Below are 55,964 nucleotides of genomic sequence, written 5' to 3'. Positions count from 1 at the left end.
TCTGCTGCCGTCGTTCTATCGCGAGGCGGGTATCGACCCGGCCACGGCGGGACTACTCCTCGGGATCGCGGCCGCCGCCTGGCTGCCGGCCGCGGCGTTGTTCCCCGGATGGGTACGCCGCGCACCCACCCTGCTGCTCGTCGTCGCCACCGTGACCCCCGCGCTGGGATTACTGGGCCTGTCCCGGTATCCGCAGACGGTGCCGTGGCTGTGGGCCGCGGCGATCGGGGTGGGGCTGGGAACTCTGTCGCTCATCCTGAGCCTGATCTCGCTGTGCGCGCCAGACCCCGCCTCGGTGACGGTCCTGTCGGCGACGACCCACGGAATCGGTTACGCGCTGGCGGGTGTGGGCGTCGCGACGCAGAGCGCCCTGCACCTGTGGTCCGGATCCTGGGCACCGGTCACCTGGTTGCTGGCCGGTCTGTGCCTGCTGCAACTCCTCGCGGGTGCGGCCGTGCCGCGCCACCCGGAGGTGGTCACGCCTCGCCGCGGGCCGTGGCCGTCGCATGCGCGTCGAGGATCCGGGTGAGCAGACCGACGAGCGTGCGCCGCTCGGCCGCCGAGAGCGCGGTGAGCAGTTCGTCCTGCGCCCGGTCCAGCCGGCGGTCCAGTTCGTCGAGGTGCGCGCTGCCCGGTTCGGTGAGGGTGACGATATTGCGGCGGCGGTCCTCGGGATCGGCGGCCCGGACGGCGAAGCCGCGGGCGACCAGTTCGTTGAGGACCGCCACCATATCGCTGCGGTCGATACCGGTGCGCCGCCCGAGTTCGGCCTGACTGGCGGCGCCGGCCTCCCGCAGGGTGGTGAGTACGGCGTAGTGGTATCGCCGCGATCCGGTATCGGCCAGCGCCTGCTCGGTGGCGCGATCGGCGAGTAGCGCGGTCTGGTTGATCAGCCGGGTCGGCAGGGAACGCAGCCTGCCGGGGACATCCTCGTGCGCGATCTTCATATCCGGAATCTAGCAAGCAATTGTTGGCAACTCCCACAAAGCCGGATACTGTTGGCCATTCCAACATTGGTTACGCCAACAGAATTGGAAGGTCTCGCCATGCGAATCCGCTCCCGTCACCTGCTCCGCACCGTCCTGCCGGCCACCGCGCTCGACGCCGCCGGTCGCCGCGTCGCGACCGCCGCCCCTGCACGCGCGTTACGCGAACTCACCGACCGCGCCGAGATCACCGCCCTGGTGGATCGGTTGTCCCGGGCACTGGACGAGGGGGATTTCGACTGCTTCCGCACGATCTATACCGCCGACGCCACCGCGCGCACCCCGGGCGGGGAGGCCCGCGGCCGCGACGCTCTCACCGCGCAGGCGGCGCGAACGCACTGCTCCGACAGAGTGATCCAGCATTTCGTCAGCAATATCGCCATCGACCTGGCCGGGGACAGCGCGGAGGTCAGGGCGAACCTGCTCGCCGTCTTCGCTCCGGCCCCCACGGACAACGCATTACCGGGCCCCGGCTACACACTGGGCGAGGTCTACCGCTTCGCCGCGCGGCGAACCGCCGAGGGCTGGCGGCTGACCCGGGTGCATTCGATTCCGCTCTGGTCGGTCGGGACCCGGTTCTGAGCGCTGCGCGGCACCCGGTCGGGACCGGTCAGCGTGTCGCCCATGGCGCGGCGATCAGCGCCTCGGTATCCGCCTCCGAGATATCGATATCGAAAACCTCGCCGAGCACCTTCCCCAGTTCGGTGAGGTCCAGTTCCCGGGAATCACTCGTCCCGTCCGGATACTCGGTGGTCAGCGTGCGGCCGTCGAGTGTGTGATGGACACCGGGAAGGAACCGCTGCACGTACGGCCGCTGCGTGAACGGCGAGCGCGGTGAGGTGGAGACGAAATGGTTCCCCACCTCGTAGTCGATCCGGTACTGCGGTTCCAGCGTGAAGGTGTAGCGATCGACCCAGCCGGCCGAGGCGAACTGGTGCAGCACCCACTGGTCGCCACCCAGTTCGTCCCGGGTGCGTTCGAGCCGGAAGCGCCAGCCGCCGAGCAGGAACTCGTCCGGGCGTTCGACCAGCGGATAGGGTTCGGACGGCCCGGCTCCGAAACCCACATCGGCCAGCCACGCCCGGTCGTCGTCGGAGACGGTGATCCGCAGCAGCGCGTGGGTGGCCGGACGCAGCCCGCCCGATCCCATGGTGACGCGGCCGGACAGTCCGGTGACACCGAATCCGAAGCGCTCCAGCGCCGCCGCGAACAGGGTGACGTTCTCATAGCAGTACCCGCCGCGGCGCCGCCGGATCAGCTTGTCCCGCAATGCTTCCAGATCCAACGACACCGGCCGCCCCAGCACCGCCTCCAGGTTCTCGAACGGCACCGCGGTGGTGTGCGCGGCCACCAGCTCACGCAGCACGGACAGCGTCGGAGTACGCGGACCGGTGTATCCGATCCGCGTCAGATACGCGTCCAGGTCCAGTGCTGCGCCGTTCCAGTGATAGGCGGCATCGGCCGGTTTCGACATGTCATCCCTTTCGCCCTTTTACGCAACGAGCAACCGCGCGCATTCGCCGGATGTTCCGCGTCCACGCGAGCGCGCTGCCCACCGATCCCCACACCCCGGGTGATCGACGAACGGATCCGCCGGAGACGAGCCGCTCGGTTACATGTCGAGACCCAGATCCAGCACTCGGACCGAATGGGTCAGCGCGCCCACCGCCAGGAAATCGACACCGGTGCGCGCGTAGTCGGCGGCCATGTCGAGGGTGAGACCGCCGGAGGATTCCAGTTTCGTCTCCGGCGCCACGGCATTGCGGCGCTGGACCGCGGCCTGGGTCTGCCAGAGCGGGAAATTGTCGAGCAGGACCAGCTGTACCCGCTCGCCGAGGACGGCGTCGAGCTGGTCGAGATCGTCGACCTCGACCTCGCAGTCGATCTCCGGCGCGGCGGCGCGGACGGCACGCAGCGCCTCGACCACCGACCCCGCGGCGACGACGTGGTTGTCCTTGATCAGCGCGGCGTCGCCCAGGCCCATGCGATGGTTCACGCCCCCACCGGCGCGCACCGCGTACTTCTGCAGGGCGCGCAGACCGGGCAGCGTCTTGCGGCTGTCCCGGATCCGGCAGCCGGTGCCCTCGACCGCGTCCACCCAGTCGGCGGTGGCGCTGGCGATACCCGAGAGGTGACACATCAGGTTGAGCATGGTGCGTTCGGCGGTGAGCAGGCCGCGGGTCGGCGCCACCAACGCCAGCACCGTCTGCCCGGGCGTGATCCGGGTACCGTCGGCGACCCGCTCGATGACTTCGTAGCCGCCGGCGCCGATCACCTCGTCGAGCACCAGCAGTCCGATATCGATCCCGGCGACGGTGCCCGGCTGCCGGGCCACCACTGCCGCCTCGACCGCCGCGTCCGCCGGGACGGTGGCCGTGGTGGTGATATCGGGCCCGTAACGCAGATCCTCGTTCAGCGCGGTCCGGATGAGATCGCGAACTTCCTCGGGATCCAGACCGGAATCCACACTCATTGCCTTCTCCTCGTTCTCGGTGGCGACCACAGAGGTCATCCGAGCGCTCACGACGGTGCCGCCACGGGCGTCGGTTCGGTGATCACTCGCGGCGCGCCGTTCTTGTCCAGGCGCACCGCGATCGGCTGCGCCGAGCTCGGCGCCGGCCGCGGATGATCGGCGCGGGTGTGGCAGCCGCGGCTCTCGGTGCGCACTCGGGCCGCCAGCAACAACGCCCGCGCGGTGACGGTCAGCGCGGCGTCCTCGAAGCGGGCCACAGTGCCCGCGGGTGTCCCGGGCCGCGACACCGGTACCACGGCCGGTTCGTCGCCGGGCGCGGTGTCGAGCACCCGGGCCGCCCGGGCCAGCCCGGCGCCGTCGCGCACGACCGCGGCGTGCTCGGTCATCGCCTGCTGGAGCGCCGGTCGCGGAACCACCGGCCGCTCCTCGACCGGCCCGCCCGGCACCTGCGCCGGTTCGCCCACCCGCTCCAGCGCGGCCAGCCCGGCCCGCTCGCCCATCACCAGACCCTCGAGCAGGCTGTTGGAGGCCAGCCGGTTGGCGCCGTGCAGACCGGTCCGCGCGACCTCTCCGGCCGCGTAGAGCCCGCGCACGCAGGTGCGCCCGTGCAGATCGGTGACCACACCACCGCACTGGTAGTGCGCGGCGGGCGCCACGGGGATCAGATCGCTGCGCGGGTCGATACCCGCCGCACGGCAGGACATGGTGATCGTCGGGAACCGCCGGCCGAAATCCGGGACCTCCCGGGCGTCGAGGTACACATGGTCCTCGCCGAGCGAGCGCATCCGCGCCGCGATGGCCCGTGACACCACGTCCCGCGGCGCCAGATCACCGCGCGGATGGACCCCGGCGGTCACCGAGCCACCCCGCGCGTCCACCAGCCGCGCGCCCTCACCGCGCACCGCCTCACTGATCAGCGGCTGCCTGCCGAAACCGTCGGGCGTGTACAGGACCGTGGGATGGAACTGCACGAATTCCAGATCCGCCACCGCCGCACCGGCCCAGAGCGCCAGCGCGACGCCGTCGGCCGTCGCGCCGGCCGGGTTGGTGCTCAATGCGTACAGCTGCCCGAGACCACCGGTCGCGAGCAACACCGCCGGCGCGTGCACCAGGCCGAGGCCACGCTCGGAGACCGCGAGAACCCCCTGGACACCGGACGCGCCGGTGATCACCTCCAGCACCGCGGTGCCGAACAGCACCGGCAGCCCGGCCGCCGACAGCGCCCGCTGCACTTCCGCGCCGGTGGCGTCGCCGCCGGCATGGATGATGCGGCGGGTGCTGTGCCCGCCCTCCCTGGTCCGCGACACCTGCCCGTCCCGGCCGAGGTCGAACACCGCGCCCAGATCGGTGAGGGCCGCCACCGCGTCCGGGCCGCCGGCGACGATGGAACGCACCGCCTCGGGATCGCACAGCCCGCCGCCGGCGGCGAGGGTATCGGCGACATGGGAGTCCACCGAATCCCCGTGCGGCGCGACCACGGCGATCCCGCCCTGGGCGTACTGCGTGGCGGTATCGGCCGGGCCGCCCTTGCTCAGGATCAGCACTCGCGCCCCGGCCCGCGCGGCCGCCCGCGCGGCCGTCAGCCCGGCGACCCCGCCGCCGATCACCACCAGGTCGGCGCGGTCCTCCCATATCCGATCGAGTCGATCGGGCATCACGTACTCCACGTCCGCTGGGACTGTGTCACGCCCGGACCGGCGTCATTCGCCGCCGCCCGGGGTGCCGATCTCGATCATCCGCTGGACCGAATGCCGGGCCAGGGCCGCGGTCTCCGGGTCGACATGGACCTCGTCGCGGTTCTCCTCGAGGCAGCGCAGCAGCGCGGCCGGGGTGATCATCTTCATGTACTTGCAGGCGGCACGATCGTTCACGGCCCGGAAATCGATACCCGGGGCGGCCTTGCGCAACTGGTGCAGCATGCCCACCTCGGTCGCGACCAGCACCTGGTTCGATTTCGCGGCGCGGGCGGCGTCGATCATGCCGCCGGTCGACAGGATGTGCACCCGGTCGGCGGGGAATTCGCCCTCGCCGGCCAGGTACAGCGCCGAGGTGGCGCAACCGCATTCGGGGTGCACGAAGAGCTCGGCGTCGGGATGGGCGCGGGCCTGGTCGTTGAGTTCGTCGCCGTTGATCCCGGCGTGCACATGGCATTCGCCCATCCAGATGTGCATGTTCTCGCGCCCGGTCTCGCGCTTGACGTGCGCGCCGAGGAACTGGTCGGGCAGGAACAGCACCTCGCGGCCGGGGTCGATCGAGGCGACCACGTCCACGGCGTTGGACGAGGTGCAGCAGATATCGGTGAGCCCCTTCACCGCCGCGGTGGTGTTCACGTACGACACCACCACCGCGCCCGGATGCTCGGCCTTCCAGTCGCGCAGTTCCTCGGCGGTGATCGAATCCGCGAGCGAGCATCCGGCGCGCTCGTCGGGGATCAGCACGGTCTTCTCCGGGCTCAGGATCTTCGCGGTCTCGGCCATGAAGTGCACACCGCAGAAGACGATGGTCTCCTCGGGCGCCTCGGCCGCGATCCGGGACAGCGCCAGCGAGTCACCGACGTGATCGGCCACGTCCTGGATCTCGGGCAGCTGGTAATTGTGCGCGAGAATGGTGGCGTTGCGCTGCCGGGCCAGGCGTTTCACCTCGGCCGCCCATTCCGGTGTCGCCTCGACCCCGGTGTAGCCCGACGGCCCGTCGCTGATCCGCTCCCGCAGTGCGGTACCCGGCGCCGGGGCCAATTCTGCTCCCATCGTCGCCATGGTCGCTCCTTCCTCCGCGCGATCGACCCCTGTGCCGATTCGCACTCAACCAGGTTTTCGACTTATGATCGAAAACGTGGACCAGTTTAGCACCATCCATGAATCGCTCACCGCGGTGTTCCAGGTTCGCCGCTTCCCCGCCGACAACGCAGCAGGTCACAGCAGTACGAAGACCGCGGACCGCCGCCCGCCACGCCAGCAGCGGGAACTCGCGGTGCTGCTGTGGCAGCGCGCGCTGGACCCGCAGCGCGGCACCTGGTCGCTACCCGGCGGCCGGTTGCGCAACGACGAGGACCTCGATACCTCGGCCCGGCGGCAGCTGGCCGAGAAGGTGGACGTACGCGAGGTGGACCACCTCGAGCAGCTGTCGGTGTTCAGCGCCCCCGACCGCGTCCCCGGGCCGCGCCGGATCGCCTCGGCCTATCTGGGCCTGGTCCCCCTCACCGCCGACCCGCGACTGCCGGAGGACACCTCCTGGCACCGGGTGGCCGCCCTCCCGCAGATGTCGTTCGATCACGGCACCGTGGTCGAACACGCCCGGGCGCGACTGGCCGCGAAACTCTCCTACACCAATATCTCCTTCGCCCTGGCGCCGGATCGGTTCACCATGTCCACGCTGCGCGAAATCTATTGCGCGGCACTGGGCTACGACGTGGATACGACCAACCTGCAACGGGTCCTGACCAGACGCAAGGTGATCACACCCACCGGGGACACCGCCGCCCCGGGCCGGGCCGGCGGACGCCCCGCCTCGGTCTACCGGTTCAGCGATTCCGGACTGCGCGTCACCGACGAATTCGCCGCGCTGCGGCCACGCGCCTGACCCACTACCGCCCCGCGGGCGCTCCGGGCGCACGCCCCGGGACCACCCGCACCGCGGGCCGGCGGTGGGATCAGGTCCGCAGATCCGGCCGCGGTACCGGTTGCCTCTCCGGACGCCGGGCCCCGCGGTCCAGCGGCCAGACGAGCACCTCGATCACCCAGAACAGCAGGAGGAACACCGTCACCACCGCGGTGGGGATCAGCAGGAACAGGATGGACAGCACCGCGATCACCGTGAACACCGCCAGCGCCGGCGGGGACACACCCTGCAGCCGGCTACCGAACCGCACCGCCGCCCACATCATCCAGCGGCGCGGCAGTGAGACCGCGCATTCGCGCAGCGCCCGCCGGAACAGCCCGTCGGCGTCGACCTTGCTCACCAGCTCCGAGCGGAGCAGGTAGTCGTGCAGGATGGCCGCCCGCGTATACACGCCATAGCGCGGTATCAGCCACACCACCGGTCGCGGCACCGAGGCGAAATCGGTCCGGAATCCGACGGGTACCTCGAAGTGTTCGTCCGCGCCCGCGTAACCCAGCGGTTCCCGGACTCTCCAGAACGTCCCATCGATCTCCTCGACCACGAGCGCACTGGTGAACCCCACGAAGCAATCTCCCTGTCGTCACAACGAATTCGCTCAGCCTACGACCGCGGGGGCCGGCCCCGGTAACCGACTGCGCCGCCGGCCCGTCCCCGGGACAGTGGGCAGCCGAGGGCGGGCCACCGGGCAGCTCGCAGCGGGCGGCGGCCGTCGGGCCCGAAACGCGGACCGCCGTCTGCCGAGCGTCGGCCGTCGGGTCCCCGAGGACCGACCGCTGATCGCCGAGCGCGATCTCGTCGCGGCGACCGGGAGGGCGTGCGCCTGCCCCGAGTCACCCGCGCGATCGCTCGGCGCGACCATCGCCGCCCGAGACACCGGCCCGATCGCACAGCACCACCGTCACCGCCCGCGGCCGGCGGCTCAGCTCCGCGGGCCCGGCGGGCCAGCGGGCGGGCCGCCGGTGGCCTCTTCGCCGGGGCCCGCCGGCGCACCGGCTCGGGCCGGATCGGCGGATGGCGCGGCGCCGGACGGAACCGGCTCATGAGCGACGTCTTCGGGTTCCGCTTCGGCGTACGGCTGGGGGTGGGAATCACCGAAGGCACTGACGAAACCGGTCCCGAGGTCCTCGGCCGGACTCAGCCCGGCCAGCAGCAGGATCACCAATCCGGCCAGCAGCGGCTGCAACACGAGCGCGAAGTGACTGTCCAGTTCCACCGGCAACGCGACGATCCGGCCCACCGGGGGATCCTCCGGCCGCGGGTTGTCCCAGGCGACGACCGCGTTCCCGACCCACGCCATGACCCAGGCGCCGGCCACCGAACCCAGTAGCAGCCCGGCGCACTGGAGAGGCCCCCGCCTCCGCCGCCACCGCCAGGCCGCCACCGCCGACAGGAAACCGGTGACCGCCCCGGCGCCGGCGAACAGCGCGGTCGCGTCGAATCGGTGCAGGCTCTCCCCGACCAGCGCCGCGCCGCGGCCCGGCTCGACCACCAGCACCCGTTCGGTCGGCGCCAGCAGACCCCACAGGGCCCCCACCAGCACGCTCACCAGGACCACCACGAGCAGCAGGACGAGGGCGGCGCGCGCCTCCCGGCGCGTCCCGGCCCGGTTGCGTCCGGGCATCGCTACCGCCTTTCCAGGCGGGCGGAATCGATCCGCCCGTGCCGGGAGCAGGTCGCCCACCAGCCGTCGGGGTCGATCTGCACCACCATCCGGCGGCCGCAGTGCTCGCAGAACCGCGGCGGTTCCAGCCCCAGTTGCACCGCCCGGGCGATAGGTTCGTCGAGCCCGGGCACGATCGGCCGGCCCGTGAACGGGTTGTAGCGCGCGTCCATATCGCCGACAGTACTCACGGCCTCGGTCCTTTCCCGGCCGACATCGCCGATCAGAAGGTCTCGTTGAGAGCTTTGATCGGCATCTCGAGTTCACCGAGCAGGTCCAGGTCCTGTTCGGCGGGCCGTCCGAGGGTGGTGAGGTAGTTGCCCACGATCACCGCGTTGATACCGCCGAGGATGCCCTGGCGGGCGCCGAGATCACCGAGGGTGATCTCGCGGCCCCCGGCGAACCGCAACAGCGTCCGCGGCAGGGCGAGCCGGAACGCCGCGACGGCGCGCAACGCGTCGGCGGCGGGGAGGACCTCGAGGTCACCGAAGGGCGTGCCCGGCCGTGGGTTGAGGAAGTTCAGCGGGACCTCGTCGGGTTCGAGCTCGGCCAGGTCCGCGGCGAATTCGGCACGCTGCTCCAGGCTTTCGCCCATGCCCAGGATGCCACCGCAGCAGACCTCCATCCCGGCCGCGCGCACCATCCGCAGCGTGTTCCAGCGTTCTTCCCAGCTGTGTGTGGTGACCACGTTCGGGAAGTAGGACCGCGCGGTCTCCAGGTTGTGGTTGTAGCGGTGCACACCCATGGCGGCCAGCCGGTCGACCTGGTCCTGGGTGAGCATGCCGAGCGAACAGGCGACCTGGATGTCGACCTCGTTACGGATGGCCTCGACTCCGGCGGCCACCTGGGCCATCAGCCGTTCGTCGGGACCGCGTACCGCGGCGACGATGCAGAATTCGGTGGCACCGGTCTTGGCGGTCTGCTTGGCCGCCTCCACCAGGCTCGGGATATCCAGCCAGGCCGCCCGCACCGGTGACTGGAACAGCCCCGATTGGGAGCAGAAATGGCAGTCCTCCGGGCAGCCTCCGGTTTTGAGGCTGATGATGCCCTCGACCTCCACTTCGGGACCGCACCACTTCATCCGGACCTCGTGCGCGAGCTCGAGCAGCGGTTCTAGGCGGTCGTCGCCGAGGCGCAGGACATCGAGGGTCTGCTCCCGGGTCAGACCGATACCGCGTTCCAGGACCTGCTCCCGTGCCTCGGTCAGCACGTCCTCGGTGGTCGCGGTGGTATCGGGTGTCCCGGCGGGTGCCTGTGTCACGGGCGGATCCCTTCGTCCGAAAGGTTTTTCCTGGTGCCGTCTGCGCGGACCCAGAACTTGAACAGTGTTCAGGACAGGGTAGCGCCAAAGCTTGAACAGTGTTCAGGCTGGGGTAGCGTCAGGAGGAGTCAGCGATATCGGGAGGTCCGCACCGTGCAGTTACACCGGGACGACGTCGTGGACGGCGCCATCGCCATCCTCGACCAGTACGGCCTGGCCGACCTCACCATGCGCCGGCTCGCCGGCGCGCTGCGGGTCCAGCCCGGCGCGCTGTACTGGCATTTCCCGAACAAACAAGCACTGCTCGGCGCCGTGGCCGACCGGATCCTCGCTCCCATGGAGCACCCGGTGCGCGCCGGCGACTGGGCCGGGGCACTCGCCGAACTGGCGCATCGGCTCCGCGACTGCCTGCTCACCTACCGGGACGGCGCGGAACTGGTCTCGGCGACCTACGCCTCCCGCCTGACCACGAGCAAGGGCCGGGAACGGCTCGCCGCCGCGGTCATTCGCGCGGGCATCCCCCGCGCGGAGGCCGAACTCGCCGCGTACACCTTGCTGTACTACGTACTCGGGCACACCGTCGACGAACAGTCCCGGATGCAGATGGACTCCGCCGGCGCCCTCGCCGCGGACGGCACCCTCGCCGCGTCCGAGGATCCGACGGCCCGCTTCGATTTCGGCCTGCAACTGTTCATCGCCGGAATCCGGCACCGCCTCGGCGCCGAGGTCCGCTGACCGCGGCGTGGCGCGATCCCGGACCGGCGGGGTACTCGACACCACCTTGAACACCGTTCAAGTATGGTGCCTTCGTGACCTCGGATCCACTGGGCTGGCTCGACGACCACGCCGCCGCGCGCACGACCGCCGGACTACGCCGGCGTCTCCGACCGCGCCCGGCCGCCACGACCGGCCTGGATCTGGCGTCCAACGACTATCTCGGGCTCACCCGGCACCCCGAGGTGATTGCGGGAGCCGTCGAGGCCGTGCACCGGTGGGGCGCGGGGTCCACCGGTTCCCGGCTGGTCACCGGCACGACCACCGAGCACGAACTCCTGGAAGCCGAACTGGCCGAATTCACCGGATGCGCGGCCGGGCTGGTGTTCGCCTCCGGCTACGCCGCCAACCTGGGCGCGGTCACCGCGCTGGCCGGCCGGGGTTCGCTGATCGTCTCCGACGCCGGCTGCCATGCCTCCCTCGTGGACGCCTGCCGGTTGTCCCGGGCCCGGGTGGAGATCGCCCCACATCGCGATATCGGCGCGGTGCGCCGGCTACTGGCCACCCGCGGCGAGGAACGCGCCCTGGTCCTCACCGATTCGGTGTTCAGCGCCGACGGTGACCTCGCGCCGCTGGCCGAACTCCATCGGGTGACCCGTGCCCACGGCGCGGTACTGCTGGTCGACGAGGCACACGGGCTGGGCGTCCGCGGCGACGGCGGCCGCGGACTCGTCCACGAGACCGGGCTGGCCGGCGAACCCGATGTGGTGGTGACCGCCACCCTGTCGAAAGCGCTCGCCGCCCAGGGCGGCGTCGTTCTCGGTGCTGGACGGGTCCGGGCGCATCTGATCGATACGGCGCGCACCATGATCTTCGACACCGGTCTGGCGCCGGCCGCCGTGGGCGCCGCCCGCGCCGCGCTGCGAATCCTGCGCCGCGACCCCGGACTGCCCCGGCGCGTCCTGGACCGTGCGGCCGAGATAGCCCGGATCGCCGCGGTACCGACCCCCGATTCGGCGGTCGTCCCGGTGGTACTGGGCAACCCCCGCGTCGCCTACGAGGCTGCCCTGGCCTGCCGCGAACAGGGCGTGGAGGTCGGCTGCTTCCGGCCCCCTTCGGTCCCGGAGGGCACGTCCCGGTTGCGGATCACCGCCCGCGCCGACCTGTCCGCCGCCGACCTCGCCACCCTCGCCGCCGTCCTGACCCCGATACTCGTCCGGGCCCGCGACACCGGGGCGGTCGCGATATGACTCTGCTGTTCGTCACCGGCACCTCGACCGAGGTCGGCAAAACCGTCACCACCGCCGCGCTGGCCGCGGTCGCCCGCGCGGCCGGTCGCGAGGTCGCCGTCTGCAAACCGGCCCAGACCGGTATCGCCCCCGGCGAACCCGGCGATCTGGCCGTCGTCACCGCCCTCGCCGGGGTGACCCGCACCGTCGAACCGGCCCGCTACCCCGAACCCCTGGCCCCCGCCACGGCCGCCCGCCGCTGCGGCGCCCCGCTGCTCACCTTGGCCGAGACCGTCGCCGCGGTCACCACTCTCGAGACCGCCGACCTGGTGCTGGTGGAAGGCGCGGGCGGATTGCTGGTCCGGCTCGGCGAATTCACGCTGCTCGATCTCGCCCGGGAACTAGCCGCCCCGGTACTGGTGGTCGCCGCCCCCGGCCTCGGCACCCTCAATCACAGCGAACTCACCACCTGGGCGCTGCGGCAGGCGGGGGTGGAATGCGCGGGCCTGGTGGTGGGTTCGTGGCCCGACCGGCCCGATCTCGCGACCCGGACCAACCGCGCGGACCTACCACGGGTCACCGGTGTCGAACTCGTCGGCGCCGTACCGGCGGGTGCGGGTTCGTGGAGCCCGGCGCGTTTCCGGGCGGCGGCCCCGGGCTGGTTCGACCGGTCCTGGGCCGAGCGGTATCTCGGCCCGGCCGATACCGGAACGGACATTCGCCCACCGATCGCCGGCTCGGCTCCCTAGAGTTTCCGGATATGGCCACCACGCGCCCATACCGGGAAATCACGGCGTTACGCGTCGTCGCCACCCCGGCCTCGGCCGACTGCGAAGCGGTACACACCGGGAGGGTGTCCGGCGGATCGCCCGTGGGGGTGCCGCCGAACGACCCACCCGGCCGGGGTGTCCGGCCGGGCGAACTCGACGCGCTCGCGGAGGGCCGAGAACAGGCGTGCCCGGCCGGATCTCCACTGCCCTGCCGGTAGCCGTACGAGGAAGGCACTGATGCATCAGCACCGGCCCGGCGAACCCGATCCCGCCGATGCCGCGACCGCGCCGCTGTGGCGGGCGGTACAGGCCTTCCGCCTGGTCACCCTCTTGTACGCGGTGGGCCAGCAGATCGCCTCCGTGCAGTACTACCAGAACCCGCGGTTGAGCTGGGTTTTCATCGCGCTCATGGTGCTGTGGTCGGGTGTCTCGGCGCTGTTGCCGGCCCAGTGGCACACCCCGGAGACCGCACGCACCCGCACGCTGGTGGTGGCCGGCGACCATCTCGTCGTCCTGGGCCTGATCGCGGCGACCCCGCTGGTCGCCGACTACGACTGGTACCACGGACATCAGCCCCTGCCCACCACCATGTGGTCGGCGAACGCGGTGATCTCGGCCGCCATTCTGCGTGGCCCCGTCGCGGGAATCGCCTCCGGCCTGGTCGTCGCGGCCGCCATCCTCACCATGCGACAGCAATGGGGCCAGGACGTCTGGGCCGATGCCACCGCCCCGGTCCTGGTTTCGGTGGGCCTGGCGCTCGGTCTGGCCGCGAACACGGCGCGGCGGGCGCAGGAGCAGCTGCAGCGGGCAGTGCGGCTCACGGCGGCCGCCGCCGAACGGGAACGGCTGGCACGGCAGGTGCACGACGGCGTGCTGCAGATCCTCTCCTACATCACCCGGCGCGGCACCGCGATCGGCGGACCGGCCGTCGAACTGGCCCAGCGGGCCCGAGAACAGGAGATCGCACTGCGGCGGCTCGTCTCCGAACAGGGCGCCGTACCCGGTGGTGACGCCACGACCGTCGACCTGCGCCCGCTGCTCACCGCGCACGCCGCGCCCGACGTGGTGGTCTCGACCCCCGGCGACCCGGTGCGGATCGGCCGCTGGAGCGCCGAGGAGATCGCCGCCGCCGTCGCGGCCGCGCTCACCAATGTGGAATCGCACGCCGGCCCCGGGGCCCGGGCGTTCGTCCTGCTGGAGGACACCGGCGCGGAGTTGATCGTGAGTGTGCGCGACGACGGGGTCGGGATCGCGCCCGGTCGGCTCACCGAAGCCGAGAACGAGGGCCGGATGGGGGTGTCGCGCTCGATCACCGGGCGGATCGCGGCGCTGGGCGGCACCGCCGAACTGCTGACCGCGACCACCGTCGGCGAGGGCACCGAATGGGAGTTCCGGATTCCCCGCGGCTGACCGGTTCCGCGTGTTCACCCCGCCATCGCGTCCTGTGGCTCTGGCAGGATGAGGACGCGCGAACGCGGAAGGAGCGGCGGCGTGACCGAGCAGGCGGCGGAGACTATTTCGGTGATGGTGGTCGACGACCATCCGATCTGGCGCGACGGGGTGTCCCGCGATCTCACCGAGGCCGGGTTCCGGGTGGCCGCCACCGCCGAGGACGCGGCGGCCGCCGCCCGCCGGGCCGCCGCCACCCGGCCCCGGGTGGTGCTGATGGATATGCAGTTGCCCGACGGCAACGGGGCGTCGGCCACCGCCGAGGTGCTGCGGGTGTCCCCGGAGAGCCGGGTCCTGGTGCTCTCGGCGTCGGGCGAACGCGACGATGTGCTGGAGGCGGTGAAGGCCGGGGCCTCCGGCTATCTGGTGAAGAGCGCGTCGGCCGCCGAACTCGTCGCCGCGGTCCGCGCGACGGCCGCCGGACAGGCGGTCTTCACCCCCGGGCTGGCCGGTCTGGTCCTGGGTGAGTACCGCCGGATGGCCACCGCTCCCGCCGATCCCGGCGCACCGCACCGGCCCGCGCTGACCGATCGGGAGACCGAAGTGCTGCGGCTGGTCGCCAAAGGCCTGTCCGCCAGGCAGATCGCGACCCGGTTGGCGCTGAGCCATCGCACGGTCGAGAACCATGTGCAGGCCAGCCTGCGCAAACTCCAGCTCGCCAACCGGGTCGAGCTGACCCGCTATGTGATCGAGCAGGGGCTCGACGAGTGAGGCGCGCGGTCGGTGCCCGGAATTCGGGTAGATCCCGGCGCCGCACCGAGTAGTCCTACTCATCCGCCCGGCCCGGTGGCCGCCGACCATCGAGATATGACGACTTCGATCGATCCGGCGCTGGTCGCCCGACTGTCCGGCGAGTTCACCTCGGTCGCCGGCGACTTCACCACGCTCGGCGGCCGGCTGAACAGCCTCGGCCGCGATCTGGAGGCACTGCACCGGCAGATGCGCGGGGCGGCACCCGGAACCGCCGGCACCTCCGCGCCGGCCGCTCCCGGAGCCGTGGCCCCGAAGACCGCGGAACCCGCTGCGCCGCCGATCGCTGCGCCGACCACCGAACCCGCCGCGGCGCAGATTCCTTCGCCGGCCACCACACCGGACGCGGCGGGGACGCCCGGTGCGCGGGGCGGCGATCCCGCGGGGATACCGGCGGGCGGCCCGGCGCCGGCGGGCCACGCCCCCTGGGGTGTCCCCGCGGCCGCTGCCGGGCAACAGCACTGGCCGGTCCCACCGCCACCACCGCACAGTAGATATGCCGGTGCGTACCCGATCTACCGGGACCGGCCCCCGACACCACCACCGGTACCTCCCGGCCGCGGCCCCGCCGGGCCTGCCGCACCCCGCATACCGTGGTGGCAGCGCGAGGGAGTGATCAGCCGGCTGCTCGCGGTGGCGGGGGTGGCGGTGACCCTCATCGGTGTGGTGATGCTGCTGGTGTTGGCCGCCCAGGCCGGTATCTTCGGTCCGGTGCCCCGCGTCGTCGCCGGGGCCGCGTTCTCGGCGGCTCTGGTCGGGGCCGGCGTGCGGGTGTACCGGCGCACCGGCGGCCGGGTGGGCGGGGTCGCGCTGGCCGCCACCGGTTTCGCCGGCGCGTATCTGGACGTCGTCGCGACGACCACGATCTACGACTGGCTGCACCCGGTACCGGGCTTCGCTGTGGCGCTGGGCGTCGCCGCGGCCGGGGTGGGTCTCGCGATGCAGTGGCGGTCCCAGACGCTGGCGGTGCTCGTCGTCGCGGGCGCGGCCGTCCTGGCGCCGTTCGTCAGCACCGAGCTGTCGGTGCTCGCGTTCCTCATCGTGCTGCAACTGGCCTGTGTGCCGGTGCAGTACGCGTACGACTGGCCGTACCTGCATCTGGTGCGCACGGTGCCGGCGGTCCTCGCCGTCCAGATCGCCGTCGTCGCCGCCGCGATCGGCACCGACGATCCCGGCCGGAACCTGCTGGTGCTCACGGCCGCCGTGGCGGTCGCCGTGGTGGGAGTGGGGGGCACCGTCGTGGTGGTGCGGCACCGCGCCGGCGATATCGTGGCCACCCTGACCTGTGCGCTGGCCGCCACCCCGTTGCTGGCCGCGCCGGCCCTGTTCGACCGTCCGGCCGCCACCGCGATCTCGTCGGGCTACGCCCTCGTGCTGCTGTCGCTCGCCGCGACCGCGCTGCTGCCGAAGGTGCGCGAAATCGCCCGTCTGCCCGGTCATACCGCCACCGTCGCGGCCGTCGCCGGTTCCTTCGCCCTGCTGGAAACCCTCTGGGGCGTGACCACCGAGGCGACGCTGTCCCTCGGCCTGTTCCTCGTCGCCGCCTGCTACCTGGGGATCGCGGGCCGCACCCGCAACCGGGTCGCGGTGGCAGCGGGCGCCGGGTACGCCGCCCTCGGCGGTCTCGCCCTACTGGCGGTCGCCGGACCGGACACCCTCTCCACCGCGGGGATCGCCGTGGACGAGCTCTCGGCCGGGACCGCGGCCTCGGCGATCGCCGGGCTCGGCGTGATCGCGGTCGCGCTGTGGGGTTGCGGCCGGTTCACCGCGCCGCGGCCGCCCGGTGGATCCACCGACTCCCGCGCCACCCTGGTGTGGGTCGGCGGCAGCGTCGCGGCCCTGTATCTGGTGACCGCCACGACCGTGTCGCTCGGGGTGACCTCCGGTATCGCCGACGGATTCGTCGTCGGCCACAGTATCGCCACCATCGTGTGGATGGCCGGTGCGCTGGCCGCCCTGCTGTACGGACTGCGTCGGCTGAGCGGCGGGACGGCGACGGCGGCGAAGGTGGCTCTCGGGTCCGGGCTGTCGGTCACGGCCGCGGCGCTGGCGAAGCTGTTCCTGTTCGATCTGGCGACCTTGGACGGGCTCGTCCGGGTGACCGCGTTCCTGGTGGTCGGGGTGTTGTTGCTCATCGCCGGCACCCGCTACGCCCGCGCGTTCGCCGAAAGCGGCGCCCGCCGTACCGATTCCGGATCCTCCGCCGGCCCGCACTGATCCCCGTCCCGAGGCCCTGCGGCCCGGCCCCGGTGGTGCCGCGGCCACCGGGGCGGCCGGGGTTCAGGAACCCGTGCGCGCCGCCGCGACCATGGCGGCGGTGACGGTCGCGATATCGGCGCCGTCGCTGATGTAGGGCGGCATCGCGTAGATCAGGTTGCGGAACGGCCTGATCCAGGCACCCGCGGCGACGGCGGCCGCGGTGGCCGCGCGCATATCCACCGGCCGATCCAGCTCGATCACCCCGATACCGCCCAACACCCGGACCTCGGCCACCCCCGGCAAATCCCGCGCCGGAGCCAGACCGGCACGCAGGCCGCCGCCGATCCGGGCCACCTCCGCCTGCCAGTCACGCGCGAGCAGTAGTTCCACCGAGGCGACCGCGACGGCACAGGCCAGCGGGTTGCCCATGAACGTCGGGCCGTGCATGAGCCCGCCGTGCGCGGCGCTGACGGATTCCGCGATCTCGCTCGTGCACAGCGCGGCGGCCAGTGTCAGGTAGCCGCCGGTGAGCGCTTTGCCCACGCACATGACATCCGGTGCGACCCCCGCCTGCTCGGCGGCGAAGAGCGTGCCGGTCCGCCCGAACCCGGTGGCGATCTCGTCGAAGACCAGCAGTACGCCGTGCTCGTCGCACAGCCGGCGCAGCTCGGCCAGGTAGCGCGGATCGTGCCAGCGCATTCCGCCCGCCCCCTGGACCACCGGTTCCACCACGATCGCGGCCAGCTCGGGCGCGTGCCGCGCGACGGCTCGCTCCAGCTCACGCACGTACTCGTCGCGGTAGTCCTGGGGCGGAGCGGAGACGAAGACCTGTTCGGTCAGCACATCGGTCCACAGCGCGTGCATACCGCCCTCGGGATCACACACACTCATGGGCGTGAAGGTGTCCCCGTGGTATCCGCCCCGCCAGGTGAGCAGCCGCCGCTTCTCCGGGCGTCCGACCGACCGCCAGTACTGCAGGCACATCTTCACCGCGACCTCCACCGAGACCGAACCGGAATCGCAGAGGAACACCCGGTCGAGTCCGTCGGGGGTGTGCCGCACCAGCAGTTCGCACAGCCGGGCAGCCGGTTCGTGGGTGAGCCCGCCGAACATCACATGGCTCATCCGGCGCGACTGCGCGATCAGCGCCTCGTCGAGTACCGGGTGCCGGTAGCCGTGCACAGCGGCCCACCACGAACTCATTCCGTCCACCAGTTCGCGGCCGTCGGCCAGCGTCAGCCGGGTCCCCGCGGCCCCGGTGACGACGAGCGGTTCGGTGGTGGCCGGGAAGCCGCCATAGGGATGCCACACATAGCGCGCGTCGAGGGCGGAGACCTGCGCGGCGGTGAGTTCTGCGAGGGCGGCGGGCACGGCGATCCTCCACGTCGTAGCGCGACCGCGGCCGGCCGCACGAAACCTTGAACGCCGTTCAAGTTACCAATCCGCCGGTCCGGACCCCACAGCAGGGACAGTCGCCCACGCGGCGCGGCCGGACCGGCATCGCCTATGGGCCGCCCCGCCACACCCACTTCGACCGGGCAGACCCGACCGCCCGCCTCGACCGGGCGCGCCGCACGGCGCCGCCGTCACCTCGGCCACGGCCCCTACCCCCACCGCCACACTCTCCGGCGCTACGCCCCCGACCACGGCCCGCATCCCGCGCGTCACCCGGCCCCGTCCAGCACCGCCGCCACCCGGCCCAGCAACCGCCGCAACTCCACCACCCCGGCCTCCCCCACATCCGCCCGGATCCGCTCCTCGATCCGAGCGATCCGCCCCCCGGCCAGGTCGAGTGCCGCCAGCCCGGCCTCGGTGCACACCACCCGCCGGGCCCGCCGGTCCCCTGGATCGACCTGCCGGCGCACCAGCCCGGCCCGTTCCAGCTGACCCACCAGCTCACCCATCGACTGCTGGGTCATCCCCGCGGCCGCCGCCAATTCCCCCACCCGCGAGCCCGCCGGTTCCAGATACCGGAACACCGCGTAGTGCGCGGGAGTCAATTCCGCGGCCAACCGCGTGCGCAGTTCGTCGTTCAGTTCCGTTTCGACCGCACGGGTGGCCACGGTGAGCAATTTCAGCAGCGACGGGGTCGTTGACATATTATGAAGGTAGCCTTTCTAATAGAAAGATGCCAGAACGGGTCATCTCCTTCCGCAACGGTCACCGCGTCACCGTGCTCGACGAAGGCACCGACACGCACGGCCCTTATCTGCGGTTGCGCCACGAACTGCCCACCCCCGCCCGGCAGGCGGGCCCACATTGGCACCCGGTCGTCGGCGAGAGCTGGACGGTGCGGCGCGGATCGCTCGAGTTCCGCGTCGACGGCCGCGAGATCACGGCCGGCCCCGGCGATACGGTGCGCGCGGGGCCCCGTACCGTCCACGAGTTCCGCAGCGTCGCGCCCGAGACGGTCCTCGACCACGAAATCCGCCCGCCGCTGCGGCATCTGGAGATGTTCGCGGTGTGGAGCGCCCTGGACCGGGCGGGGGCGACCACGCGCTCCGGCGTCCCGCGCAATCCACTGGCACTCGCCCTGCTGTGGGAACTGCAGGACGGCTACCTCGCCGGAATCCCGTCCGGGCTCCAACGCGCGGTCCTGGGTGGCCTCGCCGCAATCGCCCGGCGAACCGGTTACGCACGCCGCTGGACGGACTCGGCCGACCGGCCCCGAGCAATCGACCAGTGACCCCCGGCGTCCGCGCGCCGAAATGGCGCTAGTGTCATGTCCATGGACGCGTCCGACTCGCTGCTCGAGGAAGTGACACCACCGGCGGTGTATCCCCCTGGCACCCGGCCATCGGGCGACGCCGAGTATCCGCGCTGATTCCGGCCGGTTCCAGTACCTCCGCGCCGGCCGGCTCCGGCGCCTTTCCACCCGCCGCGCTCCACAGGACCCCGACCGAGAACCGTATGCCCGCAGACCTGCCGAGCTTTCGCCGCAACGCGCGCGCCACTCCGGTCCGCAGCACCTACCGGCTGCAGCTGCGCCCGGATGGGCTCACCTTCGTCCAGGCCGCGGCCATCGCGGAATACCTCCAGCAACTGGGCGTCTCGCATCTCTACCTCTCCCCGGTGATGACGGCCGCGCGCGGTTCCACCCACGGCTACGACGTCACCGACCCGACCACCGTGTCCGCCGCGCTGGGCGGCCCGCTCGGGCTCAAGGCCCTCGCCGACGAGGTGCACAACCGCGGCATGGGCCTGATCATGGACCTGGTACCCAACCATGTGGGGGTCGCCGATCCACAGCAGAACCTGTGGTGGTGGCATGTGCTGCAGTACGGTCGCAAATCCCAGTTCGCGTCGTTCTTCGATATCGACTGGAGTCCGGGCAACGGCGTGGGCGGCCGGCTGGCGCTGCCGGTCCTGCGCGGCGCGAACGACCCGGCCGCCCTCACCGTCGACCGCTCCGGCCCCGAACCGCTGCTCGCCCTGCACGACCTCCGCTTCCCCATCGCCCCCGGTACCGACGGCGACAACGCGCTGCGGATCCACGACAAACAGCACTACCGGCTGGTGAGCTGGAAATCCGGGATCTGCGGCTATCGCCGGTTCCTGTCGATCAGCGGCCTGGCGGCGCTGCGCCAGGAGGATCCGGTGGTGTTCGAGGCCACCCATCGCGAACTGGCGGCCTGGTGCGAACACGATCTGATCGACGGTGTCCGGGTCGACCATCCCGACGGCCTCGCCGATCCGGCCGGATACCTGCAGCGACTCCGGCAGCTGATCGGACCGACCCGGCTGCTGCTGGTGGAGAAGACGCTCGCCAACCGGGAACCCCTCGATCCCACCCTGCCGATCGACGGGACCACCGGCTATGACGGCATCGCGGATTTCGGCGGGGTGTTGCTGGAACCGGCCGGCGAACAGATCCTGACCGAACTGTCCCGCCACATCACCGGGCACGGCAGCGACCGGGTGTGGGTCGGCGAGAAGGAACACCGCATCAAACGCGCGGTCGCGGAGAGCATCCTGGCACCCGAGATGCGGCGCCTGGTCGCCGCGATCAAAGCCGACGCGGGGGCCGACGATGCCGACACCATGGCCCTCACCAACGCCACCATCGAGGTGCTGTCCTTCCTGCCCGTCGCCCGGGCCGACTACACCCCGCTGGCCGGGATGATCAGCGCGGTGGTCGCCGAGGTGGAGAAACGCAACGCGGAACTGCGGGTGCCGCTGGCGGTCCTGGTGAGCGCGCTCATCGCCGGCGGCACCGCGTGGACCCGGTTCCATCAGGTGAGTACCGCGATCGGCGCCAAAGCCGTGGAGGACATCCTGTTCTACCGCGCGGTGCGGCTGGTGTCGCTCCAGGAGATCGGCGGCAATCCGGCGCGTTTCGGCCGTACCGTCAACGAGTTCCATCTCGCCAACGCCTCCCGCGCGCGCCGCTGGCCCGCGTCGATGACCACCCTGTCCACCCACGACACCAAACGCGGCGAAGATGTGCGGGCCCGGATCGGGGTGCTCTCCCAAGTTCCCCGGATGTGGGCCCGCGCGGTCACCCTGTGGCTCGAAAAGCTGCCTCCACCCGACGGGGCCACCGCGCTGTTCCTGCTGCAGAACATGTTCGGCATGTGGCCGGCCGACGGGCGCCCGGCGCCCTCGGTCCCGGGGCTGCGCGACCGGGTGCACCGATTCGCCGAGAAGGCGATGCGCGAATCCGGGGAGCACACCTCCTGGGAGGAACCCGATACCGAGTTCGAGAACGCGGTGCACACCTGGCTCGATCAGGTGATCGACGGGCCGGTCGGCCGCCAGCTCACCGACCTCGCCCACGATCTGGCCCCGCACGCCTGGTCGGACTCCCTGGCGCAGAAACTGCTGCAACTGTGCGCACCGGGGATCCCCGACATCTACCAGGGGTGCGAGCTCTGGGAGGACTCGCTGGTAGACCCCGACAATCGCCGCCCGGTCGATTTCGGATCCCGGGGCGGGATGCTGCACACCCTCACCACGACCCCGCCGCTGGACATCACCGGTGCCGCGAAGATGTGGCTGGTCGCCTACGCGTTGTGGTTGCGGCGGGAACGTCCGGAATGTTTCGTCGGCGGCACCTACACCCCGGTGTTCGGGCACGGTGAGCACGCCGACAAACTCGTCGCCTACGCCCGGGGCCGGGTCGGCGCCGAACCGGAGATCATCGTGGCCGTCACCCGGCACAGCGTCGCGATCGGCGAAACCGGCTGGGGCGATACCTATATCGATCTCGCCGGGGGGTCCTGGACCGACCGCCTCACCGGGCACACCTTCCAGAACCGCGCCCGCACGGAGAAGCTGTTCGCCCGTCTTCCGGTGGCACTGCTGGTCCGCTGAGCGCGCCGCCGTCAGGACCCGGTCGCCGCGGCGGTGATCCGTGGGAACGGCGCCTGCGCTTCCAACAGGAAACCCAGCTCGAGCAGCGTGCGTTCGCCACCGTAGGGCCCGCTGAGCATGACCCCGACCGGTAGGCCGGCCGCGGTGAGACCGGCCGGGATCGCGAGGGACGGCGATCCGGTGACATTGTTGATCGGCGTATAGCCGACGAAATTCGTGACCCGTTCGATCGATTCGGCGAACGGCACGCCCGGGTTCAGGTAACCGATCTCGGGTGTGGTGTGGGTGAGCACCGGCGAGAGCACGGCGTCGTAGCGGGTGAGCACCGCGTCGTAGTCGGCACGGGCCCGGTTCAGCCGGTACAGCGCGCCCGGGGTGGCGAAAAGCCGCCGGCGGAACGTGGCGGCCAGACCCTTGGTGAAGGTTTCCAGCCGGGCGGGGTCGAAGGAGCGGCCGTGACTCAGCTTCCCGGTGACTCCCGACATCTGCGCGAGAAATCCCCAGTACTGCAGGAAGTCGGCGACGAGCTCCGCCGAGACCGGTGAGGGCATCGGCTCGATCGTATGCCCCGCGTTCTCCAGGATCCCGGCGGTCGCGGTGACGGCGGCCAGGGTCTCGGCGTCGGGTTCCAGGCCGTTGCACGCTGTGGTCAGCAGGCCGATCCGCAGTTTTCGCGACGCGGGTCCCTCGACGGTGCCGATGGGCGGGAGCTTCGGGTTGCGCCAGTACATTTCGGCCGCCGCGTGATAGGCCGCCTGATCGCGGACCGACCGGGACAGCACCCCTTCGGAGACGAGTTTGATCGGCAATTGCCGCGCCTGGGCATTGTCCAGGTGCCGGAACCGGCTGGGCTTCAGCGAGACCAGCCCCGCGCACGCCGCCGGGATGCGCAGCGATCCACCCCCGTCGTTACCGTGCGCCACCGGGACCACACCGGCGGCCACCAGGGCGGCCGATCCGCCAGAGGAACCTCCGACGGTGTACCCGGTGTCCCACGGGTTGCGGGTGGGTTCGCCGCGTTCGAATTCGGTGGTGGAGGTGAAGCCGAATTCGGGCATGGTGGTCTTGCCCAACACCGTCACCCCGGTGCTCAGTAGTTGCGCGGTGAACCGGTCGTCCTTCCCGGCGGGACGCGCGGTGATCGCCGCGCTGCCGTGACAACTCGGCAGACCGGCCATGTCGGCGTTGTCCTTGACGAATGCCGGCACCCCGAACCACACGCCGTCCCCGGCCACGGCCGGTCGCGGCTGTGGGCACCGGTAGGCGATCGCGTTCAACCGCGGATTCACCGCGTCGGCCCGGGCCAGCGCCGCGCGGGCCAGTTCCTCCGGACTCACCTCACCGGCACGGACGAGGGCCGCGAGCGCCACCGCGTCGTATTCGCCCAGCGCGTCGTCGGTGAAGGCATGTACTCGATCGGTCATGAATCGGCTCGCGTGTACCTCAGGGGCCCGGATACCCGACCCGGAACCAAGTGGACGTGTGTTCAACTCGGCCCAGACTAATACGCGACGCCACCGCGCGGGAGCCGTCGCGCCCGGCGCGGCGCACGGGAGCGGCGACTACCGGCGCGCCGCGCGCCAGCGCCCGGCGGACCACAGCGCAGCGCCCACGGCCGCCCCCAGTAGCACCCCGGCCTGCACCGAGCCGAGGACGAGTGCCGCCACCAGAAAGACCAGCAATCCCACGACCAGCGCTTCCAGCTTGTATACCGGCCAGCGCGACCCCGCGATATCGACAACCGCCGCACCGCGGCCAGCGGCACGCGGGGCGGTGAGAGGGGATGCGGTCATATATTCAGGTTACCCGTGCGGGCGGTGTTCGGTCCATCGAACTTTTGTCTTCCCGCCCGCCCACTCCGCCGTCCGGCGCGAAACGCCCCGGGGTGGCCGGACCCGGCCCGACGGCGGTGGAACCGGCCACCGGGCGGCCCCGTCCGGCCAGGTCACGCCCGCCGGGGAACAAGCGGCGCGGTCCGGGACGTTTCCCGGGGCATGCCATTGACTGGAGAATACGCACCGTCCACCTCCGACTGGGCCCGCGAACAGGCCGAGAAGATCGAGAACTCGGGTGGTACCGAGGGCACCACCCTGCAGGGCATGCCGGTGGTGGTGCTGACGACCGTCGGTAACAAGACCGGCAAACTGCGCAAGACCGCACTCATGCGGGTCGAACACGACGGCGAATACGCCATCGTCGCCTCGCTGGGCGGCGCGCCGAAGCATCCCGTCTGGTACCACAATGTGGTGGCCGAACCCCACGTGGAGTTGCAGGACGGCACGCTCACCAAGGACTACACCGCCCGCGAGGTGTTCGGCGAGGAGAAGGCGCTCTGGTGGGCGCGGGCGGTCGCCGCCTACCCGCCCTACGCCGACTATCAGCTCGAGACCGATCGCCAGATCCCGGTCTTCGTGCTCACCCCGCGCTGACGAATGCGGTCCGGGGTGGTTCCGGTAGTCCGGAACCACCCCGTCCAGATGACCGAAAGCGCAGGACACGGCCACCCGCCGCGCGCTCCGGCCGCGGTGGATGGCAGCATGGACCGGGTGTCCGATGTGCTCACTCACCTGCCAGAAGCCCGTCCCGCGTTGACCGCGGACGAGATCGACGCCGCAGCCGAACGCATCTCCGACATCATCGAGCCCACCCCCCTGCAACTATGCCCCCGCCTATCGCAGCTGACCGGCTCCCAGGTGTACCTCAAACGCGAGGACCTCACCGTCGTCCGCTCGTATAAGCTGCGCGGCGCGTACAACCTGGTGGTCCAGCTCAGCGACGCCGAGCGCGCGGCCGGTGTGGTCGCGGCGAGCGCCGGTAACCACGCCCAGGGGGTGGCCTTCGCCTGCCGGGCCATGGGTATCACCGGCCGCATCTACGTCCCCACCACCACCCCCAGACAGAAGCGCGACCGGATCCGGGTCCACGGCGGCCAGTTCGTCGAACTGATCGCCGTCGGCGAAACCTTCGACGCCGCCGCGGCCGCGGCGGCCGACGATGTCCGGCGCACCGGCGCCACCATGGTGCCCCCGTTCGACGACACCCGGACCGCGGCCGGCCAGGGCACCATCGCCGCCGAGATCCTGGATCAGCTGGGAACCGCGCCGGATCTGGTGGTGGTCCCCGTCGGCGGCGGCGGCTGCCTCGCCGGTATCGGCACCTACCTGCGGAAACGCGCCCCGGAGACCGCCATCCTCGCGGTGGAGCCCGCAGGCGCGGCCTCGATGACCGCGGCGCTGGTCGCGGGCGGGCCGGTGACCCTGCCCGAGGTCGACCCGTTCGTCGACGGTGCCGCGGTCCGCCGCGTCGGCCGGGTGCCCTACGACGCGGTGGCCGGTTTCGGCGGACGGGTGGTATCGCACGGTTCCCTGCCCCTGCTCATCTCGACCGAACCGCCCGGTGGCGCCGGCGCCTTCCGGCTGCTGCGCGTGGACGAGGGCGCGGTCTGCACCGCCATGCTGGACCTGTACCAGAGCGAGGGAATCATCGCCGAGCCCGCGGGCGCGCTGGCGGTGACCGGGCTGCTGGAATCGCCGCCGGAACCCGGGTCCACCGTCGTCTGCCTGGTCTCGGGGGGCAACAACGATGTGTCCCGGTACGGCGAGGTCATCGAACGCTCGCTGGTGCACCAGGGGCTCAAGCACTATTTCCTGGTGGACTTCCCGCAGGAACCGGGAGCGCTGCGCCGGTTCCTCGACGAAGTACTGGGTCCCGACGACGACATCACCCTGTTCGAATACGTCAAGCGCAACAACCGGGAAACCGGCGCCGCGCTCGTCGGTGTGGAACTGGGCGAACGCACCGGCCTGCAACCGCTGCTGGACCGGATCGCTCATTCCCCGATCCAGTGCGAGCGGCTCGAACCGGGCTCCCCGGCCTACCGCTATCTGACCTGACCGATCAGGCCGCGGCCTCCCGCGGTGCGCCGCGGCCGATCCGGGCGGCCGAGCGGGCTCCGGACATGACCAGGGGCAGCAGCCACGCGAACGCGGACTGATCCACGGCCAGGGTTTCCATGGCGAGCCGGTTGTGCACGAATCCGAGCGAGATACCGCTGTCCGGATCCGCCCAGCCGAACGAGCCGCCCAGCCCGATATGCCCGAACCCGCGGGGGGCGCCCAGGGTGGGCATGGCGTGATAGCCGAGATGCCACAGGGGCCCCATGTAGAGGAACAACCCGGTGTCGGGCCGGAACCGTTCGATCCGGCGAATGGCCTGGACGGTGGCGCCGGACAGGTACCGGCTGCCGCCGGCGAGCCCGTTGCAGGCCAGCGGTTCGTACACCGCGGCCAGCCCGTTGGCACTGCACACGCCGTTCGCGGCCGGCATCTCGCTGTCCAGCAGTGGCGGGTTCGGGCCGGTCAGGATGGCCTCGGCGCCGGGGATGAACAGGGAACGGCTGCTCACCCCGAGCGCGCCGGGAATGGCCTGCAACAGCGTGACCAGTCGGGAGCCACGCGGCGTGCCGGCGAAGGAGAAGCCCGTGCCGAAGCTCTCGGCCGCCACGGTGACCGACCCCGCGGGTGGACGGCCCAGGTGCACACCGTCGGTGCCCAGCGGGATCGCGACCTCGCGCTGGAACAGTTCCCTCATACTGACGCCGGTGACCTCCCGGGCCAGTCCGGCGAGCAGCCAGCCGAAGGTCATCGCGTGGTAGGCCGGGACACCGAGCAGCCGGTCCGGGGTGGCGGCGGCCAGACGTTCCGCCATGAGTTCGTGGTCGAGCAGGTCCGCCCCCTGCGCCGCCAGGGCTCCGACGCCGGACAGACCGGCCGAATGGGTGAGCACCTGCCGGACGGTGATCTTGTCCTTGTTGTTACAGCCGAACGCGGGCCAGTATTCGCAGACCGGGGCGTCGTAGTCGACGAGACCGCGATCGGCGAGCCGATGCACAACCGTTGCCGCGATGCCCTTGGTCGCCGAGAAGACCACCGCGCCGGTATCACGACTCCACGGGCGGTCCGGCGCGGACTCCCCCGTCCAGATATCGAGAACCGGTTCCCCGTGCCGATACACCGCCAGCGCCGCACCTACGCCCTTCCGGCCACCGTAGACCCGGGTGAATGCGGACGTCAGCCGCCGAAATTCTGCTCCGGCGTTACCGGAATAAGCGACGCTGCTCATCCTTACACAGTAAGGTCATTCGAGGTTTCCGGCAATATCCGTCCCGGACGGTATGCCGTCGGGTACGCTGCCGGACCCGCCCGCGCAGGCCACCGGATCCGCCCGCGCGGCCGGTTCGTCGACCCCCGGAATGTAATCGTCCGGGACAGCTACTTCCCGGAAAATACGATACGGACACTTTCGGCCCCGGGCGGCAATTCCACCGGTAAAGGAAACAAATCGGTAAAGAATTACCGCGCTCGCTTCGGCGTGGAATAGTCACCGCATTCGCCCGGCCGGTGCTCCGCCGCCCGCCCGGGCCGTACCGGTGCCCGGCATCAACGATTTCGTGAGGACTCCCCGGTCGAGGGCATATTTCAAAAACCGCGAACCGACCCGGCCCGACCCGCCCGTGACCTGTCGCGGCGGCCGGCGATACCGGCACCCGGGCAATATCGACGACACTGGATAAACGTCGGAAAGTCGAGTTTCTCGGACCCGATATGTTCCGTCGATATAGTGGCCGCATGACCTCCTTGGCACCGCCGGTCGTGCGGGACCAGGTGCGCGGTGACGCGCTCCCGGTCGCCGACGCGGCCATCTACGCAGGCTGGTTCTCCTGCCTGGCCGACCCGACCCGGGTCCGGTTACTGCACCAGGTCGCCACGAGCCCCGCCGGCATCCATATCGGTGAAATCGCCGAAGCACTCGGTATCGGACAGCCGACCGTCTCCCACCATGTCCGCAAGCTCACCGACGCCGGGTTCGTGACAGTACACAAAGAGGGCACCGCCACCCTCGTCACCGTCAATCCACACCGCTGCACCGAACTGCCGCACACCGCCGACGCGGTGATGGGCCTGCTCACCCCCCAGCCGCCCTGCCCGGACGAGCCACCCGGCGATATCACGGTCCGGGCGCTGACCGAGGCGGACTGGGAACCCGTGCGTGCCATCCACGCCGCGCGCGGGTCGGCCTACCCCGCCGTCGGCGCGGCCGACGCGCCCGATCGGGAGACCCTGGACCGCCAGTGGCTGCCCGGACACCGCTGGGTCGCCGAAGCCGACGGCCGGATCGCCGGGTGGGCGGCCCTCACCCCGGTTTCGGGCCACGAGTTCTACCGGGACGTCGCCGACAGTTGCGTGATGGTCGCCGACGAACTCGAAGGCCGCGGCGTCGGCACCGCACTGCTGCGCCGTCAGGTGACGGCCGCCGAGGAGGCGGGTCTGCGCGCCTTGCAGACCACCGTGTTCCCGGAGGACCGGGCCGGGCTCTCCCTGCACCACGCCGCGGGCTTCCGTACCGTCGGCATCCGGGAGCGCAGCGGCCGCTCCGAAGGTCGCTGGCGCGACGCGGTACTGCTGGAACGGCGTAGTCCGCTGAACTGACCACACCGGCCGGGCCGGCCGCGGCGTTACGGCCCGGTCCGGACCGGCCGCAGAATCACCTTCAACCACAGCGTCGACAGTCCGCACAGCACGCACAGCACCGCCACGCCGCCGCTCGCCCACTCGGCGGCGGACAGTCCGCGCAGGCCCGCCTCGCCGAATCGCGCGAGCGGATACACCCCGATCACGAGCATCGCGACGGTGCCCAGCAGCGAGACCAGCGAGGTGGGCAACCAGCGCAGCCAGCGGAACGGGCGCACCGTCTCGTCCGGCGCCGCCCCGGAGAACACCCGCTGCACTCGCTCCCAGGCCACACTGTTGACCACCAGAACCGCGAGATCGAGCAGCAGTGCGCCGATCGCGAACGACACCGCTCCGGGCGGGGCGGCGGGTTCCGGTCCGGGCAACGGCAGCAGCCCGGCGGCCAGCGGATAGCAGGCGAGAACGAGACCGCCCGCGGCCAGCGCCGCCCACATCACCGACCAGTTCCGGCGGGTGACGGCCAGCGCCACCGTGGCGGCGCGTTCGGCCGGAGAGCACGCGTCGTACCATCCGGGCGCACCGGCCGAAATTTTCATAACAGCTGCCCCGCACCCCGTCGGTACTGCCCAACACTCCGCGCACGGTCCGGTATCCCGGCCGTCCGCCTGTCCGCCGAACTCTAGCCGCGTCCGGCGGCCGAGGCACCGGTTCGGCTCCGGCCGGGCCGACACGACCGGGGACGACCGCCCGGCCGGTCACCGGCGGGCGGACCGCGCGATCATTACCACCGTGGAGCAACGACAGGCGGCGCACACCACCGAAGAGGTGGTCGGACTGGTCGCGCAGACTTTTCTCCGGGACCGCGACCAATTCGTCGACGAGTTGTCGCACCTGATGCGCGCGCAGGTACCGGCGCTGGACCAGGACCCCCGGCTGCGCGAACTGATGGAGGACGGGACCACCGACAACCTGATGGAAGTCCTGCAGTTCCTGCAGAACGAGGCCGGCGAGGACGATGTCCGGGCACCGGAGCGGGCTCTGGCGTACGCCCGGATCCTCGCCCAGCGCGATGTCCCGGCGTCGGCGTTGATCCGGGCGTACCGGATCGGGCAGGCCGGCTTCCTGGACACCGGTATGCGCTACGCCATCGAATTCGGCGGCGGCGGCCCGGTGACCACCTCGGCGATCGTGCACATCGTCAATCGCACCTCGGTGTACATCGATCGGGTCTGCGAGCAGGTCGGTGTCGCCTACGAACAGGAACGCGACCGCTGGGTCGGCAACCGGGGTGGTCTCCGGCAGCAGTGGGTGACCCGGCTGCTCAACGGCACGACCACCGATGCCGAGGCAGCGGAGCAGGTGCTGCACTACCCGCTGACCCGTGGACACCTCGCGATCGACGCCTGGGCCGACTCGCATATCGACCCCGCCACGGCCGTGCAGGTTTTCGACCACCTCCGCACGGCGCTCACCACCGTGTTCGACCGAGCGCACGGAAACCTGCTGGTGCCGGTGGACGAGCACGAGGCCCGGATGTGGTTCGCCCTCCCGCACGAGACGCCCGTCGACAGCGCCGCGATCGAACAGTTGCTCTCCGACCGGGCTCTGCCGGTGCGGGTGGCCTTCGGCGGCTACGGCACCGGGATCGCCGGGTTCCGGCGCACCGCGGGTCAAGCCGACCGGGTCCGCCGGCTCGCGCTGCTGGGCGGGGAGCACGGCGCCCGGGTCCTCTCTCATCCCGAGGTGTCGGCGGTCGCCCTGCTGGCCGGCGATATGGACACGCTGCGCGAATTCGTCGCCGACGAACTCGGCGAACTGGCCGTGGACAACGAGCGCAACCTCTGGCTGCGGGAAACACTGCGCGTGTTCCTCGCCGTGAACCGCAGTTACGCGGCAGCCGCCACGCGACTGGCCGTCCATCGCAATACGGTCCAGTACCGCGTCCGGCAGGCGCTGAACCTCATCGGCGTGAGCACCGACGCGCCCGGCGCGGATCTGTATCCGCGACTTGCCCTGCAGGCCACCCATCTGCTCGGTGCCGCGGTGTTGCGATCGGAGCGGGAACAGCACTGAGCCGCGAACGCCGGCCCGGCCGGACCCCGGGCGCATTACCGCGGGCACGACAGCCATTGCGCCGCGCACGACAGCCAGTGTGCCGCGCACGACAGCCATTGCGCCGCGCGCACGACAGGCAATGCGCCGCGCGCACGATGCGCATGTGCTGCGCGCACAAATGCCCGCCGAGCTTTCATGCGGCCGGAATATGGTCCGCCCCGCAGTATGCGCCGTAAGGTTCAGTCATCCCCGGAAACCGGTGTCCACCTGAGTAGTCGGGCCGCCGGCAACCGGTTCGCCGCGCCCGCCCCGGGTGGTGTCGCGGACCCTCCCATCCGTCGTGCCGGCGTCGTCGCGCTACGCGCTGCCCTTTTCCAGGAGTTCTCCGTGCCCTCGATTCAAACCGTCCGCGGTGCCGTGGACACCGCCGATCTCGGTGTCACCCTCATGCACGAGCACGTTTTCGTGCTCAGCTCCGATGTCCAGCAGAACTTTTCGCACGAGTGGGGTTCGGAGGACGAGCGCATCGAGGACGCGGTGCGGCAGCTCACCACCGCCTACGAGGCCGGCGTGCGCACGATCGTGGACCCCACCGTGGTGGGCCTGGGCCGCTACATCCCGCGGATCGCGCAGATCGCGCAGCGGGTTCCGCTGCAACTGATCGTGGCCACCGGCCTCTACACCTACAACGATGTCCCGTTCTTCTTCCACTACCGCGGACCGGCGCTCGATCCGCTGGTCGGCACCCATGTCCCCGATCCGATGGTCGATATGTTCGTCGGCGATATCCGCGACGGTATCGCCGGGACCGGTGTCCGGGCGGGCATGCTCAAATGCGCGATCGACGCGGAGGGACTGAACCCCGGTGTCGAACGGGTGATGCGGGCGGTGGCGCGGGCCCACCACGAGACCGGAGTGCCGATCACCGTACACACCCACCCCGAATCGGGCTCCGGCTTCGAGGTCAAACGCGTCATGTGCGCCGAGGAGGGAGTCGACCCGACCCGGATCGTCCTGGGCCACAGCGGTGACACCACGGATCTGGACTACCTGACCGCACTCGCGGACTCCGGGTTCGTCCTGGGCATGGACCGGTTCGGGATCAACCTCGAGACCACCTTCGAAGCGCGCGCCGATACTCTCATCGAGATGGTGCGCCGCGGCTACGCCGAGCGCATGGTGCTCTCGCAGGACGCCAGCTGCTATATCGACTGGATGGAGCCGGCCATGCGGGCGGCGGTCCTGCCGCAGTGGCACTACACCCACCTGTTCGACGACGTCTTTCCCTATGTACTGGATCGCGGTATCGAGGAGCGGCAGCTGCAGACGATGCTCGTCGAGGTGCCTCGCAGGTTCTTCGCCGCCGGGTGAACCGTGGTCGCGGTGCCGCGACCACACCCGACCCGGGTGCGCGGACCGGACCGGACCGGACCGGACGCTAGGGTGGTCGATCATGCCTGGTCTGCCCGTTCCGCGCGCCCGCGCGCTGCTCGCCGTTCTGCTCCTCGCCGTCGCTCTGCTGGCGACCGCGTGCGGCAGCGGCGGCGGTGACGGCACCGCTCGCGACCTGTGCGCGCCGCCGGGGCCGGAGGCGGCCACCGCGGCCCCGGCGAACCTCACCGCCCCGGGTGCGGGCACCGAGGATCGTTTCACGACCGAATCGACCGAACCGCCGGCCGCGGTGGACATCTCCCGGCTGGGCCTGATCCGGCCCGGCGTGCTGAGCGTCGGGACCCTCTCAGACGCGCCACCGAGTATCTGTGTGAACTCCGCCGGCGCGTTCACCGGTTTCGACAACGAACTGCTGCGCGCGGCAGCCGCGAAGATCGGGTTGCGGGTCGAGTTCTCCGGGACCGAGTTCGCCGGTCTGCTGGCCCAGGTCGCGGGCAAGCGCTTCGATGTGGGGTCCTCCAACATCACCACCACCGATGCCCGCCGCGAGATGGTCGGTTTCACCAACGGTTACGATTTCGGCTACTTCTCGCTGGTCGTCAAGGACGGCAGCCCGGTGCACGGGTTCACCGATCTGGGGCCCGGTTCCCGGGTGGCGGTGGTGCAGGGCACGGTCCAGGACGAATACGTCGTCAACGAACTCGGCCTGGATCCGGTGAAGTTCCCGGACTACAACACCGCCTACGCGAATGTGAAAACCGGCCAGGTGGACGCGTGGGTCGCCCCGTCGGCGCAGGCCCAGGGCGCGATCGCGCCGGGTGATGCGACATCGGTCGTGGACAACTCGTTCAGTCTGGACAATTTCGTCGCCTGGGCGGTCGCCAAGGACAACACACCGCTGATCGACGCCCTCAACTCCGGGCTGGACGCGGTGATCGCCGACGGTACCTACGCCCGGCTCTACAGCGACTGGGTGCCCCGGGAACTGCCGCCCGGCTGGAAGCCCGGATCGAAGGCCGCGCCGGTCCCGCAGCTGCCCGATTTCGCCGCGATCGCCGCCGAACAGGGCCCGCGGCAGCAGATCACGCAGGCGCCGAAATCGACCCTCGAGCAGCTGCGCGACACCTTCTTCGACTGGTCGCTCTACCGTCAGGCCTTCCCGGACCTGTTCAAGACCGGCCTGCCCAACACACTGATCCTCGCCCTGGTCTCCGGTGTGCTGGGCACCGTAATCGGCATGCTGCTCGCGGTGGCCGGAATCTCGCGGACCCGCTGGCTGCGCTGGCCGGCCCGGGTGTACACCGATATCTTCCGCGGCCTGCCCGCGGTGGTCATCATCCTGCTCATCGGCCTGGGCGTCGGGCCGGTGGTCAGCGGTCTCACCGGCAACAACCCCTACTGGCTCGGCGCCGTGGCGCTGGCCCTGCTGGCCTCGGCCTATATCGGCGAGATCTTCCGCTCCGGTATCCAATCGGTGGAGCCGGGGCAACTCGAGGCCGCCCGGGCGATCGGCTTCGGCTACCGGCAGGCGATGACGCTGGTGGTGATCCCGCAGGGGGTGCGCCGGGTGCTGCCCGCGCTGATGAACCAGTTCATCGCGTTGATCAAGGATTCGTCGCTGATCTACTTCCTGGGACTGCTGGCCACCCAACGCGAATTGTTCGCGGTCGGCCGCGATCTGAACGCCCAGACCGGCAATCTGTCACCGCTGGTGGCCGCCGGTCTGGTCTATCTGCTGCTGACCATCCCACTCACCCATCTGGTGAACTACATCGACCGGCGGATGCGCACCGGCCGGCCCGATCAGCCGATCGACCCGGTCGAACAGTCCGCCATCACCGAAGGCCGGGGGTAACCGATGAGCGCCTCACTGACCGGCACCGGACTCCACCTGCGGCTGGGCGGCAATCAGATCCTGCGCGGGGTGGACATCCATGTCGACGCGGGTAAGACCACGACCGTGATCGGCCCGTCCGGTTCCGGCAAATCCACCCTGCTGCGGGTCCTCAACCGGCTCCACGAACCCGATGCCGGAGATATCCTGATCGACGGCGAATCGGTGCTCGCCGAGAACCCCGACCGGCTGCGGCAGCGCATCGGGATGGTCTTCCAGCAGTTCAATCTCTTCCCGCATCGGACGGTGGCCGACAATATCGCGCTGGGTCCGCGCAAGCTGCGCGGCCTGTCGAAGGACGAGGCCCGCACCCTGGCACTGGAACAACTCGAGGTCGTGGGGCTCACCGGCAAGGCCGATTCCCGGCCCGCCAACCTCTCCGGTGGTCAGCAACAGCGGGTGGCGATCGCCCGGGCGCTGGCCATGAAACCGGACATCATGTTCTTCGACGAGGCCACCTCCGCACTGGATCCGGAACTGGTCAAGGGTGTACTCGCGCTGATGTCGGAACTGGCCGCGGGCGGTATGTCGATGATCGTGGTGACCCACGAGATGGGATTCGCCCGCAGCGTCTCCGACCATGTGGTGTTCATGGACGGCGGCGTGGTGGTGGAGTCGGGCAGCCCGGACGACCTGTTCGACAATGCCGGAACACCGCGGCTGCGCAGGTTTCTCGACCAGGTGCTGTGACTCGACGATACTGAACCCATGAGCGAGGATTCCGGATCGGCGAACCCCTACGGCACCCCCACCACCAGCGGGCCCCGGCCCATCGGCCGGGCCCAGGGCGTGACCAACCGGGTGGTCCGCACGCTGCTACGGCTGCCGGGCCTGTCCGGGGTGATCGGTAAACGGCTTGCGACACTGCACGTGGTAGGCCGCAAATCCGGTCGCGCCTACGATATTCCGGTCGCCTACACCGTGCACGGACAGACACTGCTGATCGGCACCTCCCGGCGACCGTGGGTGCAGAACCTGGCGACCGGCACCCCGCTCACCATCACCCGCGGCGCCCGGCCCGAACAGTTCGACCCGGTCGTGCACACCGCGGCCGAGGATGTACTGCGTCTGTTCGAGATCATCGCCCGGGACAACCGCACCAACGCCGGTTACAACGGCATCGGTTTCGACGCCGAGGGCAATCCGAACAAGGCCGATATCTACCAGACCTGGCAGTTCGGTGGTGTCGTGATCGAACTGCGGCCGGTGCGATGACACGGAACCGGCCGCGCGTACCGCGCGGCCGGCGGCCTCGATACCGCCACGAAGCGGAACGCCGGCTCCTGTGGGCCGGAAAGACGGCGAGCTCTCCAGGCATCCGCGCGCACGAACTCGCGTGACCGATCACCGATATCGAACCGCCGAGGAACCTGCAGGCAGTTCTGCGCTTCCGGCGTGAATGCCCGGTCGACCGAGCAACCATCACGGGTCCACGGTGCTCTGTGGTGCCCGCCCATGCCACTGCCGGTGAGTGCGTACGCGGGGTTGACAAACGTGACCGCGCCGGAGAGGCTGATGCGGAACAGCGGGGAGTTGCATCGTAACGAAAAAAGGGGGATGTCAGTGCTTTTGCGTAGCCGATAACCGTAGTCGCATTCGAAGAGGAGAGCACGCAGAGGCAGGACTCGGCAGTATGTCACCACCGGGCTACAACGGCGGATTTTTCAATCACTACGACGACCCGGACGAGTTCTGGGACGAGGAGCCACTGACCCCGACGCAACGGAGTGCAAGCAGCTCGTACACGGCACCGATCACACATCCCGCTCCCCGACCCACTGAACATCCCAGTCCGGGGACGGGACCGGATCGCGAATCCTCGACCCCTAGTTGGAACCGATCGGATTCGTTCACCGCGGAAGATACGCGGGCCGCGCCGGGCAGTTCGTTCGCGACAGTCGAAGTCGATCGAGGTCTGCTACCGATCCAGTTGCGACTCGGCCCGCAGTGGCACCGCCACGTGGGCCCCGGCGACACCGGCGACGAGTTGATGCGTGCGTACAAGAAGTCGGTCGAAGCCTGTCTGGGCAAACTGGTGACCGGCGAATTCCGCCACGCTTGCCCGGTTCCCGACCGTCGCACGGTTCTGATGCTCCTCCTCGACACATCGAGCTGGCCGGAATATCGCGAAACCCAGCGGCGCATACTCACGCGAGGCACCTTCGATGTGCACGGTCGAGCGCTGGTCGACGGCGCACCTGCCATCTCGATCACAGCGGACTGTTTTCAGCTGAAATCAATATTCGTACGGTCGGAATGGGCACAAAAAGCCCATCCGATGGACCTGGTCGACGAATTCCTGTCTCTCGCGGATCGGGTTCGCGAACTCCGGCCGAGTTTCCCGGTTCGTGGCGATTACTCGCGATATTCGGACGAAGATCTCGAATTTCACCATTCTCGCCATCGCAACAGTCTCATAGAAGGTTTGGGGGTCTGATCATGGCTACACCGTCACAGCAAGCCATTACCGTCGCCGTAGGCGCTGTACGCACCGCTGCCAACAATTGGGACGAGGCCGCTGCCGCCTTGGAGGCAGCACGAGTCGCCACCGCGGGGGCGAAATTCGAACAGCTCGAAGCAGGTGTCTTCGCTCTGGCATACGAAAAATACAAGGACGTTCCCGATTTCTTCGCCGAAAGAATGAAAGAGGGAATTACAGTATGTAATGAAATCGCTACGACACTCCGCCAGGTGGCAGATACCTACGAAGCCGAGGATGCGCAGAACGCGCATGCACTCAGTAATCTCTACTAGGGGGACCGCGTGGCCGAAGATACGAATCCGCAGACCAGGACGGACCTGACCACCAATATCGAACAAATCAAAACGAAGGCGGAAGAGCTCAAAGACCAGCCGGATAGGGTGAACGACGCATTCGGGAATATCGTCCTGGCCGTTCGCGTAACCGGTTGGGGCTTCTTCGGCCTCGTGGGAGGCGGGGGCGCAGAAGCCGTCGTCGACCGGCTCTGGGACGAGCGGGACAAGGTACTGAAATATATCGAGGACGCCGGCACCAAATTGGCGGAACTGATCAAGGGCATAGCGGTACCCATCACGTTCATAAATTATGCCAATGCATGGCGAGATGTCGCGAGCGCGATCACCAATGCCGGTACCCAGATCGACGAGACCAAACTCAATGCCCATTGGACCGGAATTGCCGCCGAGGCATACGAGAATTCTCGCATTCGGCAGGCTAAACCGTGTGGACAACAGGCACTTCCGGCCTCGTGCGAAACGATTGCAACCTCCCTGGAGGATGTCGCGGTAAAAACACTGGAACTCTACCGGGAAATAGTCGAAGCGATTCTCTCGTTGATCTCCAGCATCGGCGAGATAGTTGCGGCCGCGGCAACCGGCCCGGTCGCCGCGGCTCAAACCGGTGATATCGTCGCAGCGATCGGAAACGCCTACAATGCGATCGCCCAGGCGGTCGGCAGTATCGCCTCGTCGGCACAGAACAGCATCATCAACGGAAACAAGATCGCGCAGGCCAGTTCGGATATCGACGGACTACCCGATAACAAATGGCCGCCGATGGCTGTCGACGCGAATTCCGTATTCGATGACGCAACCGTCTTGGACGGAACGAACAAGTGGTCGGTCAAGACAGATAGGGTGACCCAATGAGCGGGATCGCGCTGCGCACGATTTTCACGGCGGCGGCGATCATCTCCATCGCACTCGTTTCAGCGTGCGGAGTGGGCAGCAGCAAGGGCGCCGCGGCGGCCGACTCCGGCCACGCGATTCGCGAACAGTGCGACCGAACGCTCACCTTCTTCGAAAGCGACCTGGGCATAGCGGAGCTGGCCATCGAATACGGTCGCGTCGATCCCGATGACACAATAGGGCGGGGAGCGACCTGCACGCTGACGAAGGCATCCCTCGTAGGAGTGGGTGAAACCCGGCTTCGGGCAATGTTACCCGGCGAGTCGGAACCGGCCTTGATCGAAGACGACCCGAACTACATTCCGCAAACCGGGTACGACGAGAAGGTATGGCTGAACCGAACCAGCGGTTCGGTCAGGATCGTCACGGCAGCGGGCGGCTGGCAGGGAACGCTGAACCTCGATTCGGCTCAGATCAACAATGTCGGTGCGGATCCGGAGTGGGAGATCTCCGACCCCAAGATTCGTGCGGCAGCGGAGTTCCTGATCGATCTGACCAGGGAATTGACGTCACAGAACTGACCTCGATCTCGCACAGGGGACGAGGCGGCCAGATGTGTCCGGTCCACCGGCCGGACAGTCCGTGGACCGAGGTGGGCTCGCCCGTGCGGTGGGCCGGTTGCCGGGCCGACGGACCCGGTGGGTGATCGAATCGCACAGGCTTCGATCACCCATGGCCGTGGCCGAGTATCAGCGCTGACGCCAGCTCAGCGGACCCGGTAGATCGACGCTGTTCTTCCTGGTCCGGGAGTTCCACGACCATGGGCCGATCTTGATACTCCACGAGGACAGCCCCGACTGGGTGTAGTTCAACTTCAACGGTCCGAAGGATTGGCGTTTACGGAACCTGATGGGCATGAGCGACCTCCCTGGCTCTGCCCCAGGATAACGGATCGGGATGAGCCTTCGTAGCTTTCGGCGGTCAGCGGTGCCAGGGTAGAGAACGTGGGCATCTATCGCGACCGTTTCGTACCGCGCCTGGTGAATGTGGCCTGTGGGATGAAGGCCAATGAGCCGCTGCGTGAGCGTGTTTGTGCCGGATTGTCCGGTCGGGTGATCGAACTCGGCTTCGGCTCCGGCCTGAATGTGCCCTTCTACGCGGACGCGGTGGACTCGGTGAGCGCTGTCGAACCGGCGGATCTCGGCTGGGAGTTGTCGGCTCGGCGCCGGGCCACTGCCCGGGTCCCGATCGAACGCGCAGGACTGGACGGGCAATCGCTACCGTTCTCGGACGGCAGTTTCGATGCCGCGCTGTCGACCTGGACGATGTGCACGATTCCCGATATCGAGGCCGCGCTCGCGGAGCTACGACGAGTACTGGTACCCGGCGGCACTCTGCACTTCGTCGAGCACGGATTGGCCCCCGACCCGAAGGTGCAGCGCTGGCAGCACCGGCTCGACCCACTACAGCAGCGGATCGCCGGTGGCTGCCATCTCGATCGCGATATCCGCGGCCTCATCGAATCGGCCGGCTTCGGTATCCGTGAATTGGATGTCTTCCGCGGGCAGGGGCCCGCCTTCATCGATACCCAATCGCTGGGCGTGGCAGTCAACCCGTGAGATCTCCGGCGGCCCGCGGACACGGCACAGCGGTGTACCACGACCGGGCATCGGCGTCCAGGACGACAGCAACGCCACCGGTATCGAACCAGACGGCGCGGTGGCCGCCGGTCGCTCAGCTCGCCAGGCAGCCCGGCCCGAGCAGGGCCTTCAGATCACCCATGAGCGCCGAGGACGGCTCCACCCGCAGGCTGTCGTCGAGTTTGAGCAGCGTCGTCTTCTCCCGCGCGCCCACATGCCGGACGTGCACATCCGAGGTACCCGGATGCCGGGACAGCACCCGCTTCAGTTCACCGATCTTGTCGGGGGTGCACATCCGGGTGGAGATGGTGACGGCCAGTGGTTTCGCCACGCCGATCGCCGACAGATCCGGCACCGCGAGATCGTTGGCGATGAGCGAGATCCGGTCGTCTCGCATGGAGACCCGGGCCTTGACCAGCACCACCGCGTCCTCCACCACATCCATTCCGTACACGGAATAGGCCTGCGGGAAGAACAGCACCTCGATACCACCGGTGAGGTCCTCGAGCTGGCAGGACGCCCACGCCAGGCCGTTCTTGTTGATCCGGCGGTTCACCGAGGCGAGGATGCCGCCGACGGTGACCTGGGTGCCGTCCTTGATATCGCCCTCGAGAATGGTCGGGATCTGGGTATCGGCCTGGGCGGCGAGCACATGGTCCACGCCGTTGAGCGGATGGCCGGATACGTAGAGGCCGAGCATCTCCCGCTCCAGCGCGAGACGGTGCTTGCTCTCCCACTCCTCGTCGGGCACCTTCACATCGAAGACCGACGCCACCGATTCGCCACTGTCGTCGCCCATTCCGCCGAACAGATCGAACTGACCGATGGCCTCGGCCTTCTTGGTGGACATCACCGCGTCGATGGCATCGGAGTGCACGAGCATGAGCCCCTTGCGCGGATGACCCAGCGAATCGAAGGCACCGGCCTTGATGAGCGATTCGGTGACCTTCTTGGTACAGGCCACCGTATCGATCTTGTTCAGGTAATCGGAGAAATCGGTGAACTTCGATTTCTCGGTGCGCGCGTCGATGATCGAGTTGACGACGTTCTGACCGACATTGCGGACCGCGCCCAGCCCGAACCGGATATCGGCGCCGACCGAGGCGAAGTTGGTCTCCGACTCGTTCACATCCGGCGGCAGCACGGTGATACCGAGTTTGCGGCAGTCCGACAGATAGATCGCGGCCTTGTCCTTGTCGTCACCGACCGAGGTGAGCAGGCCCGCCATGTATTCGGCCTTGTAGTTGGCCTTGAGATAGGCGGTCCAGAAGGAGACGAGTCCGTAGCCGGCGGCATGCGATTTGTTGAAAGCGTAACCGGCGAACGGGAGAATCGTGTCCCAGAGGGCTTTGATCGCCGGTTTGGAGAAGCCGTTGGACTGCATACCGGCCTCGAAGCCCTCGAATTCGGCCTCGAGCACCTCGGCTTTCTTCTTACCCATCGCGCGGCGCAGAATATCGGCTCGGCCGAGCGAATACCCGGCGACCTTCTGCGCGATCTGCATGATCTGTTCCTGATAGACGATCAGGCCGAAGGTATCGGCGAGGATCTCCTTCAGGGGCTCTTCCAGTTCCGGGTGGATGGGCTTGACCTGTTGGCGGCCGTTCTTGCGGTCGGCGTAGTCGTTGTGCGCGTTCATGCCCATCGGACCGGGGCGGTAGAGCGCGAGCACCGCGACGATGTCCTCGAAGCCGGTGGGCTGCATCCGGCGCAGCAGATCGCGCATGGCGCTACCGTCGAGCTGGAAGACGCCGAGTGTGTCACCGCGCGAGAGCAGTTCGTAGGTGGCCGGATCGTCGAGCGGCAGATTGTCCATATCGAGGTCGATACCGCGATTGGATTTGATGTTGTCCAGCGCGTCACCGATGACGGTGAGGTTGCGCAGGCCCAGGAAGTCCATCTTCAGCAGGCCGATGGCCTCACACGACGGATAATCCCAGCCGGTGATGATGGCGCCGTCCTGCGCCCGCTTCCACAGCGGGATCGCGTCCATCAGGGGTTCGGAGGACATGATGACCGCGCAGGCGTGCACGCCCGCGTTGCGGATCAGGCCCTCGAGGCCACGAGCGGTCTCGTAGATCTTGGCGACATCGGGGTTGCTGCCGATGAGTTCGCGGACCTCGGCGGCCTCCTTGTACCGCTCGTGTTCGGGATCCATGATGCCCGACAGCGGAATATCCTTCGCCATGATCGGCGGCGGCAGCGCCTTGGAGATCTGGTCGGCGATGGCGAACCCGGGCTGGCCGAACTGGACACGCGCCGAATCCTTGATGGCGGCCTTGGTTTTGATGGTGCCGAAGGTGATGACCTGGGCCACTCGGTCGCTGCCCCAGCGGTCGGTGGCGTAGCGCACCATCTCACCGCGGCGGCGATCGTCGAAGTCGATATCGATATCGGGCATCGAGACGCGTTCGGGATTGAGGAAGCGCTCGAACAGCAGCCCGTGCGGGATCGGGTCGATATTGGTGATGCCCATGGCGTAGGCGACCAGCGACCCGGCCGCCGAACCACGGCCCGGGCCGACCCGGATACCGACCTCGCGGGCATGGTTGATCAGGTCACCGACCACCAGGAAGTAGGCCGGGAATCCCATCTCGATGATCACGTCGAGTTCGAATTCCGCACGTTCGACGTACTCGCGCGGCACCCCGTTCGGGAAACGCCGTTCCAGGCCGCGGTGCACTTCCTTGCGCAGCCAGCCGGACTGGTCCTCGCCCCCGGGCACCGGGAAGACCGGCATCCGGTCGCGGTGCTCCCACACCTCGGCATAGGACTGGACCCGTTCCCCGATCCAGACGGTGTTGTCGCAGGCGCCGGGAATTTCGGCATCCCAGAGCGCGCGCATCTCGTCGGCGGATTTCAGGTAGTAGCCGTCACCGTCGAATTTGAACCGGGTGGGATCGGACAGGGTCTTCCCGGTCTGGACACAGAGCAGCGCCTCGTGGTTGCGGGCGTGTTCCTTGGTGACGTAATGACAGTCGTTGGTGGCCAGCGGTGGGATGTCGAGCGCCCGGCCGACCTCGATCAGGCCCTGGCGGACCCGCGTCTCGATGGACAGGCCGTGGTCCATCACCTCGAGGAAGAAATTGTCGCGGCCGAAGATCTCCTGCCATTTGGCGGCGGCCTCCAGCGCTTCGCGCTCGTGCCCCAGCCGCAGCCGGGTCTGCACCTCACCGGACGGGCAGCCGGTGGTGGCGATGATGCCCTCGGCGTGGGCGGCGATGAGCTCCTCGTCCATCCGGGCCCATTTACCGAGCTGACCCTCGATACTGGCCAGCGAGGACAGTTTGAACAGGTTCCGCAGCCCGGTCGCGTTCTCGGCGACCATGGTCATATGGGTGTAGGCGCCGGAACCGGAGACGTCGTCGCTCTTCTGGCTGGGATCGCCCCACTGGATACGTTTGGTGTCGAACCGGGAGCCGGGGGCGATATAGGCCTCGATCCCGATGATCGGCTTGATCCCGGCCTTCTTCGCCGAATGGTAGAACTCGGCCGCGCCGTACATATTGCCGTGGTCGGTCATCCCCACCGCGGTCATACCGAGCCGGTCGGCCTCGGCGAACAGCGGCGAGATCTTGGCGGCACCGTCGAGCATCGAGTACTCGGTGTGGTTGTGCAGATGAACGAATCCGGACGAGGCGGCCAAGATCTGTCCTTCCTCCCAATGGCTCGGCGGGGGTTGGTGTAGCGAGTTTATGCGCACCCTCCGACCGGTTCGGCGCCGGATGGGCGTGCCCGCGGGGCCCGGGCGTGTCGGCCCAGGTGTCCCAACGCGGGAAACCGATTCGGCCCCCGGCATGCTCGGTCACTGGTAGGGTCGTGCCGCGTCACATCCGGCGGATATCGCCGAGCCCACGATCGACCCGCATGTGCACGATCGACCAGCGAGGTGAACGATGACAGCACGCAGGACCGCGCTCGCCCTGCCCGCCGCCGCGGCTCTCGCGGTGGGCACGCTGGCGGCCACCGCCGCACCCGCCGCGGCCGACGGTGGCTCGTTCCAGACGATCTACTCCCTCACCGACGGCCCGTGCGTCGCTCAGGTCGACGCCTCGGTCAACGGCCCCGGCTATCCGGAGCACGCGTCCTTCACCGTTTCGGCCATCACGTTCGGCTTCGGTTCGTGCAGCCTGCCGGTCACCTTGAACTGGCGCAACCTCGATACCGGCGAGACCGGGTCGGCCACGCAGGTCGCGAACGGCCCGGGGCACTGGATGAACGACGGCCGCTCGGCCCTGTTCCGACCCGGCATCGGTCGTTTCACCGCGACCGTCACCGTCGGCGCGGCCCACATCTCCGAATCGGGGTCGGTGGAGTTCACCGTCCAGAAGTACCAGGGGTGATCACCGGCCCCTCAGACAGCATCCGGCCCGTTCGGCGTAATCGGTCCGGGCGGCCCGCCTCGAACGACCACCCCCTCGACCTCTTCCCCCTCCTTCCTCCGGCGCGCTCGCGACGCCGGATCTCCGACCTCGGCTCGCCGACGCGGGCCGGTCATCGCTTCCGGAGAAGGTTTCCCGCGGCAATGGCGGTTGCCGCGGGAAGCGTGAGACGATGACCGGCCCCCGTCGGCGAGCCGGACCGGCGAGTACCGGCCCGCGAGCAGAGCCACGCCGGTGAGCGACCGGCCGGCGCCATCGCCGATCGGCGGGCCGGGCCGCGCGGGTTGTCGGCGGGCCTGCTCGTAGCATGTGCCCGGGCCACGGATCGCCGACGGGATCGCCCCGACGGATCGGTGGACCGGGCGATGGGTACAGCGGCGCGACGGCCGGGACGGGACAGGGAGTGCGATGACCGCGACCTTGCTCACCGTGGCCGGCGCGGCGGTGCTGATCACCGCGGCACTGCTCATCTGGGCGCGGCCCCGGCGGATGGTCACCACTCCGGCCGAACGCGCGGTGCACACGGCCCTGCACACCGCCTCGCTGGCGGCCCGCCCGCTGCGCCGCGGACTCACCCGGGAATCCGCGCAGGAGGCAGCCCCGCATCTGCGGGCCCTGGTCGGGGCCGAGGGAATCGGGGTGAGCGATCCCGACGGGGAGCTCCTCGCCTGGGACGGCGGCCACGAACTGCTGGCGCCGGAGTTCACCGGGACGGCCCGGCGCGCCGTCGCGGCGCAGCGGCCCGTCCTGGCGCAGCTGCCCGATACCGATCATCCGGGGCGCACCCTGGTCACCCAGCCGCTGCTCAGCGACAACGGCACGGTGGTGGGAGCGTTGGGAATGGTCACCGGGAACCGGCCGGGCCCCGGCGCGCTCGGTGCGCTGGCCGAGGTCGCCCGTTATGCCTGCGGCCAGCTGGAACTCGCCGAGCTCGACGCCTCCCGGGCCCGGCTCGACCGCGCCGAGGTGCGCGCGCTGCGGGCCCAGATCAGCCCGCATTTCATCTACAACGCCCTCAACACCATCGCCTCGTTCGTCCGGACCGACCCGGACCGGGCCCGGGAACTCATCCTGGATTTCGCGGATTTCACCCGGTATTCGTTCCGCGACGCCGGGGAGTACACGGTACTGGCCGACGAACTCAGCAATATCGAACGCTATCTCGAACTCGAACGCGCCCGGTTCGGGCCGGCGCTGCAGGTACGGTTGCGGATCGCCCCCGAGGTGCTCGGTGTCACCCTGCCCTTCCTGGCCCTGCAACCGCTGGTGGAGAACGCCGTCCGCCACGGGCTGGCGGCCACGCCGGGCGGCGGCACGGTCACCATCGAAGCACTCGACGCCGGGACCGACTGTGTGCTGAGCGTGGAGGACGACGGTGCCGGTATGGATCCCGACCTGTTGCGATCGGGGTCACTGGATACGGCCGCGGAGGGAGCGCATATCGGCCTGGCCAATGTGGACGACCGGCTGCGGGCCGCCTTCGGCAACGACTACGGACTGGTGGTGGACACCGCACCCGGCGCCGGGACGCGAGTGAGTATGCGGGTGCCCAAGTTCCGCCCCGGTATCCGGCCGTGACGTGGAAACGGCCGGGCCCCGCTCACCCTCACAGAGCGGGGACCGGCCGGGCGGCGCCGAGCGGTGCGGGGCCCGGATGCCTCCGACACGGCATCCGGGCCCGCGCTCAATGCGCGACCGCTTTCTCGGCGCCGACACCGGTCAGTGCCCGGACCTCCATCTCCGCGGCCTTCGCCGGATCCTCGGTGTCCTTGCCGCCGAGGTAGGTGCCGACCACGCCGAGCGCGAACGCCAGCGGGATGGACACGATCCCCGGGTTCGACAGCGGGAACCAGTCGAAATCCAGGTCCGGCAGCATCGCGGTCGACGACCCGGAGACCGCCGGGGAGAACACGATGAGCACGACCGTGGAGATCAGCCCGCCGTACATGCTGAACAGGGCACCGGTCGTGTTGAACCGCCGCCAGAACAGCGAGTACAGGATGGTCGGCAGGTTCGCCGAGGCCGCGACCGCGAACGCCAGCGCCACCAGGAAGGCGATGTTCTGGCCGTTGGCCAGGATGCCCAGGGCGATGGCCAGCACGCCGATCACCACCGCGGTGATCCGGGAGACCCGCACCTGGGCGGCGTCGTCGGCTTTGCCGCGCCGGATGACATTGGCGTAGATGTCGTGGGCGAACGAAGCCGAGGCCGTGATGGTGAGTCCGGCGACCACCGCGAGAATGGTCGCGAAAGCCACCGCCGAGATGATGCCCAGCAGGATCACGCCACCGAGTTCGAAGGCCAGCAGCGGCGCCGCGGCGTTCTGTCCGCCGGCCGCGCCGAGGATCCGGTCCGGGCCGACGATCGCGGCCGCGCCGTAGCCGAGCACCAGGGTGAACAGGTAGAAGGCGCCGATCAGCGCGATCGCCCAGACCACCGAACGGCGAGCCTCCTTGGCGGTCGGCACGGTGTAGAAGCGCATCAGCACATGCGGCAGACCCGCGGTGCCCAGTACCAGCGCCAGGCCGAGCGACACGAAGTTCAGTTTCGACATCTCGCTGCCGCCGTACTGCGCGCCGGGAGCCAGGACATCGCGGGCGGCCACCTTCGCGTTCTCGGACCCGCCGATCGCGCTCTGCGCACCGGAGAGGATGCCGGAGGGATCGAAGCCGAACTTCGCCAGCACCATCACCGTCATCACCGCGGCGCCCGTGATGAGCAGCACCGCCTTGATGATCTGCACCCAGGTGGTGCCCTTCATCCCGCCCACCAGCACGTACACGATCATGAGCACGCCGACCACCGCGATCACCACGGCCTGCCCGGTCTTACTGGACACATCCAGCAGCAGCGCCACCAGACCACCGGCACCGGCCATCTGGGCGAGCAGGTAGAACAGTGAGACGGCCAAGGTGCTGATCGCGGCCGCGGTGCGCACGGGCCGTTGCTTCAACCGGAAACTCAGTACATCGGCCATGGTGAACTTGCCGGTGTTGCGCAGCATTTCGGCCACCAGCAGCAGCGCCACCAGCCAGGCGACGAGGAAGCCGATCGAATAGAGGAAGCCGTCGTAGCCGTAGACCGCGATGGCGCCGGCGATGCCGAGGAAACTCGCCGCGGACAGATAGTCCCCGGCGATGGCGATCCCGTTCTGCGGCCCGGTGAATCCGCGGCCACCGGTGAAATAGTCGGTGGCGCCGGAGGTGTTGCGGCCCGCCCAGAACACCACGACCATGGTGACCAGCACGAACAGCGCGAAGATGGCGATATTGGCGACCGGGTTGCCAACCGTGGCGTCGGCGGCCTGCAGCGTGGTCACGACCGGCTTCCTTCCAGTTCGGCGCGGAGCGCGGCGGCCCGCGGGTCCAGTTCCCGGTTGGCGAAGCGGACGTAGAGACCGGTGATCACGAAGGTCGAGACGAACTGACCCAGCCCCAGCAGCAGTCCGATATTGATCTCACCGAACACCGGGGTGGCCATGAAATCGTGCGCGTAGGCACCGAGCAGCACATAACCGAGGTACCACAGCAGGAACAGTGCGGCCATGGGGAAGATGAAGCGGCGCAGTCTATTCCGGAGTTCTTGGAACTCCGGACTCGCCTGCGCGGCGACGAAGTCGGGCGGCGGGTCGGCCCGCTCCCCGCTCTTGTCCAGATCGATATCGGTCATGCCCTGTCCCTCATCATGTGACGTGTACTACTCGAGCACAAGGTAGCGGGCCGGCGCCGCCGGCAGACCCCTGTGACGGCGGTCACTCGGTGGAGACGGGTAAGTGTGCGGTGAGCGGTCGCTGGGCCGCGACGAGCGGTCGGGCTCGGCGGCGGCCGCCGATCAGTCCGGCCGGTGCCCGGGGACGCGGTCCGCGCCCATACCCAGCCGCTCCGGAGCGTGCATCCGCACGAACGCGCGACCCACCCCCGGCGGTCGCGGGGTCCAGCGGCTGACCAGCACCATTGTCGCGAAGGCCAGCGGGACGGCCACCGCGGCAGGGTAGCCGAGCAGTGCCGCCGCCCAGCCGTCCGCCAGGTGGTCGGAGACGCCGCCGAGTACCGAGACCAGGGTCGCCGCGCCCGCCACGGCGCCACCGGTCACCAGACCGGCGGCCGCGCCCACCGCGGTGAGGCCCCGCCACCAGATTCCCAGTACCAGCAGCGGGCACAGCGTGGCGGCCGCGAGCGAGAACGCCAGCCCGACCGTACGAGACAGATCCAGCGAGGCCACCCCCAGCGACAGTGCCAGCGGTACCGCGCCGGCGACGAGCGCCGCGACCCGGAAGTCCCGGATCCGCCCGCGCAACACGTCGGTACTCAGCACGCCGGCGATACTCACCACCAATCCCGAGGACGTGGACAGGAAGGCGGCCATGGCGCCCGCCGCGACCAGCGCCGCCAGCAACCGGCCGGGCAGCCCGGCCAGCGCCGACGAGGGCAGCAGCAGGACCGCCGCGTCGGAGGTCCCGGTGATCAGCAGTTGCGGCACATAGAGCCGGGCGAAGACACCCAGCAGCACCGGGAACAGATAGAAGGTGCCGACCAGCGCGATCACGGCGAGCGCGGTGGAGCGGGCGGCCCGGCCGTCGCGGTTGGTGTAGAAGCGCACGAGAACATGCGGCAGTCCCATTGTCCCCAGGAAGGTGGCGATCATCAGCGAGTACACCTGATACCGCGGATGCGGTCCGGCGAAACCGCCGCCGGGCAGCAGCCAGTGCGCCCCGTCGGCCGGGGCACCCGCCACCACCGGCACCGCCGCACCCGGTTCGAGCACCAGCCGGGTGTCCCGGGCCAGTTCGTGGATGCCCGCCGCCAGCAGGACCGGGCCGTCCACCGCGCGGTCGTCCAATGCCCCGTGCACCGAGACCCACTGCGGCGCGGCCAACTGCACGAGTACCGGGGTGGTCACCTCCACCGTGGTCTGCTCGCTCACCGTCGGCGGGGCCGGTGCGCCGAGTTCCCGATCGCCGCCGGGCCGGTCGGCGGCGAAGAAATGCACCAGCAGCACAAGCGCGGGCAGCGCCACCGCGGTCAGTTTCAGCCAATACTGAAATGCCTGGACCAGGGTGATCGACCGCATTCCCCCGGAGACGACATTGGCCACCACGATCACCGCCACCGCGACGGCTCCCACCCAGCCCGGCACCCCGAGCAGGATGCGCAGCGTCAGTCCGGCGCCCTGGAACTGCGGAATCACGTACACCGCGCACACCAGCACCACCACCACGGCGGCGAGGCGGCGCAATCGCGGCGAACCCCATCGGAACTCGGCGAAATCCGGCACGGTGTAGGCGCCGGACCGCCGCAGCGGCGCGGCCACGAAGAGCAGCAGCGCCAGATAGCCGGCGGTGAAACCCACCGGATACCACAGGGCGTCGGCACCGTACTTGGCGATCAGCCCGGCCACTCCCAGGAACGACGCGGCGGACAGGTACTCACCGGAAACGGCGGCGGCGTTCCAGCGGGGACCGACACTGCGGGAGGCCACCAGGAAATCCGAGGTCGTGCGGGCCCAGCGCACTCCGTACACGCCGAGGACGACCGTCGCCAGCGCGGCCGCGAGCAATGCCGCCACCGTGAGACCGGACGCGGTCACCATCCCGGCCCGCCCCTCGGCCGTGCCACCGGCGCGGGCCGCTCAATCACCGGTGAGCTCGAGAAAATCGTTCTCGTTGCGCTCGGACAGCCGCAGGTACACCCGCCCGGCGAGCCACAGCAACGGATAGGCGGCCCCGCCCAGCACCAGCCACGGCAACCGGATCCCCAGCACCACGGTCTCGGCCACCGCGGTCACCCCGAACAGCAGCGGGAGCGCGGCGAGCAGCAGCGCGATCACCAGCCCGCAGCTCAGGGCCAGTCCGAGCTGCGCCCGGATCAGTCCGCCGATCAGCGCCTCGCCGATCTCGGTCTGCTCGGCGACCTCCACCCGCGTCCGGACGCGGCGCGCGCCCCGGCGTTCGGCGAGCACCACCCGCCGGCGCGGCGGCCGCGGGGCCGGGCCGATCATCGCCGATCCGGCGACGGATGCGGTCCGTGCACCAGCCGCTGTTTCAGTTCGCGCACCTGACGGCGGCTCACCGGTAGTTCCACCCGCTGCGCCCCGCGCAGACACACCAGCGTGCCCGAGCCCACCGTCCGCAGCCCGGTCACCCGCCCGAGTGCGACCAGATACGAGCGGTGTACCCGCAGGAAATCCTCACGCCAGCGGTCCTGCAACGCCGAAAGCGGGATACGTACCAGGTGGGAACCGGTGTCGGTATGCAGCCGGGCGTAGTCACCCTCGGCCTCGACCCAGTTCACCTGCGACCGGTGCACCAGCGTGGTGACCCCACCGAGCTCGACCGGAATGACCTCGTGCCCCGCGGCCGCGCTCGGGCCCGGCTCCGGATCGCTGCGGGTCCGGCGGTCGGCGATCCGCCGCACCGCGGCCCCCAGCCGCTGCCGCCGCACCGGTTTGAGCAGATAGTCCACCGCGCCCAGATCGAACGCGGCCACCGCGTGATCCTCGTGCGCGGTGACGAAGACGATCGCCGGTGGATGCACGAATTCGGCCAGCACACCGGCCAGCTCCATACCGTCCAGGCCGGGCATGTTGATATCCAGGAAGACCGCGTCGATCGCGTGCGCCCGCAGGATCCGCAGCGCGCCGGTCGCGTCGGCGGCGCCGTGCAGTTCGGTCACCGCGGGTTCGGCGCGCAGCAGATAGAGCAACTCGTCCAGCGCCGGCTGCTCGTCGTCCACGGCCAGCACCCGCATCCGCCAGACCCTTCCTGCTTCTTCGACTCGACCATCGTAGTGGTCGGGGTCCGGCCGCGGGGTCCGGTACCGGGGTTCGGAGTGGGTCAGGATCCGAGCTGGTCCATCCGCCGTTGCATCTCCTCGGGCTCGATATCCTCCACATGGGTGGCGACGGTCCACTGATGGCCCCACGGGTCCACGAACGAACCGGTCCGGTCACCGTAGAACTGTGTCTGGGGCGCGCTGATCTCGGTGGCGCCGGCGGCGAGCGCCGCGGCGTGCGCCGCGTCTGCATCCGGTACGTAGACGTAGAGGTTGACCGGGGTGCCCCCGATGGAATGCGGATCCCGGAACGCCATATCCGGGGCCGGGTCACCGAGCATCAGCACCGAATTGCCGATGAGGAGTTCACAGTGCATCACGGTGCCGCCGGGGCCCGGAATCCGCATACGTTCGGTGGCCCCCAGCACCCGTTTGTAGAACTCCACGGCGTCCGCGGCCCCGGCGATCGCCAGACCGGGAGAAATAGTGGGATAGCCTTCGGGAACAGGCGGGACATCGGACATCACAGGACCTCCGGTCTCGGAGAGTTGTGTCGGACACCTCAGAGCCTATGCCCGGTTACCGCCGCGGACCGTGGACGAACACGACGCCGGATCAGCCGCCCCAGCTGACGTTCGTCTCGATGACCTGACGCAGCACCGTCGCGGTGCGCGGGTCGCGGTAGAACTGGTGACCACCGATCGCGATCGACCCGGCCACCGGCAGCGGCAGCCCCAGATCCACGGTGATATCTCCGCTGCCCTGCATCGCGTAGTCCTCGATATCGAGCATGCCGGCTTCGTTCGGCAGGTCCCAGATACTCGACTTCGGCGTCTGGGTGACGTCGAGCCGGATGGACAACCGGCCGCCGTCGCGGGCCACCAGTGTGGCCGTGGTGATCTGATCGAGGTCGACGCCGCCGCCCACGGTCTGCTGCACCCGCCATACCGCTCCCACCCCGACCGGCTCGTCGGGGAAGGTGATGGATCGGTAGACCGCCTGGTAGAAGGCCTGCTCCAGCGCGGCCCGCGCCGAGTTGGAGGTGTCGGGCGCGGGCGCCAGCCGCAACGCGGTGATCCCGCCGAGTTCGCTCATCTCGAAGCCGGCGTGCGTGCCGTCGGCGGCGGTGAGCGCCTCGGACAACGCCGGGTCCGGAGTCGTCACCGAACCGAGGGTCAGCTCCACCCCGTCGGCATCGGTGGTGGCGGTCATCGGAATGGTCAGCGACGGGCTGGAGAAATCGCGGACCTGCTGGGAATCGATCTGCTGCTGGATGCGGTGATCGGTGCGCAACGTCACCGCCTGGACCGTGCCCTCGTAGTACGACGGCCGCAACAGCGAACGGGGCTCCGCGCCGTGGTCCACGGTGGTGACCACGGCCGCCGCGATCGGCACGGTGACCTCACCTATCCCGAGCGGTTCGGTGCCGTCGGCCTCGGCTCCGGAGTCGCCGCCGTCCCCGCAACCGGAACCGAAAGCGGTGAGACCCACCGCGAGAACCACCATCAGCACTCTGGACCTCGCCAGGCGGGGCGTGGGAAACGAACACAACACCGTCACGCCCGACAGCCTACGAGGCATACCTGAGCGTGGGCTGGGACATCGCACCGACTTCCGTGGGGATCCGCCCGGCACCGGGGCCCGCGCGCCGCGACACACCGGGACGGCGGCTCCTCACCGTGCCCGCGGGTGCCCACGGTACTGGGCCGGGGCGGCTCGAGAGATGATGGTCGGCGTGAGTGAGGACCGGCCTACGCCAGAGCAGGACCCCGACGACCGCCCCGGCGGGACCGGCGCGCCACCGCGGCAGCGGCTGCGGCTACTGCTGGCGGTCGCCGCGACGCTGTTCGCACTCGACCTGGTCACCAAGATCATCGTCGTCGCGCGGATACGTCCCGGCGAACCGGTATCGATCATCGGGGACTTCGTGGAACTGGTGCTGGTACGCAATCCGGGCGCCGCGTTCTCCATGGCCACCGGCATGACCTGGTTGCTGACCCTGATCGCGACCGCGGTGGTGATCGGGGTACTGCGCATCGGCCGCACCCTGCGCTCGACGCTGTGGGCGATCGGACTCGGCGGGGTCCTCGGCGGCGCGCTCGGCAACCTGATGGACCGGCTGTTCCGCGCGCCGGGCCCGCTGCAGGGTCATGTGGTGGATTTCGTCTCGGTCGGCTGGTGGCCGGTCTTCAATGTGGCCGATTCCGCCATCGTGTGCGGGGCGATCCTGCTGGTGACACTCACGGTCTTCGGTTTCGAACCCGACGGCACCCGCTACAAGGACAAGGAGAAGGCAGCGCCCACCACAGATACCGCCCCGCCCGCAGAGCCCGGCGCCGATCGGGAACGTCGCGCCGGGGACCCCACACCCGAGGACTCCGCGGGCCCGGACTCCGCCGCCGGTGAGGAGACCGCGGACTCCGCCACCGCCGACGGTAAGGAGACCGCCGCATGAGAGAGACCAGGACGATGCCCGTCCCCGACGGACTCGACGGGATGCGGGTGGACGCCGGCCTCGCGCGGCTGCTCGGACTGTCCCGGACCGCGGTCGCGACCCTCGCCGAAGAAGGGTCGGTACAGCTGGACGGGGTGGCCGCCGGAAAATCCGACCGGCTCACCGCGGGCGCCTGGCTCGAAGTGGTGTTCCCGGAACCGCGCCGGGAACCGAGTATCGAAGCCGAACCGGTGGAGGGGATGAAGATCCTCTACGCCGACGACGATATCGTCGCCGTCGACAAACCGGTCGGCGTCGCCGCGCACACCGGAGTCGGCTGGAGCGGCCCCACCGTGGTCGGTGGACTGGCCGCGGCCGGCTACCGGATCTCCACTTCCGGCGCGCACGAACGGCAGGGCATCGTGCACCGCCTCGATGTCGGCACCTCCGGGGTGATGGTGGTGGCCCAGTCCGAACACGCCTACACCGTGCTCAAACGCGCGTTCAAACAGCGCACCGTGGACAAGCGCTACCACGCCCTGGTCCAGGGTCATCCCGACCCCAGCAGCGGCACCATCGACGCCCCCATCGGCCGTGCCCGCGGCAACGACTGGAAATTCGCGGTCACCTCCGACGGCCGGCCCAGCGTCACCCATTACGACACCGTGGAAGCGTTCCAGGCGGCCAGCCTGCTCGATATCCATCTGGAAACCGGTCGCACCCATCAGATCCGGGTGCACTTCTCCGCGATCCGGCATCCCTGCTGCGGTGACCTCACCTACGGCGCCGACCCTCGGCTCGCCGAACGGCTCGGGCTGCAACGCCAATGGCTGCACGCCCGCTCACTGGGCTTCCAGCACCCCGCCGACGGCCGCTACCTGGAGATCACCAGCGAATACCCCGACGACCTCACCCACGCGCTGCGCGTGCTCCGCGACGCCTGACCGCCGATGCCCGAGGTACCCGCCGCCCCGCCGCCCCGGCCCCGCGATATCCGCCGGGGGCTCGGCTACGGGGCGGCCGCGGCCGCCTGCGGTGTGTTCGTCCTCGCGCTCGGCTACCTGATACCCCCGGCCGAGGAGATCGTCTCCACCGACCGCCTCGGGCCCGACCAGGGCGAATCCATTGCCGCGTATCTCGACCGGGCCGGGGAATCGCTCACCGGGACCGACACCGCGGATCGCTGGGCGCTGGTGTCCTTCACCGAGTACCGGCCCGCCACCGAGCTCCGCGACCGGGTCGGCGATCTACGCATCGGACAGGCGCTGTACCGGGTTCCGCTGCCCCGCGTCGCGACTCCCCTGGTCGCGGTCCAGACCCCCGCCGGCGACGTCGCGTTGCGGCGCTCCGGCACCGACGCCGCCTGGCAGCTGGCGGATCGTCGCCGCTACGTCGGCGACGACCGCACCGCCCGCGCCCTGGATGTGGCCGTCGCCCGGCTGCGCGCGGGTTGCGCCTGCTCCCCCGGCGTCGTCGTCCGGGCCCCGCTGCCCCGGCTCCGCGACCTCGCCGGACGCCCCGGGGTCCGCGCGGTGGAGGCACTCCCGGGCGACGCCGTCGCCGGGCGGTTCGCCGTCGGCCCCCTGCTTCCCGACAGCACCGACCCCGTCGGCCCACCGCCGGACGACGGGCCCGTCCCACCGGCCTGATCAGAAGTCCAGCGTCACCACACCGTCCAGATACCGGTGGCAGCGACCGGTCAGCAACACGCGGTCGCCGACCAGCTCGACCCCGAGCGAACCACCGCGCCGGGACAATTGTCGCGCGGTCAGCCTGGTACGCCCGAGCTCTGCACTCCACAGCGGCGCCAGCTGGGCATGCGCCGAACCGGTCACCGGATCCTCCGGCACCCCGACCCCGGGCGCGAAGAACCGCGAGACGAAATCCACCTCGTCGCCCCGGGCGGTGACCACCACCCCCCGCTGCACCTTCGGGAAAGCGCTCAGCGCCGGCGCCAGCTCCCGGACCTGCCGCTCGCTGTCCACCACCACGACCACATCCGCACCCGAATACACCCGCACCGGCTCCACCCCCAGCGCAGCCACCAGTGCCGCATCCGGCTCGGCCGCGGTGGAGGCCACCACGGGCAGATCGAGCACGTACTCGTCGTCATCGGTGCGATCCACCCGCAACCAGCCGCTGTGGGTGAAGAAACCGACCCGGTCCTCGCCTGGCTGGATATCGCAGAGGATCTGCGCCGCCGCCGCCAAGGTGGCGTGCCCGCACATCACCACCTCGGTCATCGGCGTGAACCAGCGCAGATGGTAGGCGGGCCAGTCCCCCGGCGGCGCCCCGGCCTCCGGGGGTAACCGGGAGGTGTAGAAGGCCGTCTCGGCGAGATTGTTCTCCTCGGCCAACTGTTGCAACACGGTATCGGGCAACCATGTGGGCAACGGCATCACCGCTGCCGGGTTCCCGGAGAACGGTGCGTCGGCGAACGCGTCGATCTGGTGCAGCAGAACCTCCATGCCACGAAAGTACTCCAGCGCCGAATAAATCCTTCTCCCAACGTGACTGAGGCGTTTTGCGGTGTCTTTCGGCGGCGCGGGGTCGAGGCCCCCTCGGTCCCGCCGTTCAGGACTCGAGACTCGCGCTTCGCGCATGCGATGTGCGGTGGGCCGTGCATACAGTGCGACCGTTGAGCACCTTCGGCCGAGGGCGGGACGGGCCTCGACCCCTGTCAGGGCCTCGTAAGACTCGGCACCGCCGCGAGTGTGCCGCTATTCGTGAAGGCGATCATGCCGGGCCGCCCGGACAGTCGGGTCGTCCTCTGATCCGAACCTCGAATGCCGACGCAACCCCATGCGTCGAGTCTTACGAGACACCTCCAAGGGTTGAGGCCCGTCTCGCCGTTTCGGCCTCGAAAGCGCCGCGCGAAGCGCAAGTCTCGAGGCCG

The 55,964-nt window shown here is 69.7% G+C and carries 54 protein-coding genes (1 of these 54 running past the window's edge); 29 read left to right on the top strand and 25 right to left on the bottom strand.

The features are described from left to right. Positions 1-529 carry the 3' portion of a hypothetical protein gene (locus ABZV91_RS13960; RefSeq protein ID WP_355240357.1) on the top strand. Its footprint begins 44 nt before the window's first position, so 529 of the gene's 573 nt are visible here — the last part of the coding sequence; the start codon falls outside the window, past its left edge; the stop codon is at positions 527-529. Here ABZV91_RS13960 and ABZV91_RS13955 read toward each other — a convergent pair. Further along, on the bottom strand, positions 477-947 hold the full coding sequence (locus ABZV91_RS13955; protein ID WP_355240354.1) for a MarR family transcriptional regulator: 471 nt from the start codon (positions 945-947) through the stop codon (positions 477-479). The genes ABZV91_RS13960 and ABZV91_RS13955 overlap by 53 nt on opposite strands. Before the next feature lie 99 nt (positions 948-1,046). Between ABZV91_RS13955 and ABZV91_RS13950 the strand changes: the two genes are divergently transcribed. Continuing rightward, the gene (locus tag ABZV91_RS13950; protein ID WP_355240351.1) at positions 1,047-1,568 is read left to right on the top strand and encodes a nuclear transport factor 2 family protein; all 522 of its coding nucleotides are present in this window, start codon (positions 1,047-1,049) and stop codon (positions 1,566-1,568) included. Between the two features lie 28 nt (positions 1,569-1,596). Here ABZV91_RS13950 and ABZV91_RS13945 read toward each other — a convergent pair whose 3' ends face one another. From ABZV91_RS13945 to nadA, 4 genes are all read right to left on the bottom strand, one after another. Next, positions 1,597-2,460, bottom strand: coding sequence for an arylamine N-acetyltransferase (locus ABZV91_RS13945; protein WP_355240348.1), 864 nt, complete (start codon positions 2,458-2,460; stop codon positions 1,597-1,599). A gap of 138 nt (positions 2,461-2,598) precedes the next feature. Beyond that, positions 2,599-3,459, bottom strand: coding sequence for a carboxylating nicotinate-nucleotide diphosphorylase (nadC, locus tag ABZV91_RS13940; RefSeq protein ID WP_355240435.1), 861 nt, complete (start codon positions 3,457-3,459; stop codon positions 2,599-2,601). Between the two features lie 47 nt (positions 3,460-3,506). After that, positions 3,507-5,114 carry an L-aspartate oxidase gene (locus ABZV91_RS13935; RefSeq protein WP_355240345.1) on the bottom strand — a complete coding sequence of 536 codons (1,608 nt, stop codon included), beginning with the start codon at positions 5,112-5,114 and terminating at the stop codon, positions 3,507-3,509. A 45-nt stretch (positions 5,115-5,159) separates the two neighbouring features. Further along, positions 5,160-6,206 (bottom strand): quinolinate synthase NadA, encoded by a 1,047-nt coding sequence (nadA, locus tag ABZV91_RS13930; RefSeq protein ID WP_355240432.1) that lies wholly within the window; start codon positions 6,204-6,206, stop codon positions 5,160-5,162. 85 nt (positions 6,207-6,291) lie between these two features. On the opposite strand from nadA, the gene ABZV91_RS13925 reads away from it, so the two are divergent. Beyond that, complete coding sequence (locus ABZV91_RS13925) at positions 6,292-7,038, top strand: NUDIX domain-containing protein (protein ID WP_355240342.1); 747 nt, start codon at positions 6,292-6,294, stop codon at positions 7,036-7,038. Between the two features lie 70 nt (positions 7,039-7,108). Here the strand turns inward: ABZV91_RS13925 and ABZV91_RS13920 are convergent, their stop codons facing one another. The 4 genes from ABZV91_RS13920 to bioB all read right to left on the bottom strand — a co-directional run bounded on the left by ABZV91_RS13920 (position 7,109) and on the right by bioB (position 9,998). Beyond that, on the bottom strand, positions 7,109-7,639 hold the full coding sequence (locus tag ABZV91_RS13920) for a DUF1353 domain-containing protein (protein WP_355240340.1): 531 nt from the start codon (positions 7,637-7,639) through the stop codon (positions 7,109-7,111). A 357-nt stretch (positions 7,640-7,996) separates the two neighbouring features. Beyond that, on the bottom strand, positions 7,997-8,698 hold the full coding sequence (locus tag ABZV91_RS13915; RefSeq protein WP_355240337.1) for a DUF2567 domain-containing protein: 702 nt from the start codon (positions 8,696-8,698) through the stop codon (positions 7,997-7,999). 2 nt (positions 8,699-8,700) lie between these two features. Then, a complete protein-coding gene (locus ABZV91_RS13910; RefSeq protein ID WP_039823871.1) occupies positions 8,701-8,910 on the bottom strand; it encodes a hypothetical protein in 210 nt (69 codons plus the stop codon). Between the two features lie 50 nt (positions 8,911-8,960). Next, positions 8,961-9,998, bottom strand: coding sequence for a biotin synthase BioB (gene bioB, locus ABZV91_RS13905; protein ID WP_355240334.1), 1,038 nt, complete (start codon positions 9,996-9,998; stop codon positions 8,961-8,963). Positions 9,999-10,151: 153 nt separating this feature from the next. On the opposite strand from bioB, the gene ABZV91_RS13900 reads away from it, so the two are divergent. The 6 genes from ABZV91_RS13900 to ABZV91_RS13875 all read left to right on the top strand — a co-directional run bounded on the left by ABZV91_RS13900 (position 10,152) and on the right by ABZV91_RS13875 (position 17,127). Continuing rightward, entirely contained in the window at positions 10,152-10,733 is a 582-nt protein-coding gene (locus ABZV91_RS13900) for a TetR/AcrR family transcriptional regulator C-terminal domain-containing protein (RefSeq protein WP_355240331.1), read from the top strand. Positions 10,734-10,807: 74 nt separating this feature from the next. Further along, positions 10,808-11,962: an 8-amino-7-oxononanoate synthase gene (locus ABZV91_RS13895; RefSeq protein WP_355240328.1), complete on the top strand. Its 1,155-nt coding sequence runs from the start codon at positions 10,808-10,810 to the stop codon at positions 11,960-11,962. Then, positions 11,959-12,690, top strand: coding sequence for a dethiobiotin synthase (gene bioD / locus ABZV91_RS13890; protein WP_355240325.1), 732 nt, complete (start codon positions 11,959-11,961; stop codon positions 12,688-12,690). Before ABZV91_RS13895 ends, bioD begins: the two co-directional genes overlap by 4 nt. A gap of 258 nt (positions 12,691-12,948) precedes the next feature. After that, positions 12,949-14,121 (top strand): DUF5931 domain-containing protein, encoded by a 1,173-nt coding sequence (locus ABZV91_RS13885; protein WP_355240322.1) that lies wholly within the window; start codon positions 12,949-12,951, stop codon positions 14,119-14,121. Between the two features lie 114 nt (positions 14,122-14,235). Next, entirely contained in the window at positions 14,236-14,871 is a 636-nt protein-coding gene (locus tag ABZV91_RS13880) for a response regulator transcription factor (protein WP_355240429.1), read from the top strand. Between the two features lie 96 nt (positions 14,872-14,967). After that, a complete protein-coding gene (locus ABZV91_RS13875; protein ID WP_355240319.1) occupies positions 14,968-17,127 on the top strand; it encodes a DUF2339 domain-containing protein in 2,160 nt (719 codons plus the stop codon). Positions 17,128-17,190: 63 nt separating this feature from the next. On the opposite strand, the gene ABZV91_RS13870 is transcribed toward ABZV91_RS13875, so the two are convergent. Then, the gene (locus tag ABZV91_RS13870) at positions 17,191-18,480 is read right to left on the bottom strand and encodes an adenosylmethionine--8-amino-7-oxononanoate transaminase (RefSeq protein WP_355240316.1); all 1,290 of its coding nucleotides are present in this window, start codon (positions 18,478-18,480) and stop codon (positions 17,191-17,193) included. Between the two features lie 293 nt (positions 18,481-18,773). After that, positions 18,774-19,208, bottom strand: coding sequence for a MarR family transcriptional regulator (locus ABZV91_RS13865; RefSeq protein WP_355240313.1), 435 nt, complete (start codon positions 19,206-19,208; stop codon positions 18,774-18,776). Positions 19,209-19,237: 29 nt separating this feature from the next. Here ABZV91_RS13865 and ABZV91_RS13860 point away from each other — a divergent pair, with 29 nt between their 5' ends. Next, a complete protein-coding gene (locus tag ABZV91_RS13860; protein ID WP_355240310.1) occupies positions 19,238-19,795 on the top strand; it encodes a cupin domain-containing protein in 558 nt (185 codons plus the stop codon). Positions 19,796-20,019: 224 nt separating this feature from the next. Beyond that, positions 20,020-22,422 (top strand): malto-oligosyltrehalose synthase, encoded by a 2,403-nt coding sequence (gene treY / locus ABZV91_RS13855; protein ID WP_355240307.1) that lies wholly within the window; start codon positions 20,020-20,022, stop codon positions 22,420-22,422. 11 nt (positions 22,423-22,433) lie between these two features. Here the strand turns inward: treY and ABZV91_RS13850 are convergent, their stop codons facing one another. Together ABZV91_RS13850 and ABZV91_RS13845 are read right to left on the bottom strand one after the other, a co-directional pair. Beyond that, the gene (locus tag ABZV91_RS13850; RefSeq protein WP_355240305.1) at positions 22,434-23,846 is read right to left on the bottom strand and encodes an amidase; all 1,413 of its coding nucleotides are present in this window, start codon (positions 23,844-23,846) and stop codon (positions 22,434-22,436) included. Between the two features lie 138 nt (positions 23,847-23,984). Next, the gene (locus ABZV91_RS13845; RefSeq protein WP_355240302.1) at positions 23,985-24,215 is read right to left on the bottom strand and encodes a hypothetical protein; all 231 of its coding nucleotides are present in this window, start codon (positions 24,213-24,215) and stop codon (positions 23,985-23,987) included. A 201-nt stretch (positions 24,216-24,416) separates the two neighbouring features. Here ABZV91_RS13845 and ABZV91_RS13840 point away from each other — a divergent pair, with 201 nt between their 5' ends. Both ABZV91_RS13840 and ilvA read left to right on the top strand, forming a co-directional pair. Continuing rightward, the gene (locus tag ABZV91_RS13840; protein WP_355240299.1) at positions 24,417-24,851 is read left to right on the top strand and encodes a nitroreductase family deazaflavin-dependent oxidoreductase; all 435 of its coding nucleotides are present in this window, start codon (positions 24,417-24,419) and stop codon (positions 24,849-24,851) included. Between the two features lie 108 nt (positions 24,852-24,959). Continuing rightward, on the top strand, positions 24,960-26,315 hold the full coding sequence (gene ilvA / locus ABZV91_RS13835) for a threonine ammonia-lyase IlvA (RefSeq protein ID WP_355240426.1): 1,356 nt from the start codon (positions 24,960-24,962) through the stop codon (positions 26,313-26,315). 4 nt (positions 26,316-26,319) lie between these two features. Here ilvA and ABZV91_RS13830 read toward each other — a convergent pair whose 3' ends face one another. Continuing rightward, positions 26,320-27,543, bottom strand: a complete 1,224-nt coding sequence (locus ABZV91_RS13830) for a serine hydrolase domain-containing protein (RefSeq protein ID WP_355240296.1) — start codon at positions 27,541-27,543, stop codon at positions 26,320-26,322. Positions 27,544-28,049: 506 nt separating this feature from the next. Here ABZV91_RS13830 and ABZV91_RS13825 point away from each other — a divergent pair. Next, positions 28,050-28,910, top strand: a complete 861-nt coding sequence (locus tag ABZV91_RS13825) for a metalloregulator ArsR/SmtB family transcription factor (protein WP_355240293.1) — start codon at positions 28,050-28,052, stop codon at positions 28,908-28,910. A 26-nt stretch (positions 28,911-28,936) separates the two neighbouring features. On the opposite strand, the gene ABZV91_RS13820 is transcribed toward ABZV91_RS13825, so the two are convergent. Next, complete coding sequence (locus ABZV91_RS13820; protein ID WP_355240290.1) at positions 28,937-29,488, bottom strand: hypothetical protein; 552 nt, start codon at positions 29,486-29,488, stop codon at positions 28,937-28,939. 193 nt (positions 29,489-29,681) lie between these two features. On the opposite strand from ABZV91_RS13820, the gene ABZV91_RS13815 reads away from it, so the two are divergent. The 9 genes from ABZV91_RS13815 (at position 29,682) to ABZV91_RS13775 (ending at position 38,423) form a co-directional block, all read left to right on the top strand. Beyond that, positions 29,682-30,965 (top strand): helix-turn-helix domain-containing protein, encoded by a 1,284-nt coding sequence (locus ABZV91_RS13815; RefSeq protein ID WP_355240287.1) that lies wholly within the window; start codon positions 29,682-29,684, stop codon positions 30,963-30,965. Between the two features lie 369 nt (positions 30,966-31,334). Continuing rightward, the gene (locus ABZV91_RS13810; protein ID WP_355240284.1) at positions 31,335-32,318 is read left to right on the top strand and encodes a phosphotriesterase-related protein; all 984 of its coding nucleotides are present in this window, start codon (positions 31,335-31,337) and stop codon (positions 32,316-32,318) included. A gap of 82 nt (positions 32,319-32,400) precedes the next feature. After that, positions 32,401-34,194, top strand: coding sequence for an ABC transporter substrate-binding protein/permease (locus tag ABZV91_RS13805; RefSeq protein WP_355240281.1), 1,794 nt, complete (start codon positions 32,401-32,403; stop codon positions 34,192-34,194). Positions 34,195-34,197: 3 nt separating this feature from the next. Continuing rightward, on the top strand, positions 34,198-34,923 hold the full coding sequence (locus ABZV91_RS13800; protein ID WP_355240278.1) for an amino acid ABC transporter ATP-binding protein: 726 nt from the start codon (positions 34,198-34,200) through the stop codon (positions 34,921-34,923). Positions 34,924-34,941: 18 nt separating this feature from the next. Then, the gene (locus ABZV91_RS13795; RefSeq protein ID WP_355240275.1) at positions 34,942-35,448 is read left to right on the top strand and encodes a hypothetical protein; all 507 of its coding nucleotides are present in this window, start codon (positions 34,942-34,944) and stop codon (positions 35,446-35,448) included. A 418-nt stretch (positions 35,449-35,866) separates the two neighbouring features. Further along, positions 35,867-36,670 carry a hypothetical protein gene (locus tag ABZV91_RS13790; RefSeq protein WP_355240272.1) on the top strand — a complete coding sequence of 268 codons (804 nt, stop codon included), beginning with the start codon at positions 35,867-35,869 and terminating at the stop codon, positions 36,668-36,670. A gap of 2 nt (positions 36,671-36,672) precedes the next feature. Then, positions 36,673-36,987 (top strand): type VII secretion target, encoded by a 315-nt coding sequence (locus tag ABZV91_RS13785; RefSeq protein WP_355240269.1) that lies wholly within the window; start codon positions 36,673-36,675, stop codon positions 36,985-36,987. 9 nt (positions 36,988-36,996) lie between these two features. Further along, positions 36,997-37,863 (top strand): hypothetical protein, encoded by an 867-nt coding sequence (locus ABZV91_RS13780; RefSeq protein WP_355240266.1) that lies wholly within the window; start codon positions 36,997-36,999, stop codon positions 37,861-37,863. Further along, positions 37,860-38,423, top strand: a complete 564-nt coding sequence (locus ABZV91_RS13775) for a hypothetical protein (RefSeq protein ID WP_355240263.1) — start codon at positions 37,860-37,862, stop codon at positions 38,421-38,423. Before ABZV91_RS13780 ends, ABZV91_RS13775 begins: the two co-directional genes overlap by 4 nt. A 168-nt stretch (positions 38,424-38,591) precedes the next feature. Here ABZV91_RS13775 and ABZV91_RS13770 read toward each other — a convergent pair whose 3' ends face one another. Next, complete coding sequence (locus ABZV91_RS13770) at positions 38,592-38,759, bottom strand: DUF4236 domain-containing protein (RefSeq protein WP_355240260.1); 168 nt, start codon at positions 38,757-38,759, stop codon at positions 38,592-38,594. An 87-nt stretch (positions 38,760-38,846) separates the two neighbouring features. Between ABZV91_RS13770 and ABZV91_RS13765 the strand changes: the two genes are divergently transcribed. Next, positions 38,847-39,461, top strand: coding sequence for a class I SAM-dependent methyltransferase (locus ABZV91_RS13765; protein WP_355240257.1), 615 nt, complete (start codon positions 38,847-38,849; stop codon positions 39,459-39,461). Between the two features lie 115 nt (positions 39,462-39,576). On the opposite strand, the gene dnaE is transcribed toward ABZV91_RS13765, so the two are convergent. Next, a complete protein-coding gene (gene dnaE / locus ABZV91_RS13760; RefSeq protein ID WP_355240254.1) occupies positions 39,577-43,128 on the bottom strand; it encodes a DNA polymerase III subunit alpha in 3,552 nt (1,183 codons plus the stop codon). Between the two features lie 250 nt (positions 43,129-43,378). On the opposite strand from dnaE, the gene ABZV91_RS13755 reads away from it, so the two are divergent. Next, positions 43,379-43,825 (top strand): hypothetical protein, encoded by a 447-nt coding sequence (locus tag ABZV91_RS13755; protein ID WP_355240251.1) that lies wholly within the window; start codon positions 43,379-43,381, stop codon positions 43,823-43,825. 447 nt (positions 43,826-44,272) lie between these two features. Next, positions 44,273-45,442, top strand: coding sequence for a histidine kinase (locus tag ABZV91_RS13750; RefSeq protein WP_355240248.1), 1,170 nt, complete (start codon positions 44,273-44,275; stop codon positions 45,440-45,442). 106 nt (positions 45,443-45,548) lie between these two features. On the opposite strand, the gene ABZV91_RS13745 is transcribed toward ABZV91_RS13750, so the two are convergent. From ABZV91_RS13745 to ABZV91_RS13715, 7 genes are all read right to left on the bottom strand, one after another. Next, positions 45,549-47,183 carry a cation acetate symporter gene (locus tag ABZV91_RS13745; protein ID WP_355240245.1) on the bottom strand — a complete coding sequence of 545 codons (1,635 nt, stop codon included), beginning with the start codon at positions 47,181-47,183 and terminating at the stop codon, positions 45,549-45,551. Further along, entirely contained in the window at positions 47,180-47,533 is a 354-nt protein-coding gene (locus tag ABZV91_RS13740; RefSeq protein WP_355240242.1) for a DUF485 domain-containing protein, read from the bottom strand. Before ABZV91_RS13740 ends, ABZV91_RS13745 begins: the two co-directional genes overlap by 4 nt. A 162-nt stretch (positions 47,534-47,695) precedes the next feature. Next, entirely contained in the window at positions 47,696-49,453 is a 1,758-nt protein-coding gene (locus ABZV91_RS13735; protein WP_355240239.1) for a cation acetate symporter, read from the bottom strand. A gap of 39 nt (positions 49,454-49,492) precedes the next feature. Continuing rightward, positions 49,493-49,861 (bottom strand): hypothetical protein, encoded by a 369-nt coding sequence (locus ABZV91_RS13730; RefSeq protein ID WP_355240236.1) that lies wholly within the window; start codon positions 49,859-49,861, stop codon positions 49,493-49,495. After that, positions 49,858-50,610: a LytTR family DNA-binding domain-containing protein gene (locus ABZV91_RS13725; protein WP_355240233.1), complete on the bottom strand. Its 753-nt coding sequence runs from the start codon at positions 50,608-50,610 to the stop codon at positions 49,858-49,860. Before ABZV91_RS13725 ends, ABZV91_RS13730 begins: the two co-directional genes overlap by 4 nt. 86 nt (positions 50,611-50,696) lie before the next feature. Continuing rightward, the gene (locus ABZV91_RS13720) at positions 50,697-51,158 is read right to left on the bottom strand and encodes a VOC family protein (RefSeq protein ID WP_355240230.1); all 462 of its coding nucleotides are present in this window, start codon (positions 51,156-51,158) and stop codon (positions 50,697-50,699) included. Positions 51,159-51,249: 91 nt separating this feature from the next. Then, complete coding sequence (locus tag ABZV91_RS13715; protein WP_355240228.1) at positions 51,250-52,194, bottom strand: hypothetical protein; 945 nt, start codon at positions 52,192-52,194, stop codon at positions 51,250-51,252. A gap of 163 nt (positions 52,195-52,357) precedes the next feature. Between ABZV91_RS13715 and lspA the strand changes: the two genes are divergently transcribed. The 3 genes from lspA to ABZV91_RS13700 are packed head-to-tail and all read left to right on the top strand — an operon-like array spanning position 52,358 to position 54,717. Beyond that, positions 52,358-53,089 carry a signal peptidase II gene (gene lspA / locus ABZV91_RS13710; protein ID WP_355240225.1) on the top strand — a complete coding sequence of 244 codons (732 nt, stop codon included), beginning with the start codon at positions 52,358-52,360 and terminating at the stop codon, positions 53,087-53,089. Next, positions 53,086-54,012, top strand: coding sequence for an RluA family pseudouridine synthase (locus ABZV91_RS13705; protein ID WP_355240222.1), 927 nt, complete (start codon positions 53,086-53,088; stop codon positions 54,010-54,012). Before lspA ends, ABZV91_RS13705 begins: the two co-directional genes overlap by 4 nt. 6 nt (positions 54,013-54,018) lie before the next feature. After that, the gene (locus tag ABZV91_RS13700) at positions 54,019-54,717 is read left to right on the top strand and encodes a hypothetical protein (protein WP_355240220.1); all 699 of its coding nucleotides are present in this window, start codon (positions 54,019-54,021) and stop codon (positions 54,715-54,717) included. On the opposite strand, the gene ABZV91_RS13695 is transcribed toward ABZV91_RS13700, so the two are convergent. Further along, positions 54,718-55,536 carry a PhzF family phenazine biosynthesis protein gene (locus tag ABZV91_RS13695; RefSeq protein ID WP_355240217.1) on the bottom strand — a complete coding sequence of 273 codons (819 nt, stop codon included), beginning with the start codon at positions 55,534-55,536 and terminating at the stop codon, positions 54,718-54,720. Positions 55,537-55,964: the final 428 nt, after the last annotated feature.

It is taken from the genome of Nocardia sp. NPDC004568, from assembly GCF_040609955.1.
Classification (GTDB): domain Bacteria; phylum Actinomycetota; class Actinomycetes; order Mycobacteriales; family Mycobacteriaceae; genus Nocardia.
Note: the sequence above shows the minus strand (reverse complement) of the source record. Positions and strands in the feature narration are given on the sequence as shown.

Bases quoted from the DNA above. Each gene is read 5' to 3' on its own strand.
- ABZV91_RS13850 (WP_355240305.1), bottom strand. From the start codon at position 23,846: ATGACCGATCGAGTACATGCCTTCACCGACGACGCGCTGGGCGAATAC.
- ABZV91_RS13910 (WP_039823871.1), bottom strand. From the start codon at position 8,910: ATGGACGCGCGCTACAACCCGTTCACGGGCCGGCCGATCGTGCCCGGG.
- ABZV91_RS13830 (WP_355240296.1), bottom strand. From the start codon at position 27,543: ATGAGCAGCGTCGCTTATTCCGGTAACGCCGGAGCAGAATTTCGGCGG.
- ABZV91_RS13955 (WP_355240354.1), bottom strand. From the start codon at position 947: ATGAAGATCGCGCACGAGGATGTCCCCGGCAGGCTGCGTTCCCTGCCG.
- ilvA (WP_355240426.1), top strand. From the start codon at position 24,960: ATGGACCGGGTGTCCGATGTGCTCACTCACCTGCCAGAAGCCCGTCCC.
- ABZV91_RS13720 (WP_355240230.1), bottom strand. From the start codon at position 51,158: ATGTCCGATGTCCCGCCTGTTCCCGAAGGCTATCCCACTATTTCTCCC.
- ABZV91_RS13950 (WP_355240351.1), top strand. From the start codon at position 1,047: ATGCGAATCCGCTCCCGTCACCTGCTCCGCACCGTCCTGCCGGCCACC.
- ABZV91_RS13935 (WP_355240345.1), bottom strand. From the start codon at position 5,114: ATGCCCGATCGACTCGATCGGATATGGGAGGACCGCGCCGACCTGGTG.
- ABZV91_RS13695 (WP_355240217.1), bottom strand. From the start codon at position 55,536: ATGGAGGTTCTGCTGCACCAGATCGACGCGTTCGCCGACGCACCGTTC.
- nadC (WP_355240435.1), bottom strand. From the start codon at position 3,459: ATGAGTGTGGATTCCGGTCTGGATCCCGAGGAAGTTCGCGATCTCATC.
- ABZV91_RS13805 (WP_355240281.1), top strand. From the start codon at position 32,401: ATGCCTGGTCTGCCCGTTCCGCGCGCCCGCGCGCTGCTCGCCGTTCTG.
- ABZV91_RS13790 (WP_355240272.1), top strand. From the start codon at position 35,867: ATGTCACCACCGGGCTACAACGGCGGATTTTTCAATCACTACGACGAC.
- ABZV91_RS13875 (WP_355240319.1), top strand. From the start codon at position 14,968: ATGACGACTTCGATCGATCCGGCGCTGGTCGCCCGACTGTCCGGCGAG.
- ABZV91_RS13860 (WP_355240310.1), top strand. From the start codon at position 19,238: ATGCCAGAACGGGTCATCTCCTTCCGCAACGGTCACCGCGTCACCGTG.
- ABZV91_RS13845 (WP_355240302.1), bottom strand. From the start codon at position 24,215: ATGACCGCATCCCCTCTCACCGCCCCGCGTGCCGCTGGCCGCGGTGCG.
- ABZV91_RS13705 (WP_355240222.1), top strand. From the start codon at position 53,086: ATGAGAGAGACCAGGACGATGCCCGTCCCCGACGGACTCGACGGGATG.
- ABZV91_RS13795 (WP_355240275.1), top strand. From the start codon at position 34,942: ATGAGCGAGGATTCCGGATCGGCGAACCCCTACGGCACCCCCACCACC.
- ABZV91_RS13775 (WP_355240263.1), top strand. From the start codon at position 37,860: ATGAGCGGGATCGCGCTGCGCACGATTTTCACGGCGGCGGCGATCATC.
- ABZV91_RS13730 (WP_355240236.1), bottom strand. From the start codon at position 49,861: ATGATCGGCCCGGCCCCGCGGCCGCCGCGCCGGCGGGTGGTGCTCGCC.
- ABZV91_RS13885 (WP_355240322.1), top strand. From the start codon at position 12,949: ATGCATCAGCACCGGCCCGGCGAACCCGATCCCGCCGATGCCGCGACC.
- treY (WP_355240307.1), top strand. From the start codon at position 20,020: ATGCCCGCAGACCTGCCGAGCTTTCGCCGCAACGCGCGCGCCACTCCG.
- ABZV91_RS13880 (WP_355240429.1), top strand. From the start codon at position 14,236: ATGGTGGTCGACGACCATCCGATCTGGCGCGACGGGGTGTCCCGCGAT.
- lspA (WP_355240225.1), top strand. From the start codon at position 52,358: ATGATGGTCGGCGTGAGTGAGGACCGGCCTACGCCAGAGCAGGACCCC.
- ABZV91_RS13785 (WP_355240269.1), top strand. From the start codon at position 36,673: ATGGCTACACCGTCACAGCAAGCCATTACCGTCGCCGTAGGCGCTGTA.
- ABZV91_RS13755 (WP_355240251.1), top strand. From the start codon at position 43,379: ATGACAGCACGCAGGACCGCGCTCGCCCTGCCCGCCGCCGCGGCTCTC.
- ABZV91_RS13740 (WP_355240242.1), bottom strand. From the start codon at position 47,533: ATGACCGATATCGATCTGGACAAGAGCGGGGAGCGGGCCGACCCGCCG.
- ABZV91_RS13735 (WP_355240239.1), bottom strand. From the start codon at position 49,453: ATGGTGACCGCGTCCGGTCTCACGGTGGCGGCATTGCTCGCGGCCGCG.
- nadA (WP_355240432.1), bottom strand. From the start codon at position 6,206: ATGGGAGCAGAATTGGCCCCGGCGCCGGGTACCGCACTGCGGGAGCGG.
- ABZV91_RS13915 (WP_355240337.1), bottom strand. From the start codon at position 8,698: ATGCCCGGACGCAACCGGGCCGGGACGCGCCGGGAGGCGCGCGCCGCC.
- ABZV91_RS13945 (WP_355240348.1), bottom strand. From the start codon at position 2,460: ATGTCGAAACCGGCCGATGCCGCCTATCACTGGAACGGCGCAGCACTG.
- ABZV91_RS13750 (WP_355240248.1), top strand. From the start codon at position 44,273: ATGACCGCGACCTTGCTCACCGTGGCCGGCGCGGCGGTGCTGATCACC.
- ABZV91_RS13800 (WP_355240278.1), top strand. From the start codon at position 34,198: ATGAGCGCCTCACTGACCGGCACCGGACTCCACCTGCGGCTGGGCGGC.
- ABZV91_RS13770 (WP_355240260.1), bottom strand. From the start codon at position 38,759: ATGCCCATCAGGTTCCGTAAACGCCAATCCTTCGGACCGTTGAAGTTG.
- bioD (WP_355240325.1), top strand. From the start codon at position 11,959: ATGACTCTGCTGTTCGTCACCGGCACCTCGACCGAGGTCGGCAAAACC.
- ABZV91_RS13700 (WP_355240220.1), top strand. From the start codon at position 54,019: ATGCCCGAGGTACCCGCCGCCCCGCCGCCCCGGCCCCGCGATATCCGC.
- ABZV91_RS13725 (WP_355240233.1), bottom strand. From the start codon at position 50,610: ATGCGGGTGCTGGCCGTGGACGACGAGCAGCCGGCGCTGGACGAGTTG.
- ABZV91_RS13840 (WP_355240299.1), top strand. From the start codon at position 24,417: ATGCCATTGACTGGAGAATACGCACCGTCCACCTCCGACTGGGCCCGC.
- ABZV91_RS13825 (WP_355240293.1), top strand. From the start codon at position 28,050: ATGACCTCCTTGGCACCGCCGGTCGTGCGGGACCAGGTGCGCGGTGAC.
- ABZV91_RS13820 (WP_355240290.1), bottom strand. From the start codon at position 29,488: ATGAAAATTTCGGCCGGTGCGCCCGGATGGTACGACGCGTGCTCTCCG.
- ABZV91_RS13865 (WP_355240313.1), bottom strand. From the start codon at position 19,208: ATGTCAACGACCCCGTCGCTGCTGAAATTGCTCACCGTGGCCACCCGT.